This window comes from Thermus altitudinis, assembly GCF_022760835.1.
Lineage (GTDB): Bacteria > Deinococcota > Deinococci > Deinococcales > Thermaceae > Thermus > Thermus altitudinis.
On sequence record NZ_JAKTNQ010000016.1, the window covers coordinates 1 to 54355 of the forward strand.

At 65.2% G+C, this 54355-nt stretch carries 49 protein-coding genes; 30 read left to right on the top strand and 19 right to left on the bottom strand.

The genetic code is table 11. The features are described from left to right. Positions 1-32: 32 nt before the first annotated feature. The 10 genes from L0D16_RS07070 to L0D16_RS07115 all read left to right on the top strand — a co-directional run bounded on the left by L0D16_RS07070 (position 33) and on the right by L0D16_RS07115 (position 9734). Positions 33-350, top strand: coding sequence for a hypothetical protein (locus L0D16_RS07070; protein ID WP_243030840.1), 318 nt, complete (start codon positions 33-35; stop codon positions 348-350). Beyond that, on the top strand, positions 319-1179 hold the full coding sequence (locus L0D16_RS12580; RefSeq protein ID WP_243030841.1) for an ATP-dependent helicase C-terminal domain-containing protein: 861 nt from the start codon (positions 319-321) through the stop codon (positions 1177-1179). The genes L0D16_RS07070 and L0D16_RS12580 overlap by 32 nt, the downstream gene beginning before the upstream one ends. Before the next feature lie 63 nt (positions 1180-1242). After that, entirely contained in the window at positions 1243-1635 is a 393-nt protein-coding gene (locus L0D16_RS07080) for an SCP2 sterol-binding domain-containing protein (RefSeq protein WP_243030842.1), read from the top strand. Beyond that, positions 1632-2666, top strand: a complete 1035-nt coding sequence (locus L0D16_RS07085) for an alcohol dehydrogenase family protein (protein WP_243030843.1) — start codon at positions 1632-1634, stop codon at positions 2664-2666. The genes L0D16_RS07080 and L0D16_RS07085 overlap by 4 nt, the downstream gene beginning before the upstream one ends. A gap of 369 nt (positions 2667-3035) precedes the next feature. After that, entirely contained in the window at positions 3036-3446 is a 411-nt protein-coding gene (locus L0D16_RS07090) for a hypothetical protein (RefSeq protein WP_243030844.1), read from the top strand. A gap of 63 nt (positions 3447-3509) precedes the next feature. Continuing rightward, positions 3510-4520, top strand: a complete 1011-nt coding sequence (locus L0D16_RS07095; RefSeq protein ID WP_243030845.1) for an LptF/LptG family permease — start codon at positions 3510-3512, stop codon at positions 4518-4520. After that, positions 4517-5560 (top strand): LptF/LptG family permease, encoded by a 1044-nt coding sequence (locus L0D16_RS07100; protein ID WP_243030846.1) that lies wholly within the window; start codon positions 4517-4519, stop codon positions 5558-5560. Before L0D16_RS07095 ends, L0D16_RS07100 begins: the two co-directional genes overlap by 4 nt. After that, positions 5557-8043 carry an LPS-assembly protein LptD gene (locus L0D16_RS07105; RefSeq protein WP_243030847.1) on the top strand — a complete coding sequence of 829 codons (2487 nt, stop codon included), beginning with the start codon at positions 5557-5559 and terminating at the stop codon, positions 8041-8043. The genes L0D16_RS07100 and L0D16_RS07105 overlap by 4 nt, the downstream gene beginning before the upstream one ends. After that, on the top strand, positions 8040-9047 hold the full coding sequence (locus L0D16_RS07110) for a hypothetical protein (RefSeq protein ID WP_243030848.1): 1008 nt from the start codon (positions 8040-8042) through the stop codon (positions 9045-9047). The genes L0D16_RS07105 and L0D16_RS07110 overlap by 4 nt, the downstream gene beginning before the upstream one ends. A gap of 3 nt (positions 9048-9050) precedes the next feature. Next, positions 9051-9734 carry an SDR family NAD(P)-dependent oxidoreductase gene (locus L0D16_RS07115; RefSeq protein WP_243030849.1) on the top strand — a complete coding sequence of 228 codons (684 nt, stop codon included), beginning with the start codon at positions 9051-9053 and terminating at the stop codon, positions 9732-9734. Here the strand turns inward: L0D16_RS07115 and L0D16_RS07120 are convergent. From L0D16_RS07120 to trmB, 8 genes are all read right to left on the bottom strand, one after another. Next, positions 9688-9990, bottom strand: coding sequence for a VanZ family protein (locus L0D16_RS07120; RefSeq protein ID WP_243030904.1), 303 nt, complete (start codon positions 9988-9990; stop codon positions 9688-9690). The genes L0D16_RS07115 and L0D16_RS07120 overlap by 47 nt on opposite strands. A gap of 40 nt (positions 9991-10030) precedes the next feature. Continuing rightward, entirely contained in the window at positions 10031-10432 is a 402-nt protein-coding gene (gene mce / locus L0D16_RS07125; protein ID WP_243030850.1) for a methylmalonyl-CoA epimerase, read from the bottom strand. Between the two features lie 9 nt (positions 10433-10441). Next, positions 10442-11383 carry a 4Fe-4S dicluster domain-containing protein gene (locus L0D16_RS07130; protein WP_243030851.1) on the bottom strand — a complete coding sequence of 314 codons (942 nt, stop codon included), beginning with the start codon at positions 11381-11383 and terminating at the stop codon, positions 10442-10444. Beyond that, positions 11384-12448 (bottom strand): bifunctional 3-deoxy-7-phosphoheptulonate synthase/chorismate mutase, encoded by a 1065-nt coding sequence (locus L0D16_RS07135; RefSeq protein ID WP_243030852.1) that lies wholly within the window; start codon positions 12446-12448, stop codon positions 11384-11386. It abuts the gene before it with no gap. Between the two features lie 33 nt (positions 12449-12481). Beyond that, the gene (tatC, locus tag L0D16_RS07140; RefSeq protein WP_243030853.1) at positions 12482-13225 is read right to left on the bottom strand and encodes a twin-arginine translocase subunit TatC; all 744 of its coding nucleotides are present in this window, start codon (positions 13223-13225) and stop codon (positions 12482-12484) included. Next, a complete protein-coding gene (locus tag L0D16_RS07145) occupies positions 13222-13473 on the bottom strand; it encodes a TatA/E family twin arginine-targeting protein translocase (RefSeq protein WP_243030854.1) in 252 nt (83 codons plus the stop codon). Before L0D16_RS07145 ends, tatC begins: the two co-directional genes overlap by 4 nt. Positions 13474-13579: 106 nt before the next feature. Then, entirely contained in the window at positions 13580-14941 is a 1362-nt protein-coding gene (glmU, locus tag L0D16_RS07150) for a bifunctional UDP-N-acetylglucosamine diphosphorylase/glucosamine-1-phosphate N-acetyltransferase GlmU (RefSeq protein WP_243030855.1), read from the bottom strand. Between the two features lie 14 nt (positions 14942-14955). Beyond that, the gene (trmB, locus tag L0D16_RS07155; RefSeq protein ID WP_243030856.1) at positions 14956-15891 is read right to left on the bottom strand and encodes a tRNA (guanosine(46)-N7)-methyltransferase TrmB; all 936 of its coding nucleotides are present in this window, start codon (positions 15889-15891) and stop codon (positions 14956-14958) included. Positions 15892-15963: 72 nt separating this feature from the next. Here trmB and L0D16_RS07160 point away from each other — a divergent pair, with 72 nt between their 5' ends. Together L0D16_RS07160 and L0D16_RS07165 are read left to right on the top strand one after the other, a co-directional pair. Continuing rightward, positions 15964-16569, top strand: a complete 606-nt coding sequence (locus tag L0D16_RS07160) for a DUF4388 domain-containing protein (RefSeq protein ID WP_243030857.1) — start codon at positions 15964-15966, stop codon at positions 16567-16569. Beyond that, complete coding sequence (locus L0D16_RS07165) at positions 16566-17540, top strand: HD-GYP domain-containing protein (RefSeq protein WP_243030858.1); 975 nt, start codon at positions 16566-16568, stop codon at positions 17538-17540. Before L0D16_RS07160 ends, L0D16_RS07165 begins: the two co-directional genes overlap by 4 nt. On the opposite strand, the gene L0D16_RS07170 is transcribed toward L0D16_RS07165, so the two are convergent. From L0D16_RS07170 to L0D16_RS07180, 3 genes are read right to left on the bottom strand one after another with little or no spacing between them, the layout of a single operon-like run. Next, on the bottom strand, positions 17537-19321 hold the full coding sequence (locus L0D16_RS07170) for a menaquinone biosynthesis decarboxylase (RefSeq protein ID WP_243030859.1): 1785 nt from the start codon (positions 19319-19321) through the stop codon (positions 17537-17539). The genes L0D16_RS07165 and L0D16_RS07170 overlap by 4 nt on opposite strands. A 42-nt stretch (positions 19322-19363) precedes the next feature. Beyond that, positions 19364-19693 carry a YraN family protein gene (locus L0D16_RS07175; RefSeq protein WP_243030860.1) on the bottom strand — a complete coding sequence of 110 codons (330 nt, stop codon included), beginning with the start codon at positions 19691-19693 and terminating at the stop codon, positions 19364-19366. A gap of 53 nt (positions 19694-19746) precedes the next feature. Continuing rightward, positions 19747-21099 (bottom strand): PASTA domain-containing protein, encoded by a 1353-nt coding sequence (locus L0D16_RS07180; RefSeq protein ID WP_243030861.1) that lies wholly within the window; start codon positions 21097-21099, stop codon positions 19747-19749. Positions 21100-21155: 56 nt separating this feature from the next. Between L0D16_RS07180 and L0D16_RS07185 the strand changes: the two genes are divergently transcribed. Next, positions 21156-21698, top strand: a complete 543-nt coding sequence (locus tag L0D16_RS07185; protein ID WP_243030862.1) for an NAD(P)/FAD-dependent oxidoreductase — start codon at positions 21156-21158, stop codon at positions 21696-21698. A 54-nt stretch (positions 21699-21752) separates the two neighbouring features. On the opposite strand, the gene L0D16_RS07190 is transcribed toward L0D16_RS07185, so the two are convergent. Both L0D16_RS07190 and L0D16_RS07195 read right to left on the bottom strand, forming a co-directional pair. After that, positions 21753-22523, bottom strand: a complete 771-nt coding sequence (locus L0D16_RS07190; RefSeq protein WP_243030863.1) for an SDR family NAD(P)-dependent oxidoreductase — start codon at positions 22521-22523, stop codon at positions 21753-21755. A 4-nt stretch (positions 22524-22527) separates the two neighbouring features. Next, positions 22528-23655, bottom strand: coding sequence for an alanyl-tRNA editing protein (locus L0D16_RS07195; protein WP_243030864.1), 1128 nt, complete (start codon positions 23653-23655; stop codon positions 22528-22530). Positions 23656-23674: 19 nt separating this feature from the next. Between L0D16_RS07195 and L0D16_RS07200 the strand changes: the two genes are divergently transcribed. From L0D16_RS07200 to L0D16_RS07210, 3 genes are read left to right on the top strand one after another with little or no spacing between them, the layout of a single operon-like run. Continuing rightward, positions 23675-24241: a nucleotidyltransferase domain-containing protein gene (locus L0D16_RS07200; RefSeq protein ID WP_243030865.1), complete on the top strand. Its 567-nt coding sequence runs from the start codon at positions 23675-23677 to the stop codon at positions 24239-24241. Further along, positions 24238-24954: a pseudouridine synthase gene (locus tag L0D16_RS07205; protein ID WP_243030866.1), complete on the top strand. Its 717-nt coding sequence runs from the start codon at positions 24238-24240 to the stop codon at positions 24952-24954. The genes L0D16_RS07200 and L0D16_RS07205 overlap by 4 nt, the downstream gene beginning before the upstream one ends. 24 nt (positions 24955-24978) lie before the next feature. Next, a complete protein-coding gene (locus L0D16_RS07210; RefSeq protein WP_243030867.1) occupies positions 24979-26112 on the top strand; it encodes a VanW family protein in 1134 nt (377 codons plus the stop codon). Here the strand turns inward: L0D16_RS07210 and L0D16_RS07215 are convergent. Then, on the bottom strand, positions 26054-26314 hold the full coding sequence (locus tag L0D16_RS07215; protein WP_243030868.1) for a hypothetical protein: 261 nt from the start codon (positions 26312-26314) through the stop codon (positions 26054-26056). The two genes, L0D16_RS07210 and L0D16_RS07215, sit on opposite strands and share 59 nt — an antisense overlap. A 26-nt stretch (positions 26315-26340) precedes the next feature. Further along, complete coding sequence (topA, locus tag L0D16_RS07220) at positions 26341-28572, bottom strand: type I DNA topoisomerase (RefSeq protein WP_243030905.1); 2232 nt, start codon at positions 28570-28572, stop codon at positions 26341-26343. A 331-nt stretch (positions 28573-28903) separates the two neighbouring features. Here topA and L0D16_RS07225 point away from each other — a divergent pair, with 331 nt between their 5' ends. The 5 genes from L0D16_RS07225 (at position 28904) to L0D16_RS12405 (ending at position 44107) form a co-directional block, all read left to right on the top strand. After that, positions 28904-29410, top strand: coding sequence for a hypothetical protein (locus L0D16_RS07225; protein WP_243030869.1), 507 nt, complete (start codon positions 28904-28906; stop codon positions 29408-29410). Between the two features lie 13 nt (positions 29411-29423). Further along, positions 29424-32057 (top strand): hypothetical protein, encoded by a 2634-nt coding sequence (locus L0D16_RS07230; RefSeq protein WP_243030870.1) that lies wholly within the window; start codon positions 29424-29426, stop codon positions 32055-32057. Positions 32058-32187: 130 nt separating this feature from the next. Continuing rightward, positions 32188-34857, top strand: coding sequence for a COG1470 family protein (locus L0D16_RS07235; RefSeq protein ID WP_243030871.1), 2670 nt, complete (start codon positions 32188-32190; stop codon positions 34855-34857). Beyond that, a complete protein-coding gene (locus L0D16_RS07240; protein ID WP_243030872.1) occupies positions 34854-40292 on the top strand; it encodes a hypothetical protein in 5439 nt (1812 codons plus the stop codon). The genes L0D16_RS07235 and L0D16_RS07240 overlap by 4 nt, the downstream gene beginning before the upstream one ends. 311 nt (positions 40293-40603) lie before the next feature. After that, positions 40604-44107, top strand: coding sequence for an SdrD B-like domain-containing protein (locus L0D16_RS12405; RefSeq protein ID WP_279231244.1), 3504 nt, complete (start codon positions 40604-40606; stop codon positions 44105-44107). Positions 44108-44111: 4 nt separating this feature from the next. On the opposite strand, the gene L0D16_RS07260 is transcribed toward L0D16_RS12405, so the two are convergent. Then, the gene (locus L0D16_RS07260; protein ID WP_243030874.1) at positions 44112-45443 is read right to left on the bottom strand and encodes an acetyl-CoA hydrolase/transferase family protein; all 1332 of its coding nucleotides are present in this window, start codon (positions 45441-45443) and stop codon (positions 44112-44114) included. Further along, entirely contained in the window at positions 45440-46498 is a 1059-nt protein-coding gene (locus L0D16_RS07265) for a 3-hydroxyacyl-CoA dehydrogenase NAD-binding domain-containing protein (protein WP_243030875.1), read from the bottom strand. The genes L0D16_RS07260 and L0D16_RS07265 overlap by 4 nt, the downstream gene beginning before the upstream one ends. An 87-nt stretch (positions 46499-46585) precedes the next feature. Here L0D16_RS07265 and L0D16_RS07270 point away from each other — a divergent pair, with 87 nt between their 5' ends. From L0D16_RS07270 to L0D16_RS07285, 4 genes are read left to right on the top strand one after another with little or no spacing between them, the layout of a single operon-like run. Next, positions 46586-47068, top strand: a complete 483-nt coding sequence (locus tag L0D16_RS07270) for a DUF456 domain-containing protein (protein ID WP_243030876.1) — start codon at positions 46586-46588, stop codon at positions 47066-47068. Positions 47069-47071: 3 nt separating this feature from the next. Beyond that, entirely contained in the window at positions 47072-47326 is a 255-nt protein-coding gene (locus tag L0D16_RS07275) for a glutaredoxin family protein (protein WP_243030877.1), read from the top strand. Positions 47327-47334: 8 nt separating this feature from the next. Beyond that, positions 47335-48156 (top strand): prolipoprotein diacylglyceryl transferase, encoded by an 822-nt coding sequence (lgt, locus tag L0D16_RS07280; RefSeq protein ID WP_243030910.1) that lies wholly within the window; start codon positions 47335-47337, stop codon positions 48154-48156. Between the two features lie 9 nt (positions 48157-48165). Beyond that, on the top strand, positions 48166-49236 hold the full coding sequence (locus tag L0D16_RS07285) for a cystathionine beta-lyase (RefSeq protein WP_243030882.1): 1071 nt from the start codon (positions 48166-48168) through the stop codon (positions 49234-49236). Between the two features lie 39 nt (positions 49237-49275). Here L0D16_RS07285 and L0D16_RS07290 read toward each other — a convergent pair whose 3' ends face one another. Beyond that, complete coding sequence (locus L0D16_RS07290) at positions 49276-49740, bottom strand: Hsp20/alpha crystallin family protein (protein WP_243030883.1); 465 nt, start codon at positions 49738-49740, stop codon at positions 49276-49278. 98 nt (positions 49741-49838) lie between these two features. Here L0D16_RS07290 and L0D16_RS07295 point away from each other — a divergent pair, with 98 nt between their 5' ends. The 3 genes from L0D16_RS07295 to L0D16_RS07305 are packed head-to-tail and all read left to right on the top strand — an operon-like array spanning position 49839 to position 51903. Next, positions 49839-50531 carry a sulfurtransferase gene (locus L0D16_RS07295; protein ID WP_243030885.1) on the top strand — a complete coding sequence of 231 codons (693 nt, stop codon included), beginning with the start codon at positions 49839-49841 and terminating at the stop codon, positions 50529-50531. Further along, positions 50528-51160 (top strand): MBL fold metallo-hydrolase, encoded by a 633-nt coding sequence (locus tag L0D16_RS07300; protein WP_243030893.1) that lies wholly within the window; start codon positions 50528-50530, stop codon positions 51158-51160. Before L0D16_RS07295 ends, L0D16_RS07300 begins: the two co-directional genes overlap by 4 nt. Then, complete coding sequence (locus tag L0D16_RS07305; RefSeq protein ID WP_243030894.1) at positions 51148-51903, top strand: zinc ribbon domain-containing protein; 756 nt, start codon at positions 51148-51150, stop codon at positions 51901-51903. The genes L0D16_RS07300 and L0D16_RS07305 overlap by 13 nt, the downstream gene beginning before the upstream one ends. Here L0D16_RS07305 and L0D16_RS07310 read toward each other — a convergent pair. Beyond that, positions 51900-52328: an OsmC family protein gene (locus L0D16_RS07310; protein ID WP_243030895.1), complete on the bottom strand. Its 429-nt coding sequence runs from the start codon at positions 52326-52328 to the stop codon at positions 51900-51902. The two genes, L0D16_RS07305 and L0D16_RS07310, sit on opposite strands and share 4 nt — an antisense overlap. Before the next feature lie 117 nt (positions 52329-52445). Here L0D16_RS07310 and L0D16_RS07315 point away from each other — a divergent pair, with 117 nt between their 5' ends. Then, positions 52446-53225 carry a metalloenzyme gene (locus tag L0D16_RS07315; RefSeq protein ID WP_243030900.1) on the top strand — a complete coding sequence of 260 codons (780 nt, stop codon included), beginning with the start codon at positions 52446-52448 and terminating at the stop codon, positions 53223-53225. An 84-nt stretch (positions 53226-53309) separates the two neighbouring features. After that, a complete protein-coding gene (locus L0D16_RS07320; RefSeq protein ID WP_243030902.1) occupies positions 53310-54305 on the top strand; it encodes an iron ABC transporter substrate-binding protein in 996 nt (331 codons plus the stop codon). Positions 54306-54355 lie beyond the last annotated feature (50 nt).

The window sequence follows — 54355 nt, forward strand, 5'->3', positions numbered from 1 at the left end:
CCAAATGAACCGCCGGCGGACGTGGGGGGTCCATGTATCCCCGGTTTGCAAACTGGGGGACTGTAGCCCCCCACGCCCCCTTTTCTCTAAAGGCCTATCCCGGGGCTGGGAAGAGCACCCTCTTCCCCCTCCGGCTCCTAAAGGCCTTGCCGGGCAGGATCCTCCTCTTTGAACCCCGGCGGGTGGAGGCCTGGGCCGTGGCCGCCAGGCTGGCGGAAAACCTGGGAGAGCCTCTGGGCAAAACCGGAGCGGGTCTCCGCCCTCTGGCGAAGCCGCCTGGGCGCAAAGCCCCAGCAAACCCTGCCGGAACCGGAAGCGGTGGGCAGGCTTCTTCTGGCCGCCTACCCTGACCGGGTGGCCCAGCGGGTGGCACCGGAGCGTTACCGGCTGCCCTCGGGTCCCCTGGTGCGCCTTGTCGGGGACGGCCCCGCATACCTGGTGGCCCCTGGAGCTGACCTGACCGCCCAAGGGGGGCGGATCCTCCTCTATGCCCCTCTGGACAAGGGCCACCTGGAGGAAAGGGCCGAGGTGGTCTCCTGGAGGGGATGGGAAGAGGGTAGGTTCAAGGGCTACCTGGAGCAACGCTACCAGGCCCTGGTCCTGGAACGGATCGGCGTGGACCCCGGCCCCCCCACGGCAAAGCACCTGGAGGAAGCCCTCAGAGGCCAGCTTCCCCTCAGCGCCGAAGCCCAGCAGGTCCTCCTTCGCCTCTCCTTCCTGAGGGAGCACGGGGTGGAGGTGCCGGAGCTTTCCGAAGAAAGCCTACTTCAGGACCTCTCCTGGCTCCTTCCCTGGACCCAAGGGGTGCGGCAGGTGGAGGACCTAAAGGCCCTACCCTGGAAGGAGATCCTGCTGGGCCTGGTCTCAGAGGCCGCCGGGCCCTTGGAGCGCCTGGCGCCGGAAGTCCTCCTCCTGCCCTCGGGCAGGCGCAAGCGCCTGATCTACCGGGAAAAGGCCCCTCCCCTCCTCTCCTTGCGCATCCAGGAGGCCTTTGGGCTTCGGGAAACCCCCAGGGTTCTGGGAGGCCGGGTTCCGGTGGTGGTGGAGCTCCTTTCCCCCGCAGGCCGCCCGGTCCAGGTCACCCAGGACCTGAGGAGCTTCTGGGAAAAGCGTTACCCTCAGGTGCGCCGGGAACTCATGCGCCGCTACCCCAAGCACGCCTGGCCGGAAAACCCCTGAACACCCCCTACCCATGGCCAGGGGGCCAGGTTTATACTCGGTGTAAGCAAAGGAGGGAAGACTATGGAGCTTTTCCAGGAAGCTTGGGCGCACGCCTACTGCCAGAAGCTGAACCAAAGCGAGGCCTACCGGAAGGCCGCCGCCACCTGGGAGGGAAGCCTGGCCCTGGCGGTGCGCCCTGATCCCACCTTGGGATTCCCCCAGGGGGTGGCCGTGGTCCTGGACCTTTGGCACGGGGCGTGCCGGGGGGTGAAGGTGGTGGAGGGGGAGGCGGAGGCCGACTTCGTCATCGAGGCCGACCTGGCCACCTGGCAGGAGGTGTTGGAGGGCCGCCTCGAGCCCCTTACCGCCCTCATGCGGGGGCTTTTGGAGCTCAAACGGGGCTCCATCGCCGCCTTAGCCCCTTACGCCCAGGCGGCCCAGGAGCTGGTCAAGGTGGCCCGGGAGGTGGCATGAAGGCTTTGGTCTACCACGGGCCCTTCCAGGTGGCGGTGGAGGAGGTACCCGAGCCCAAGCTGGAGGCGGAAACCGACGCCATCGTCCAGGTGGAGCTGGCCGCCATCTGCGGCTCGGACCTCCACATCTACCACGGCAAGATCGCCGGGGTCCTGCCGGGAACCGTCCTAGGGCACGAGTTCGTGGGGCGGATCGTGGAAAAGGGGGCCTTGGTGCCCTTTTCCCTAGGGGAAAGGGTGGTGGGGAGCTTCCAGGTGGCCTGCGGGGACTGCCCGGCCTGCCGCAAGGGGCAGTACTTCGCCTGCTTGAAGGGAGGGGTTTACGGCTTCGGCCTGGCCCTGGGAAACCTCCAGGGAGCCCAAGCGCAGCGGGTGCGGGTCCCCTTTGCCCGGCATAGCCTTTTCCCCATCGGAAACCTGCCCGCAGAGGAGGCCATCCTGGCGGGGGATATCCTCACCACCGCCTACGGGGGGGTGCGGCCCTTCCTCGCCCCGGGGATGAGTGTGGCGGTGGTGGGTTCGGGGCCTGTGGGCCTCATGGCCCAGATGGTGGCCCACGCCCTGGGGGCTGGACGGGTCTACGCCATAGACCCGGAGGACGCCCGCCTGGAAAAGGCCGCGGCCCTGGGAAGCCTTCCCCTAAATCCCAAGGCGGAAGACCCCCTGGCCCGGGTGCGCAAGGAAACCCAGGGCCTGGGAGCGGACCTGGTGGTGGAGGCGGTGGGCGGGGATGGGGAGGCGCTAAAGCTGGCCCTTCGCCTTGCGGGGCCGGGGGGCATCGTATCCAGCCTAGGAGTGCCCACCGAGGAGAAGCTGGAATACCCTTGGCTTTCCGCCTTCAGCCGGGGCCTCACCCTGAAAAGCGCTCTGGCCAACATCCCTCGCTGGATTGAGGAGGTCCTGGCCCTGCAAAGGGCGGGGAGGCTTAGGGGAAGCTTTGTCTTCAGCCACCGCCTGTCCCTCGAGGAGGCCCCGGAGGGCTACCGGCTTTTCCACGAGCGCCAGGCCACCAAGGTGGCCTTGGTGCCCTAAAAGTAAAACCGCCGCCCGCAGGCGGCTTCTTCCTCTGACTTCTTTATTATACCACGGTTTACCGGTATGTAAAGAGGTATGCAGCAAAACCCGTTCCCCACGGGCTAGAAGCCTCTGGGTCCCCGCTTGGGACCGCGCCAGTGAGGGCCCCAGGAAGCCTTCCCGAAATACCTCGGAACTTTTCCACTTTTTTGGCAAACCCTCCCCCTGGGAAACCTTCCCCACCGGAAGGCACCAAAGTGCCGTCAGAGGTGTGCGACTGGGACCCCAGCCTAGCTTGCCCCGGGGTGGGATGGTGTTGGGCAATGTAACCTTCCTCCCCCTCCCCTTGGGCAACCGGGCTAACCTCAAGGCAAAGGGGGTGAAGCCATGGCCCGGTATCTGGTGGTGGCCCATCGTACGGCCAAAAGCCCCGAACTGGCCAAAAAACTCCTGGAGATTCGGGATCAGGACCCCGAGGCCCGCTTTGTCCTACTGGTTCCCGCCGTACCCCCTGGGGGCTGGGTTTACGAGGAAAAGGAAATCCAGGAGCGGGCAAGGAAGGAGGCCGAGGCCGCAAAAGCCGCCCTCGAGGCCCAAGGTATCCCAGTGGAAGAGGCCAAGCCTGGGGACGTTTCCCCCCTCTTGGCCATGGAGGAGGAGCTCATGGCCCACCCCGGGGCCTACCAGGCCATCGTCCTGGCCACCCTTCCTCCCGGGCTTTCCCGCTGGCTCCGCCTGGACGTCCACACCCAGGCCGAACGGTTTGGCCTGCCGGTGATCCACGTGATCGCCCACTGAAGCCCAATCCCCTTCCCCACCTCCCCGGCTTGTTTCTCATCCTGGCCCCGTATACTCGGCCTCGTGCTGGGGCGGTACGTCCTTAGGGAGGTCTTGGTCCCCTACCTGGTGGGGGTGGTGCTCTTCGTGGCCCTCCTCACCTTTGACCTCCTCTCCAGCCTCTCCGGGGTGCTCCTAAGCCGGGGGGTTGGGGTGGAGGCCATCCTGAAGCTCATCCTCTACCGCCTTCCCTGGACCCTGAGCCTGGCCCTTCCCTTGGGCCTGGTCTTCGCCATCCTGGTGGGCCTGGCCCGCCTCATCCGCAGTTCGGAGCTGAAGGCGGCCTACGCCGCGGGCGTACCCCCATGGGCCCTCCTAAAACCCCTGGCGCTTTTGGCCCTTCTGGTGAGCCTTTTCAACCTCCTCAACCTGGCGGAGCTCCGCCCTAGGGCCCTCGAGGCCTACGACCGGCACCTGGCCCACCTCCTATACGGGGAAGGGGCCTATAGCGGGGTGCTCCGCCAGCAACTTTATGCCCCCCCGGGCCTCGGGGTCTACTACGCCGAGGAGGTGCGGCCTGAGGTGGGGCAGAACCGGCTTTTTGGCCTCCGGGTAGTGGACGAAAGGGGCCGGGTCTACAGCGCCCCAGAAGGGGTCTGGGACCGGGAGGGGTGGCAGTTTCGGGGCTACGTGTGGGATGGGGAAGGGCCCAAGCCCTTCGCCGGCCTCCTTCCCTTCCCCGTGGAGTTTCGCCCTAAGGAAAGCCTGGGCTCCCGTGACCCCTACGACTCCACTACCCTCAGGGAGCTTTGGCAGAGAAGCCAGGTGGAGCCCTCAGCCCGCTTCGCCTTCCACCGCCGTCTGGCAGACGCCTTGGGGGGCTTCTTCCTGGGCCTGGTGGCCGCCGCCTTGGGCCTCGCCTTCCGGGAGGCCGCCTGGGCTTTCCTTAGCATCGTCCTCCTCATCTTCGGCTACTACGTGCTTTGGACCCTAAGCGCCCAACTGGCCCGCTATGACGTAAACCCCCTGTTCGCCTATCTCCCCAACGGGCTCTATGCCCTTTTGGGGCTCTACCTGGTCTGGAGGTTACGGTGACCACCCTGGACCGCTACCTGCTGCGGGAAGCCTTGGGCCACTACTTCCTAGGGCTTGGGGCCATCGTGCTGCTCTTCCTGGCAGGTGCGGTCTACGAGGTCCTGGCCCCCCTGGTGGCCAAGGGGGCGGACCCCTACACCCTTCTCCTCTATCTCCTCTACCGCACCCCCGAGGCCTTGGTGCGGGGAAGCCCGGTGGCCTACCTCTTCGCACTGCTTCTCCTCCTCTCCCGCATGGCCGAGGACTCGGAGCTCAAGGCCCTTCTCGCCCTGGGCATCCGGCGGGAACGGGTACTCCTGCCCCTCTTGGCCCTGGGAGGGGTATTGGCCCTCTTGGGCTTCGCCTTAGGGGAAAGCCTGGTGCCAAGAAGCCTGGCGGCGGGGCAGGACCTCTTGAGGCGGCAGGTGTTGGAACGCCCCCGCACCCTCCTCACCCCCGGGGCCAGTTTCCAGGACGCCAAGGGCCGGGTGGTCTACGTGGGGGAGGTGAGCGGGGATAGAATCGGGAAGCTACGGATTCTTTCCCGGGAGGAGGTGGTCTTGGCGGAGGAGGGAAGGTTCGGAGGAGGGGTTTTACGGGTGGAAAGAGGCCTGAGGATCACCTATGAGGGGGACCGGCCAAGAACCGTAACCCGCTTCCAAAGGGGCGAGCTGGTCCTTAAGGACCTCACCTTTGAGCCCTGGCAAAACCCCGCCAACCGCATGACCCTAAGGGAGCTAAGGCAGGAGGTGGAAAGGCTCAGGCAGGCGGGGGTGAAGGCGGGCCTCGAGGCCACCACCTACCATCGCCGCTTTGCCGAACCCGCCGCCAGCCTCATCTTTGCCCTTTTCGCGGTGGGGCTGGCCTTTTACCTCTTGGGCGGGTCCCGGAGCCTGGGGCTTGTGGGGGTGGCGGTCCTCACCTTCTTCTACTACGCCACCTGGAGCGTGGGACGGATCATGGGGGAGCAAAACGCCCTAAACCCCCTTCTGGCCGCCTGGGGGCCCAACCTGGTCTACGGGCTTCTGGGCCTCCTTCTCTTCCTAGGAGGGCGGAGGTGAAGGCCCTTGCCCTGGCCGTGGTCCTCCTTTGCCTTTGGCATCCCGCCTGGGCCCAGGAAAAGGTGCTGAAGGTCCTGGAAGCGGAGAAGCTAGAGCTTAGGCAGGAAGGAGACGAAGAGGTCTACGTGCTCACGGGCAGTCCCGTGCGCCTGGAACGGGATGGGGAGGCCATTGAGGCGGGAAGGGTGATCTATTTCCGCACCCGAAAGCTCCTTCTCCTCTCGGAGGGGGTTCGCTACCGGGACCGGGAGGGAAGGCTTTTGCAGGCGGAAGAGCTGCAGCTTTCCCTTTCCGACGAAAGCTTTGACGCCCTGGAGATGCGCATAGAGGCCAAGGACCTGTTCCTCACCGGGCCCCTTTGCCAGCGGGTGGCGGGGGCCATCCTCCTGGAAAGGGGCTATGCCTCCCCCTGTGTCCCCTGCGGCCAGGAGGTGCCCGACTACGCCTTCCGCGCCCAGGAGATCGTCTTATATCCCGGGGATCGGGTGGTGGCCCGGGGGGTGGTGCTTTTGGTCCAGGAAGGGCCCGTTTTAGAGCTTCCGGTCCTCCTCCTTTTCCTATCGGAGCGCCAACCCCGGTTTGAGGTGGGCCAAGACGGCGGGGGGTTTTACCTGAAGGCCGCCTTGCCCTACGTGGCCCAGTTCGGCCTGGGGTTCACCCTTCTTTCCTACTACCAAGGCCGGGGGTATGGCTTTGGCTTTGACCACTTTGGCACCGGGGAGGCCAAGGAACGCTACTTCTTCCTCCATACCCCCCCGGACACCTTCCAGTACCGGGGGGAGTACGCCCTAAAGCGGCGGGACTTCTCCCTTAGCGCCCTCCTGGAACGGGACGACACCCGGGACAGGCTTACCCGCTTCCGCCTGGAGGCCCTTTGGCCCGGCACCCCCTCCCCCCAGGACTGGCGCTACACCCTTCGGGCCGAGGGCTTCCTGGACCACGACCCCACCACCCCACCTCCCAGAACCCTCCAGCGCCTGCCCGAGGTGGAGGCCCAAAGCCCCGTCCTCCGGGAAGGCCCCTTCAGCGTGCAGGGGGGGCTGGTGCTGGGCCGCTATCTGGCGGAGACCAACCCCCTAAACCGCTCCGCCCGGGCCCTTGGGCCCTATGCCGAAGCAGGAAGGGCCCTCCTTTCCCATAGCGAGAGCCTTTCCCTTTCCCCTTGGTCCGGGGCCACGCTTAGGGCGGAAAACCGCTTCCGGGGCTTCTATTACACCACGCAAAACCCGAACGGGGAGTACGAGCGGCAGATAGACTGGGCCACCACGGCCAGCCTCCGGCAAACCCTGGGGGGCTTCAGCCTGGAAGCAGGCTACCTCCGTAGCCTCCAGGAGGGGGAAACCCCCTTCCGCTTTGACGCCCTACCAGAACGGCGAAGCCACCGGGCCACCTTGAGCTTGGGCCTTCAGGAAAGGCCCCTGGCCCTAAGCCTCAAAGGGGGCCGGGACCTGGAAGGAGGGAGGTACCTGCCCTTAGAGGCCCAGGCCACGCTTCAGGACCAGGGATACCAGCTGACCCTAGGGCACAAGCGGGGCCTCGAGGGGGAAGGGCCCTTGGAAACCCGCCTCGAGGGGAGCCTCACCCCCTACCCCTTCTCCCTCAAGGCCAGCCTCCGCTTTGACCACGCAAAGGCCCTCTTTGACCCCCTCCTCTTGCAGGGGGCCTACGCCCTCCCCGGGGGAAGCCTGAACCTGAGCCACCGCCATGGCCTTAACGGGGAAGGCCCCCTCACCACCGATCTCAGCCTCGCCCTAAGGGAGGGGGCCAGCGCCTACACCCTAAGGGCCTTAAGGGACTGGCAGAAGGATACCCTAAGCCTCCAAGGGCAGGCCATCTTGGGCCCAGAAAGCCTCTCCCTGCAAACCACGTGGGACCCCACCGCCTTGGCCTACACCCTGGCCTACCGCGGGGGAAGCCTCCCTGGGCCCCTTTTGGACCTGGCCCTTTCTGGCCGGTACCAGGAGGGCTTTAGGGCCACGAACCTGCGCTTTGGCCTTACCCAGGCCCAGCCGGAGGTATCCTTCCGCCTAGGCGCCAACCTCCACCTCCCCGAGGTGGAGGACCGGGAGATCTACCTCAAGGATGCCACCTTTAGCGGGGGGATGGAGCTTTGGCCACCGGTGCCGGCGGATGAAGCGGGGGAAGGGGCCATCCCCGGGCTTTCCCTCTCGGGAAACCTCACCTACCTGCGCCAGCCGCAAAGGCCCGAGGGCTATGGCCTCGCCTTGCGCAACTTCGGGCCCACCTTCACCTTCCTAGGCCGGGAGAGGACCAAGCTCCACCTCTCCGCCCTCCTCACGCAAAACCTTCCCGGGGAGCCCTTAAAGCCCCGGTTTGTCCTGGTGCTGGACCGGTGTTGCTGGGCCCTACGCTTCACCCTGGATGCCGCCAAGGGCAGCGTGGGCCTGGCCTTCCTCTACGGAGGGCAGGCGGCGGGGCTTCTCCTTTCCCAGGAAGGCGTAAAGCTGGGAGGTGGCCGGTGAAACGGTTAGGGCTTACTCACCTGGTTTTGGGCAGCTTGGCCCTTCTCCTGGGGGCCTGCACGGGAAGCCAAGAACCCCCCCTGCCGGCCCTGGTGGCCATGGGGGGAGGGGGGGAGGTGCGCTTCTACCGGGCCAAAGACCTCCAGGGGGGCACGGCTAGCCCCGTGACCACCTGGAACATCCCAGGACTCCAAGACCTGGCCTACTCCCATGGCTTCGGAAGGCTTTACCTTCTCCTAGGGGACCGCCTCGAGGCCTACCCCACCCAGGGCTTCGGGGGGGATGCCGCACCCCAGCCTTCCCCCACCACCGCCAGCCTCCCTGGTGGCGTGGACTGCACGGGAGGCTACCTCCAGCTGGGGCAGAACCGGCTTCTGGCCCATTGTCCAAGGGCCTCCCGGGCCTTCCTCTGGAACCTGGACGGCTCAGGCAACCTGGAGGAAGCGGACCTCACGGGCCTTCCCCCGGAGGTGCGCCTGGCCCTTTTCCCCCAAGGGGGGGAGGAACTTCTGGCCTACATGACCCGGCAGGCCCTGGGCTACCGCCCTCCCCAGAACCCCATGGGCACCCCCAGCTTGGAAAAGCCCCTGGATCCCCCGGCGAGCCAAGGCCCCTACGGCCTAAAGCTGGACCGCCTCCAGGGGCGCCTCCTAGGCCTTGCCGCCACCGTGTCCGAGGTGCGGCTATACACCCTGGAGGGGGATACCCTTGCAAGCCGCAAGGTCCTGGGCGATTTTCCCCAGGAAAGCCGCCTGGCCCTAGACCCCGTGGGGGGAACGGTGGTCTTTGGCCAGGGGTTCCAGGTGCTCTTCCCCCGGGAATCCCCCGTACAGGAGCCTTTCCGCACCTACACCGCCGGGCTCGTGGGCCAGGATGGTTACCTTTACCTGGTAAGGGGGCAGGGCCTCGAGGTCTACGACCTGGTGCCCTCCCCTCCCGTTTTCCTACGTAACCAGCAGCTGAACTTCGGTCCCACTTCCCTGGCCTTCATCCCGGTAGAATGAGGCATGCTCCAGGGTAAGGCCTTTTTGGTCACGGGGGCCGGGGGCGCCTTGGCCCGGGCGGTGATCCCCGCCCTGCACCAGGCAGGGGCTAGGCTCTTCCTCTCCGACCCCCGGGGGGAAAGGATGGCGGAACGGGCCAAGGAGTACGGCGCCCAAACCTTCGTGGCCGACCTCACCCGGCTGGAGGAGGCCCTAGCCCTAGCCCGTTTTGTGGAAGGGCAAGCCCCCCTTTTCGGGGTGGTGCACACCGTGGGCGGGTTCGCCGCCGGGCGCTTCTTGGACTCGGACCCCGGCCTCTATGACTGGCTTTTGGACCTGAACCTGCGCACCACCTTTAACCTCCTAAAGGCCACCCTGCCTTACATGGAAGCCCGCCGGGAAGGGTTTTTCGCCGCCGTGGCCGCGGGAACCGCCTGGACGGGAGCAGGACCCCACCGGGCCCTCTACACCATGGCCAAGACCGCCCTGGCCAGCCTCCTCCGCTCCTTGCAAGGGGAGGTGGAAGGGGTGCGCTTCCTCCTCCTCTACCCCATGGGCACCCTGGACACCGAGGCCAACCGCAAGGCCATGCCCGAGGCCGACCCTAGCCGTTGGATCGCCCCCGAACTCCTGGCCCAGGCCATCCTCCTGGCCGCCACCGCTAGGGGGGGAAGGCTTTTGGAACTGCCCATCTACCCCCCCATCTAGCCCCCAGGTAGGCCCCCAGGAAGTCCGCCAAAAGGTCCAGGCCAAAGGCCTCCCGGCCAGGGACATGGCTTTGGTGCCACTCGTCCACCACCCCGTACATAGCCGCCAGGAAAAGGCCGGAGCGGGAATCCCCCAGGGCTACCCCCAGGAGAAAACCTAGAAGGCCATAGGCCAGGAAATGGGCCCCCTTATCCCAGGGGTGCGGCAGGCCCATCCCGGTAGCAGGCTGGTCGGAAAGCCACCAGAGTAGGCCCATCTCCCCCAGGGCCAAAAGGGCGGCCAGAAGGCGCCAGGGGCTAGGCACCCTCTTCCTCCACCAGCTCCCAAAGCACCCCTAGGCCAAAGCTAGGGTGGAGAAAGGCCACCCGGTGGCCCCCGAAGCCAGGCCGGGGCACCGGGTCTAGGAGCCTGGCCCCTTCCCCCTCAAGCCGAGCCAGCTCCTCCTCTATCCGGGGGGTGGCAAAGGCCAGGTGGTGGAGCCCCGGGCCCCGCTTGGCCAAAAAGCGCCCCACCGGGGTTTCGGGCCCCATGGGGGCCAAAAGCTCCACCAGGGCCTCCCCTTGGCCCTTCAGCATGGCCACCTGGACTCCCTGGGAGGCCACCTCCCCTTCCGCCACCACGCCAAAGCCCAAAAGCCCATAGCGGGCCTTGGCCTCCTCTAAGTCCTCCACGGCAATGCCCACGTGGTGTAGCCGCATGGGGAGATTCTATAGGTCGTACCAAGGGGGCTTACCCCGGTAAAGCTCCAGCTCCCCGAAGACCTCTTCCTTGCTGGCCTCCTCGAGGCGGATCACCTGGGGCGGGCAGCTTTCCACGCAGGCCCCACACCCCGTGCAGGCCTCCACCTTGAGCCTGAGCACGTACTCCTCCCCCTCCCGCACCCTATAGACCGCCTCCGTGGGGCAGACGTTGGTGCAGACCGGGCAGAGGGTACATCCTTCCTCCACGGCTATCCTGGGCCAGCGCACGGTGGAAGCCCGCTTGGCCGCAAGGAGGCGCAGGCGAAGCTCCGCCGGCAGGCCCTTTTCCTCAGGTTCCGCGGCCAGAGGAGGCTCGGGCACCAGATCGGCGGCGGTGCGCTTGGCGCTCCCCAAAAGCGCCTGGAACAGCTCCCTCCGGCCCACCTTCTCCCCGGGAAGCTCCCCTTGGCGGACCTCCACCTCCACGGGGTGGTAGCGCCGGGCCTCCTCGGCCATCCTCTCCAGGTGCTCGGGCACCAAGGGGCCCCCAATCCTGCAGGTGGCGCAGTCTCCCCTGGCGAGGATAAGCTGGCCAAAGCGGCTTCCCGCCTCCGCCAAAAGCCCCGGGGTCAGGCGGCCCAGGCACAACACCTCCTCCCCCTTGCCCTCAGCCTTGGAGCAACGGATCTGCCCCTTGCCCCGGATCAGGGCTTCCTGAATACCCCCCAAAGGGTACTCCAAGGCCACCCCTGGGCAGACCCCCGTGCACAGGCCACACCCCGTGCAAAGCACCTCGTCCAGCTCCACCCGGAAGCTTTCCAGCTGCACCGCGCCTTTAGGGCAGACCTGGTAGCAGCGGTCGCACCCCCCCACGCTGTTCTTGTAGAGGAGGCAGCGGGTCTCAACATACCGGGGCCTGGGATCCGTGGCCTTCAGGAAGGCATTTAAGAGGTTATCCAAAAGGCCCATCTACGCCCCTAACAGGTCCTGAATGGCCTCCAGGAACGCCTCAAACTGCCGGAAGTCCATCTGCTGCTGGTTGTCGGAAAGGGCCACCTTGGGGTTGGGGTGGACCTCCACGTGCACCCCATCCGCCCCCACCGCCAAGGCCGCCCGGGCCAGGGGGGCCAGGAGGTCCGTACGGCCGGCGGCGTGGGTCACGTCCACCACCACGGGCAGGTGGGTTTCCCGCTTGGCCAAGGCCACCGCGGAAAGGTCCAGGGTGTTACGGGTCCAGCGCTCAAAGGTGCGGATCCCCCTTTCCGCCAGGATCACCTGCTCGTTTCCTTGGCTCAGGATGTACTCGGCGGCATAGAACCATTCCTCCATGGTGGCGGCAAGCCCGCGCTTGAGGAGAACGGGCTTACGGGAGCGGCCCACCTCCTTAAGGAGGGCGAAGTTTTGCATGTTGCGGGCCCCCACCTGCAGGATGTCGGCGTATTCCGCCACCACCTCCACATCCCGGGTATCCATGACCTCGGTGACGAAGACCATGCCGAAGGCCTCTGCCGCCTTCCGCCCCAGCCTTAGCCCCTCCACCCCCAGGCCCTGGAAGCCGTAGGGGCTGGTCCGGGGCTTGAAGGCCCCACCCCTCAGGACCCTGACCCCCTTGCCGGCGAGAAAGCGGGCCGTTTCCATCATCTGCTCCTCGGACTCAATGGAGCAGGGGCCGGCGATGAGGAGGGGCTTCTCCCCAAAGACCAAGGGGCCCACCCGCACCCGGGTGGGCTCGGGCTTGTGCTGGCGGGAGTAGAGGAACTTTTTCTGGTCCTCTTGCTCCTCGAGGTCCAGGCTGGCCTTGAAGATCTCCTTGAATAGCTTCCGGATGGTCTCCGCGGGGAAGGGGCCGGGGTTTTCCGCGGTGAGGTAGGCCAGCATCTCCTCTTCCCGCTTGGGGTCGTAGTGGGGTAGGCCCAGCTCGGTCTGGATGCGGCCGATCTCCTGCACCAGCCTCCCCCTTTCGGAAAGGAGGCGCAAAAGCTCCCGGTTCACCCGGTCCACCTCTTTGCGCAGGGCCAGGATGCGCTCGTCCATGGGTCATTCTATGGGCAGAACCCTAAGCGGGTGTCAAGCGGTTTCCTCCTTGGGCCTCGCCCGCTCCGCCAGCCGGGCTACCAGCACGGAGATCCAGTAGAGGACCAAAAGGGGGCCGGTGACGATGGCCAAGGACACCACGTCCACCGTGGGGGTGATGACCGCGGCCAGGGTGAGGAGGAGGACCACGGCGATCCGCCAGTTGCGGGCCAAAAAGGCCGAGGAAAGGATGCCCAGCCGGGCCAGGAGGTAGCTCACCACCGGCATCTCAAACACCAGGCCCATGACGGTCATCATCATGAGCACCTGGCCCATGTAGCGGCCAATGGAGATCTGCGGGGTGATGACATCCCCCAAAAAGCCCAGGAGGAAGGGAATGGCAAAGGGCAGGAAGCCATAGTAAGCGAAAAGGGCCCCTAAGGCGAAGCTGAACCCCGCCCCCAGCAAAAAGGGCACCGCCAGGCGTTTTTCGTGCTCGTAAAGCCCAGGGGCGATAAAGGCCCAGACCTGGTAGACGATGAAGGGCAGGGCCAGCACCAGCCCCCCGAAGGCCGCCACCTTCAAGGAGACCAGGAAGGGCTCGGTGATGTCCAAGACGATGAGGTTGACCTGGATGTTGTTCTGCTTGGCCGCCAGGTCTAGGGGCCGCTTCAGCCACTCCAAAAGCTGGACCCGAAAGGACCAGGCCACCCCCGTGCCCACCACCCAGGCCACCAAGGACCAGAGGATGCGGGTCCTGAGCTCCTCGAGGTGTTCTACCAGGGGGGCTTCCTTCAAGCCTTACGCTCCTCTTGGGGTTGGGTAACCTCCGGGGCCTTGCTGGGAGCCTCAGAAACGGGCTTGGGCTTCGGCTCCTCCCGCACGTCCACGGACTTTTCCAGCTCCTCGCGGATCTCCTGGGCCCCCCGCTTGAACTCGCGGATGCTTTGGCCCAAAGAGCGGCCCAGCTCAGGAAGCTTCTTAGGCCCAAAGATAAGAAGGGCCACCACCAGGATCACCAGGATTTCCGGCATGCCCAGGTTCATACTCCCCAGTTTACCACCTGGCCTGAAATGAGGGTGAAGCCTTCCTTATCCTTCCCCACCCAGGCCTTGGGAAAGCGGGCCCATTCCGGGTGGCACCGGGCTGGGATCAGTCCTCCTCACGTTTGCGGCGGGCATAGCCCAATAGGTTCCGCTGCCGCTCCCGGGCGATGGCCAAGGCCTCCTCGGGCACATCCTGGGTGATCACGCTTCCCGCCCCCACCATGGCCCCATCCCCCACCCGCACCGGGGCCACCAGGACGCTATTGGATCCGATAAAGGCCCCTTTGCCGATATAGGTCCTGTGCTTGCGCTTGCCGTCGTAGTTGGCGGTGATGACCCCGGCCCCGATGTTGGTGCCCTCCCCCACCTCAGCATCCCCCAGGTAGGCCAGGTGCCCCGCCTTGACCCCGGGGTGGAGGAGGCTATTCTTCACCTCCACGAAGTTGCCCACGTGGACCCTTTCCTTAAGGACCGCCCCCGGGCGGAGCCGGGCGAAGGGCCCAGCGTCGGCCCCGCTCCCCATCACCGCCCCCTGGGCCACGGTGTGGGCCTGGACCCGGGCCCCGGGTTCCAAGAGGGTGTCTTCCAGAATGGCATAGGGCCCCACCTCTGCCCCCTCGCCGATTTTGGTCTTCCCCTTGAGCACCACCCCGGGCCACAGGGTCACGTCCGGAGCCAGTTCCACGCTGGCCTCGAGGTAGATGCTCTCGGGCAGGATCATCCGCACCCCCTTTCGCATCCACTCCCGGCGCAAGGCGGCAAGGAGCACCCCCTCCACCCGGGCCAGCTCCTCCCGGGTGTTCACGCCAAGGGCCTCCTCCGCCACCCCCTGGACCGCCACCACCTTGCGCCCATGGGCCCGATAGATGCCGATGAGGTCAGGGAGGTAGTACTCGCGGGCAGCGTTCTCGTTTTTCACTTCCTTAAGGGCCTGAAAAAGAAAAGCGTCAAAGGCATAGGCCCCGGCGTTCACCTCCCGGATGGCCTTCACCTCCGGGGTAGCGTCCTTCTCCTCCACATTGCCCAAGACCTCCTCCCCTTGGCGCAGGATGCGGCCATAGCCGGTGGGGTCAGGAAGCTCCACGGTGAGGAGGGCCATCCCCGCCCCCTCCTCTACCCTTTCCAGAAGAGCCCTGAGGGTTTCCGGGCGCAGGAGGGGGGTATCCCCTTGGGTGACCAAGATGGGCCCAGGGAATCCCCTCAAGAAGGCTTCCGCCTGCAGGAGGGCATGGGCGGTGCCCAGCTGTGCCTCCTGCACCGCCACCTCCACCGGGTAGCCTTCCAAGGCCTGCATCACCTGTTCAGCCCCATGGCCCACCACCACCACCAGCTTCTCCGGAGCTAAGGCCAAGGCCGTTTCTACCCCATAGGCCAGCATGGGCTTGCCCAAAAGGGGATGGAGCACCTTGGGCAGGCGGGACTTCATGCGGGTCCCCTGCCCGGCGGCCAGGATCACATGGGCGTGCATAGGGTCATTTTAGGCTAGGTGTGGTCCTGAACCACCTCGAGGCCCATCCTCTCCAGCTCCCGCACCAAGGCCTGCACCGCCCCCCTAACCCCATCGGTGATGAGGGGGCTTCCGAAGCGGCTTACGCCCGCGTAGATGCCCTTGGTACTCTTGCGCACCTCCAAGAGCAGGCCCTGGGTGAGGTCCTCCTCCTCCACATGGGTGAGGACATAAAAGCCCTCTTCCCCCCGGGCCACCTCCAAAAAGACCGCCACCCCGCCCGGAACGACCACGGGGGCCTTAACCAAGACCAGCTTTTCCGGAAGATTCCCCTTTAAGAGGGCGTGGGCCACCGGATACCTCCTTATGGGCGGCCAAGGCATGGGATCCTCGGCCACCTTGGTGAAGACCGCATGGAAAAAGGTGCGGCCGGCCTCCTGCCACTTGAGGGCGTACTTGGTGCGGAGATGGGCCTCAGGAGGGTCCTTCACCTCCACCCGGTAGAGCCGGGTTCGTTCCGCCTCCTCCAGGGCGAAGCGAAAATACTCCTCGTGGTCGGTGGTGAGAAGGAGGTCCCCGCCCTCCCCAAGCCGGGTGGAAAGCCTGCGGAAAAAGCCCTCCTGCAAAAGGCGCTTCTTCTGGTGGCGCTTTTTGGGCCAGGGGTCGGGGAAGTTGACGATCACCCGCCTAAGGCTTCTCGGGGGCACCAGGTTCCGCAGGGCGAAGGGGCCTTGTCCGTGGTACAGGCGCACGTTCCCAATCCCCTCCCGCCTGAGGCGCCTATAGGCCCTAAGGACGCTGGCCGCCGAAACCTCGGCCCCCAGGATGAGCCAGTGGGGGTGGGCCTGGGCCAGCTCCGCGGTGAAGCGCCCGTCGCCAAAGCCCACCTCGAGGACCAAAGGCCCCTCCTGGCCAAAGAGGTCGTGGATGCGGGGAGGCCAGGTGGCCAAGGAAGCAGGTCGCACCAACACAAAGGGAGATTATAGGGCCTTTTCAAAACCTTTTCACAGGAGGGACCCAAGGTGGAAGCAGGAGGTTGGGTTATGGCCCTATTTGGCAATCTCCATTCCGTACCCCTGGAGGAGCTCCTCCAGGTCCTGGCCCAAAAGGAAGGAGCCCTAGAGATTTGGAACGTAAAGGATATTCCCGCCACCACCATCTACCTGAAGCCCGGCCGCATACGCTCCGTTGACCAAAACGGCAAGCCCCTGGACCCCCTGATGGCCAAGGCCGTCTTGCAAGCCCTGATCCAGGCTCGGCAAGGCAGCTTTGAGTTCATCCCCGAGGCAAAACCCAAGCACAGGCACCGCCTGAACTGGCCTCTGGAGAAGGTCCTTCTCAGCACCGTCACTCTTCAGGACGAGCTGGAACGCTACCGCCCCTACCTCCCGCACCCCCGGGCCATTTTCAAGGCCACCCTTATCGCAAGGAAGCATCTTTCCCAGGAAAGCTTTTTGCAAAAGGCCCTGCCCCACCTGGAGAGGGGGGCTTCCGCAGAAACCTTAGCCAAAGCCCTGGAAATGCCCCTAGACCTGGTGCGGTTTTACCTCTTCCGTCTGGAAAGAAAAGGCCTGGTGGAACGCACAGGACAGATGGAAAGTGGCCGGAGTGGCCTCTTGACCTTGATCCTTAAGGGGGTGGGGCTATGAAACCCAGCACAGCGTTTTTCCCCAAGCGGGTTTTGGTGGTGGATGACGAACCCATCCAGCGCCTTCTCCTCATGCGGGCCCTCGAGCCCCTAGGGGTAGAGGTCCAGGAAGCCCGGAACGGCCAAGAAGCCCTGGATCTTTTTGAGGATGGCCTCCCCCAGGTGGTGCTCACCGACTTGCACATGCCGGTCATGGATGGCTTGGAACTCACCCGCAGGGTCAAGGCCCTTGATCCCCTTCTCCCCGTGATCCTCCTCACCGCCGATGGGGACAAGGAGGTGCGCCTAAAGGGCATTGAGGCCGGGGCCGACGACTTCCTGAACCGCCCCGTGGACCTCACGGAACTCCGGCTCAGGGTGCGGGGGCACCTGGAAAGGCGGCGGCTTCAGGAAAAGCTGGAGGACCTGGAAAGAACCCTCCTGGCCTTGGTGCGGGCAGTGGAGGCCAAGGACGCCTACACCGCCGGCCACGGGGAAAGGGTGGCCCAATACGCCCTTTGGACCGCGGAGGAGCTAGGGGCCAGGAACGGGGAGCTGGAGGACCTGCGAATGGGGGCGCTGCTTCACGACGTGGGCAAGATCGCCATCCCCGACCATATCCTGCGGGGCGACTACACGCTCACGGAAAACGAGTGGCGCTTCATCCGCCAGCACCCGGTGAAGGGCGATGAGATCATTCAGCCCCTAAGGGCTTACCCTCGCCTAAGGCCATATGTGCGCTGGCACCATGAGAAGCTGGACGGCTCCGGCTACCCCGATGGCCTTACCGATATCCCCCTCCTGGTCCAGACCCTCACCGCCGCCGACATCTACGATGCCCTCACCAGCGTGCGCACCTACCGCAAGCCCTTGCGCCCCGAGGAAGCCTTAGGGGTGCTGGAGGAGGAAGCGAGAAAGGGAAGGCTCCACCGGGAGGTGGTGCGGGCCATGAAAAGCGGCCTTATCCGCAACCGGACCCTGCGAACGGCCTAAAGGCCGTACTCCTCCCAACGGGAGTCCACCAGGGCCTGGATGCGCGGGTCCATGCGGATGCGCTCGGGCCAGGTGCGGGTGAAGCCCTCCTCGGGGAACTTGCGGGTGCCGTCCAGCACCAAAACCGGGCCCTCCACTCCCTGCATGACCCGGGCATCCCGCTCCGGGTCTATGTTGTTAAGGACGGCCCAAAGGAGCTCCTCAGGGGTCAAAAGGGTGTCGTGGTCCGCCAGGAGGAGAAGGCGGATGCCAGCGCTTTGCGGGGTGTTGAGGAGCCTTTCCGCCAAGGAGAAGGCCTGCCCGGGGCGTTCCTTGCGCAAGGCCACGCCCCAAATCCCCGGCCACTGGCGTTGGTCCTCCACCTCCAGAGGGGGTAGTTCCGCATGCGCCCGGGGTGTGAAGGGCACCTCCCCCCCCTCCTCAGGAAGCTTGCGGGTGCCGTCCAGGACCAGCTTTCCCCCAAAGGCAAAACCCCGGGAGCTATGGTCCAGGACGTCCATGGGCCCCCTTAGAAGAAGGGTATCCCGGCCAGGTAGGGCATGCTTAAGGGCCTCCTGCAGGGTCCTAAAGCCCGGCTTCACCGGCACGTCCCCGTCCACGGCCACGATCACCTTGGCGAACATCATCTGGCCTAGGCCCAGCATCCCATAGGCCACCTTGTAGGCCTGGCCGGGGTACTCCTTGCGCAGGGCCACGTTCACCCAGTTGTGGGCCACCCCCTCGGGGGGCATGTGGTAGTCCACCACCTCGGGGAGCACCAGGCGCAAGGGGGGCAGGAAAAGCCGCTCGGAGGCCTCTATGAGATAGGCATCCTCCATGGGGGGCATCCCCACGATGGTGGCGGGGTAGATGGCCCTCCTGCGGTGGGTGATGGCGGTCACGTGAAAACGGGGGTAAAGGTCCACGGGGGTGTAAAAGCCGGTGTGGTCGCCAAAGGGGCCTTCCTCCACCAGGGGTTCCTCCGGGTCAATGTAGCCCTCCAGGACAAACTCCGCCTCGGCAGGCACCGGCAGGTCCACGGTGATGCCCCGGGCCAGCTCCACTGGGGCTCCCCGCAGAAAGCCCGCCAGGTGGAACTCGCTCACCCCGGGCAAGGGAGGCAAGGGGGCGGTGGCGGCATAGGTGAGGATGGGATCCCCTCCCAAGGCCACGGCCACCTCTAGCTTTTTGCCCAGTTTCCTGGCCTTCTCCAGGTGGCGGCGGCCCACCTTGTGGAGCTGCCAGTGCATGGCGGTGCTCTTCCCGTCCAGGACCTGCATCCGGTACATGCCCACGTTGAGCTCCCCGGTCTCCGGGTCCTTGGTGATCACCAGGGGCAGGGTGAGGAAAGGCCCCCCGTCCAAGGGCCAGCACTTGAGGATGGGAAGGCGGGAAAGGTCCACCGCCTCCCCCTTCAGGACCACTTCCTGGACCGGAGCCCTTCGCACCCACCTGGGGAAAAACCCTTTGAGGAGGGGGAGCTTGGGAAGCAGGCCCAACAGGGCGGAAAGCCCCCCCTTGCCCGGCTTAAGGGCCAGCAAGGCTTCCACCTTGGCCGCAAGCTGGTCCAGGTCCTCCACCCCCAAGGCCAAGGCGGTGCGCTCCCGGGTGCCAAAGAGGCCGATGGCCACGGGGAAGTCCTTACCCACCACCCTTTCAAAAAGAAGGGCTGGTCCCCCCGCCTTCACCATGCGGTCCGCGATCTCGGTGATCTCCAGCTCGCTGGAAACGGGTACCCTGATGCGCTTAAGCTCCCCCCTCTTTTCCAGGGCCAGGAGGTAGGCCTCGAGGTTCCTAAACACCCCCAAGCTTACCCAAAGGGGAAAGGCCGTGAGGATTGCCGCCTACACTTCCAGCACCAGGTGCTCTATCCGGTGGGACCTTGGGGTGCCGTGGACCAGGATGGCCTCGAGCCTCACTGGGAGATCGTCCCGGGCCAAAAGGTGGTGGGCGCTTTTCAGCAGGCGCTCCACCTTCCTCGGGGTAATGGCCTCCAAAGGGGCTCCAAACGCCCCCGAGCTACGTTGCTTCACCTCCACCACCACGTACACCCCGTCCTTCTCCATGAAGAGGTCCACCTCGCCAAAGGGGGTGCGGCGGTTGCGCCCAAGAAGCCGGTACCCCCGTTCAAGAAGATAGGAAAGCGCCAAGTCCTCAGCCCAACCTCCCCTCATCTACCCCCTCCAGATGGGGTTTCCTTCGGTACCGGCGCGAGGCCAAAACGGCTTCAAGGCGTCCACTCCTGAAAGAGCTCCCCGTCCAGGTAAAGCCGAAAGAGGACCTTCCCCACCCCCTGGTAGGTGCCCGTAACCCGTAAGCCCTCCTGCCCTTCCCCCTCGTAGACCAGGTGCTCCCCCCGGTCGTCTACAAACACCAGGCGCACCTGGCGCCCCTCCGCCTCCGGGGGGAGGTTTAGGTCTAGGGAGACGGTGCGCACCTCGGGCTCCTTAGGGGGTGGGGGGTTCAAGGCCCCCACCCGCACCTCTCCCCTCACCGCCACCCTTAGGCGCACCCCGCTTCCCGGGAGCATGGGGGTACCGGGGGCAGGGTCTTGGGCTAGGACCGTACCCGGAGGTGCCCCAGCGGGCACTTCCTCCATCTGCACCTGGAGGCCCATGGCGTTCAGGAGGAAAAGGGCCTCCTTTTGGTCCAAGCCCGTGAGCTGGGGCAGGGGCACGGTGGGACCCAGGGAAGCCCCTCGGGAGACCAGAAGGCGCACCGTGGCCCCAGGGGGCAAGGGGGTGCCAGGAGGCGGATCGCTGGCCAGCACCGTGCCCAAGGGCTCGGGGCTTTCCACCTGGGCCACCCCAGCCAGGCGGTACCCCAGCTCGGAAAGCCGGGCCTCGGCCTCCTCCTGGCGAAGCCCCTTCAGCTCGGGCAAGGGATTCAGCCGGGCCTGGTTAAGGGTAAGGCGCACGGTGCGCCCGGCCCTAAGGCGGGTTCCCGGTGGGGGCTCCTGCGCCAGCACCACCTCCTTGGGCTTGGTGGGGTCGTTACCCTCTTCCACCTCCAGCCTAAGCCCCGTATCCTTCAGGAGGAGAAAGGCCTCCCGGGCGGTTTTGCCCACCAGGTCCGGCACGGCGTACTCCGGGGGGTTGAAGTAGCGGTAAACCCCTTGGGAAAAAAGCCATAGCCCCAGGAGGAAGAGGAGAAGGCCCGGGGCTACCCCCAGAAGAAAGCCAGGCCGAAGGCGGGAAGCGGACCGGGCCAAGGCCCGCCGGGCAGGCCCTAGGGGCCAGGGGGATAGGTAGGCCACCCCTTCCTCGGCCATGGCCAGGTGCTCCGGGCCGAATCCCAAGGGAGCCAGGGCCTCGAGGGCAGCCCGGGGGGGCGCTTTCCGGGCCAAGGAACGCTCGGGGAAAAAGGCGTAGTAGCGCCCAGGCTTGGCGGAAACCACCGCCTCCACAAGCCCAAGCTCCTCTAAGCGTTTGATGGCCGCCCGGTACCGGTAAAAGCGCTCCTTGTCCTCGGGGGTGCGCACTTGGAAGAGGAAAACCACCCCGCCCTCCACCCGATAAAGGACGATCCCCTCCCTTTCCTCGAGGGTTTCCAGCACCGGGTAGCGGTCGTCCAGAAGCATGCGTGCCCGATTATACTCCCCCAAGAGAACCCCCAAACCCCTATACTCTAGGTGGTATGTGGGATGTTCTCGTGGTGGGTGGTGGTCCCTCTGGTCTTTCCGCGGCCCTCTTCCTGGCCCGGGCCGGGCTTAAAGTCTTGGTGTTGGACGGCGGGCACTCCAAGATCCGGCAGGTGAGCCGGGTGCCCAACTACCCGGGCCTTTTGGATGAGCCCTCTGGGGAAGAGCTGTTGGAAAGGCTAAAGGAGCACGCCCGCCGCTACGGGGCCGAGATCCGCAAAGGGGTGGTCAAAAGGGTGCGGGACCTGGGAGGGGTCTTTGAGGTAGAGACCGAGGAGGGCGTGGTGGAAGCCGAACGGCTTCTTCTTTGCACCCATAAGGACCCCACCCTGCCCTCCCTCCTAGGCCTAACCCGAAAGGGCGTCTACATTGACACCGACGAGATGGGGCGCACCAGCTACCCCCGGGTCTACGCCGCTGGGGTGGCCCGGGGCAAGGTGCCGGGGCATGCCATCGTGAGCGCAGGGGACGGGGCCTATGTGGCCGTGCACCTCATCTCCGACCTGCGGGGAGAACCCTACAAGGACCACGCCACCTGAAACCGAGGCGCCACCTCCAAATGGCCTCCAGGAAAGGGCCTTCCCGGGGCCGTCTCATACCGGCCTACCCGCCATCATAAAGCTGGCCGTCATGCCCCCATCCACCACCAGGATGGCCCCGGTGATGAAGCTGGCCTTCTCCGAGGCCAGGAAGAGCACCGCCTCTGCCACCTCTTCCGGCTGGCCCAACCTTCTTAGGGCATGCAGGTCCTCCCAGTCCCTTTGGGTCTTCTCTGGGTCCTCGGAAAGGGCGATGGCCTCCAGCACCGCTTCCGTGGCGATGGCCCCCGGGGCCACGGCGTTCACCCGGATGCCCAAAGGGGCCAGGTCCAAGGCCAAGGACCGGGTGAGGTTGACCAGCCCCCCCTTGGAAGCGTTATAAGCGGCGTTTTCCTGTTCGGCGAAGAGCCCCTGGACGCTGGCCACGTTCACGATGGCCCCCCTACCCACCTTGGCCATCTCCTTGGCCGCCAGGGCGGAAAGGTGCATGGGGGCGGTGAGGTTGACCTCCAACACCTTTCGCCACTGGGGAAGCTTCACGGTAAGGGCCGATCCCGGGGCGCCCGTGGCCGCGTTATTCACCAACACGTCCACCCGCCCCAAGGCCCGGGCCGCCTCCTCCACGAAACGCACCCGGTCCCTCTCCTCGGCCAGATCCGCCTGCACGAAAAAGCCCCCCACCTCCTCCGCCACCTCCCGCCCCTCAGGCCGTAAGTCGCAAAGGGCCACCAAAGCCCCCTCCCGGGCAAAGGCCCGCACAATGGCCCGGCCTATGCCCCGGGCAGCTCCTGTTACCAAAACCCCCTTCCCCTCAAAAAGCCCCATGCCCCTAGCTTACGAGGCCCGGGTCCAGGGCCTCAGCCACCCTTTCCTTGGGCAGGCTCCCCTGCACCACCTCCTTCCCCCCGCCCTTGGCCCCCAAGGCTTTGAGCCTTTCCAAAACCGCCTGCCGACCTGGGCCAAGGGTGGCAAAGCGCCCTTCGGAGGAGAGGAGCAAAAAGGTCTTGTGGCTCCAGGAGAGGAGTTTCTTGGCCAGGTCTCCCAAAACGGCAGCGGGCACCAGGAGCACCCCCTCGGCCAAGGCCCGGGGCAGGAGAGCCTCCACCAAGGCCTCTTTAAGCTCCAGGTTCTCCCCCTTTAGGGCATAAAGCTCCTCTTGAAGCTTGCGCACGGGCTTCTCCAGCTCCAAGGGGCTGGTGGAGAAGGAAAGGGCCAGGCGGGAAAGGAGGGCGTGCTTGGCGTGGTAGTCCTCCAAGGCCTCCCAGCCGGCCATAAAGTAGACCCGGCTTCCCCCTTTGTACCGCTCCCACTTCAGGATCTTGATGGGCCCCGCCTGGGCGCTGGTCCTAAGGTGGGTACCCCCACAGGCCGCCAGGTCAAAATCCCCGATCCTAACCAGGCGCACCCTGCCCTGCACCTTGGGCGGCCGCCTTAAGGGGTAGTGGCCCAGTTCCTCCTGGGAAACCCAGAAGGCTTCTATGGGGTAGTCGGCGTACACGGCGAAGTTAGCCAGGGCCTCGGCCTCTTGGACCTTGGCGTCTTGGGCTTCCTCCTCGAGGTCCACCGTAGAGACAGGGCTGTCCAGGCTCACGGCCACCGTGTGATATCCCCCGGCCCGCAAAAGGGCCTGGGAGAGGATGTGCTGGGCGGTGTGGCGCTGCATGTGACGAAAGCGCCTATTCCAGTCAATCTCCCCCTCCACCTCCACCCCCTCGGGGATGGGAGCCGCCATGCGGTGCACCACCTCCCCAAAGGCCTTGGCCTCCTCAAAAACGTGCTCCACCCGCACCTCGCCAAAATCCCCCCTCAAGACCCCCGTATCCGCAGGCTGCCCCCCGGACTCGGGGTAAAAAAGGGTCTCGGAAAGCACGGCATAATGGCCCTTCGCGTCGCTCCAAGCCCGTACCACCCGGGCCCGAAAGCGGGTGGCGTAGCTATCCTCCTGGTAAAGCCTCATGCCCTCTAGAATAAAGAGGATGGTGCCCCTGGACTGGGAGGAGTGGCCAAGATGGCGGGCCCAGGCCCAGCCCACCCTGGCCTCTTCAAGAAAGGACCTGGAGGAAGGGGAATACGCCCTTAAAGGCCCCTCGCGGGGGTTAGTGGGGCCCGCCTTGGGACACCTCATCCAGGCGCCGAAGGAAGCGGGGCGCACCCCAGAGGCTCCTTCCCTTCCCGCCCGCTATCCCGACGCCTATCCTGAGGGAAGCCCTTACGGGTACCCCACACGGGCCCGGGCTGGAGAGGCCCTAAGGGCGGCCAAGAGGGTCCTGACATGGGAGGAGGAGGAGGTTTGGAATGAGCTCAAAAGGCGGATGGCCGCCTGGGAAGCCCTGGGAGAGGCCCGGGTTTACCTCTTGGGCTCGGTGGCCCGGGGAAGCTTCGGCCCAAAAAGGGATATAGACCTCCTGGTGGTCTCCCCCCACCCGCCCAAGGACCCCTTGGAGCGCCTCCTCCAGAGCCTGAACTCGGGCTGGGTGGAGACCAAGGGCCTAACCCTCGAGGAGTTTGCCAAGGAAAAGGCCAAAGGGGCCTTGGAGCCATGAAGGGGGAAAGGCTGGACAAGGTCCTCGCCCGCCTGGGCCTAGGAAGCCGCAAGGAAGTGGCCCGCTTGGTGCGAAGCGGCCAGGTGCAGGTGGGGGGCCGGGTGGTCCAGGATCCTGCCTTTCCCGTACCCCCAGGGGCGCGGCTCGAGGTGAACGGCCAATCCCTGGCGCTGCGGCGCCATCACCATATCCTCTTGCATAAGCCGGCAGGGTACATCACCAGCCGCACGGAAGGCCCTTCGGTCTATACCCTCCTGGAGGGCTTTCCCACCCGGGACCTCTCCCCGGTGGGCCGCCTGGACAAGGACACGGAAGGCCTCCTCCTCTTCACCACCCACGGCGAACTCCTCCACCGCCTCACCCACCCCCGGCACAAGGTGGAAAAGCGCTACCTGGTCCACCTGGAACGCCCGGCCACCTGGGAGGACCAGAAGGCCTTCCGCCAAGGGCTTCTTTTGGATGGAAAACAGCTCCTCCCGGCAGAACTCACCTGGCAGGAGGACCCCACCTGGGTGGAGCTGGTCCTGAGGGAAGGCCGCTTCCACCAGGTGAAGCGCATGTTCCAGGCCCGGGGCAACCGGGTGCTCTATCTGAAGCGGCTCTCCCTAGGCCCCCTCACCCTGGGCGATCTGCCCAAGGGCCAGGCCCGCTACCTCCTGCCAGAGGAGGAGGAGGTCCTATACCGGGCGGTGGGACTTTTCACAGGAACTTAAAAGGGCTTTGGATACACTATCGCCATGTTGCGCCATATCGGCTGGATTTCCCTCCTCGGCCTAGCCCTTGCCCAGCCCGGATCCGAAAGCCCCCCTATCACCGCCATCCTAGTGGTAGAGGAAGACGTCATTGAAGAAGGTCAGCTCCGCACCTATGTGGGCAGCCAAACCCACCCCGTAGCCTCCGAGAAGGAACTGAGGGCGCTCCTAAAAAGGCTGGTGCGGGAGGCAAGGCCTCCCCGGTTCATCTTCCAAGATGGCCGTTGGCGGGGTGTGGAGAAAAAGGGCATCGCCTTGGACGAGGCTGAGGTCCTAACCGCCTACCGGGAGGCCCTTAGCAGGGGCCGCAAGAGCTTCCGCCTCCCCGCCCGCTATACCCCTCCAAGCCCAAACCTTAAGGAGCTTTACGCCTTAGGGGTGCGGGAACACCTGGCCACGGGGGAGACCGACTTTAGGGGGTCCAGCGCAGCTAGGGCTCACAACCTGCTCCTGGCCTCCAGCAAGCTGGATGGGCTTCTGATCCCCCCGGGGACCTTCTCCTTTAACCAGGCTCTGGGCCCCGTCACCGAGGAGGAAGGCTATAAGGAAGCCTTCGTAATCGTAGGGGATCGCACGGAACAGGGGGTGGGGGGTGGGGTTTGCCAGGTTTCCACCACCCTCTTCCGCGCCTTTTTCTTGGCGGGGCTTCCCCTCCTGGAGCGCCACGCCCACAGCTATCAGGTGGCCTACTACAAGCCCCCGGGTCTAGATGCCGCGGTGATCCAACCCTACAAGGATTTAAAGGCGGTGAACGACACCCCAGGCCATATCCTGGTGCAACGCTCTGTCCAGGGCACCACCCTCCGTTTCCACCTCTTCGGCACCAAAGACCGGGAAGTGCGCTGGGAAGGCCCCTTCATCTCCGAGAGGAAACCTCCCTTACCTCCCCGGGAAATCCCGGACCCCTCCCTGCCCCCCGGCGTGCGCAAGCAGGTGGACTTTGCTGCCGAAGGTGCCCGGGTGGAGGTGAGGCGCACGGTGCGCTATAGGGATGGCCGGGTTCGGGAGGATAAGGTGGTCAGCGTCTACCGCCCCTGGGGAGCGGTCTATCTGGTGGGGCCTAAACCAGCTCCAAAAGCACCACCCGCTCCACCGGCACCAGGCGGTGGGGCTCCGTAACCCGGGCAGCCTCCCCCCTTTTCAGGTGCAAGTACCGGCCTTGGGGTAGGTCAATGACCAGTTCCCCCTCGAGGACCAGATAAAAGCCCCCTTTCTCCCGGTCCTCTTCCTGGGTTAGGGGGTAGCCCTGCACGGGCACCCCAGGCACCTCCACCCTTCCCTCCCGCGCCAAACGCAGGAAATGCACCTTATAGCTCTCCATCGGGTAGCCACCTCCTGCCCGCCAGGCTACCGCTTGAGCTTGGCCCGGCCCTTAGAGGCCTTGGTTCCCTTGCCGGCCGAGGGGGTCTTAGGGGCGGGGATCAACTTCGGGTCATGCTGGGGACAAGCGGGGTTTAAGCAAGCCCCTTCCCCCTTTTGGGCCAAAGGCCAGCCACAGGCGGGACAGCTTTGCTCCAACAAAGGATAGAAGCTTAAAAAGCCACAGGCGTTGTTCTCGCACTTGTAGTAGGGTTTTCCCCGCCGGCTTCGCTTCTCCAAAACCTGGCTCCCACACTTAGGGCAGGCATGACCCGTGGGCTCCCCGTCGTCCCGGGTGTAGTCGCATTCCGGATACCCCGAGCAGGCAATAAAGCTCCCGTAACGGCCTTCCCTGCGCACCAGGGGCTTTCCGCATTTAGGGCAGGCCTCCCCAATGGGCTCCGCTTCCTTTTTCTTTTCCAAAGGCTCGGTATACGTGCATTCAGGATAGCCCGTACACCCCAGAAACTGCCCATAGCGGCTTACCTTTAGCTCCAAAGGCCTTCCGCACTGGGGGCAGATCTTCTTGGGCACCCGGGAAAGCTCCCCCAAGAAGGGCTCGTAAAACTCCCAGACCACTTTAGGCCAAGGAACCTTCCCCTCCTCCACCTGATCCAGCCCGTCCTCCATGCGGGCGGTAAACTCGTAGGCCACCACCTGGGGAAAGCGCTCCTTAAGGTAATGGGTCACCTGGCGGCCCAAAGGGGTGGGCAGGAGGGTGCGCCCCTTGCGCAGCATATACCCCCGCTTCTCCAGGGTTTCCAGGGTGGGGGCATAGGTGGAAGGGCGGCCAATGCCCAGTTCCTCCATGGTCTTCACCAAGGTGGCATCGGTGTAGCGGGGTGGGGGTTCGGTGAAGTGCTGCTTGGGTACGAGCTGCACAGGCTCCGCCTTCTCCCCCTCGGCCACCTCAGGCAGGATGGAGGCTTCCCCCTCGTTCTCCCCCGGCACCTCAAAGGAGGTGGCCTCCCGCCCCCAGGCCTTTAGGTACCCCTCAAACCGCAAAACCGAACCCGAGGCCCGGAAGGTAAAGCGCGGGGTTTCCCCCTCATCCTGCAACAGGACCACCGTCTGCTCATAGAGGGCATCCCCCATCTGGCTGGCCACAAAACGGCGCCAGATGAGGTCATAAAGGCGGTACTCCTCCTCGGAAAGGTACTTCCTCACGCTCTCTGGGGTACGCCGGGCATCGGTGGGCCGGATAGCCTCGTGGGCGTCCTGTACCCCCTCCTTGCGGTTGCGATAGATCCTAGGGGCCTCCGGCAGGTACTCGGACCCAAACATTTGCCCTATGACTTCCCGCGCCACCTGCAAAGCCTCCGGGGACACCCGCACCGAATCCGTGCGCATATAGGTGATGAGGCCCACCGTGCCCTCGGGAAGATCCACCCCCTCATACAGGCGCTGGGCGATGCGCATGGTGCGGCTTGCCGTGTAGCCCAGGCGGCTGCTGGCCACCTGTTGCAGGGTGGAGGTGGTGAAAGGGGGCGGGGGGGATTTGCGCCACTCCTTGGTCTCCACCCGGGCCACGCGGTAGGCCTTTGCCCAAGCCTCCTCAGCCATGACCCTGGCCTGGGCCTCACCCGCCAGGTGGAGCCTCCCCTCCTTCTCCCCCTGGCCGGCCCAAAGCCGCCTGCCCTCCACCTCGTAGAGGCTCGCGGAAAGCACCCTGTCCTGGCCCAGGGCGAAAACCCCCTCCAAGGTCCAGTACTCCTCCGGGCGGAAGGCCTCTATCTCCTCCTCCCGTTCCACCAGAAGCCGCAGGGCCACGCTCTGAACCCGGCCAGCGGAAAGGGCCCGCTTGCGGAACTCCAGGGAAAGGAGGGGGGAAAGGTTGTAGCCCACCAGCCGGTCCAGCACCCGCCGGGCTTGCTGGGCATCCACCAGGTTCTGGTCTATAGGCCTGGGGCGCTCCACCGCCTGGCGCACCACCTTGGGGGTGATCTCGTGAAACTCCACCCTTAAGGGCTCCTTCGGATCCCGTCCCAGAAGCCTCGCCACATGCCAGCCGATGGCCTCCCCTTCCCGGTCGGGGTCGGTGGCGATGAGGAGGCGCTTTCCCTTAGCCGCCCGCTTCAAGGCCTCCACCACCGGCTTTTTGTCCTTCTTCACCTCGTAGGTGGGAGCGAAGTCCTGCTCCACATCCACCCCAAGCTCCCTTTCCGGCAGATCGGCCACGTGCCCCAGGCTGGCCCGCACCTCATAACCTGGCCCCAGCATCTTCTGGATGCTCTTGGCCTTGGCGGGAGACTCCACCACCACCAAGGTGGCAGCCTGGGAAGAAGCCTCCCCGGGCTCCTTCTGCAAGGGGCCTTTGGTCTTGGAAGGGCTCACCCCTTTCGCCCTCGGCATCGCCCCCCATTTAGGGGCCTTTGGCCTTGCTTGTCAAGACGGAAACCCCAAGAAGGCCTAGACCATCCCGCCGTGGCACTCCCTTGGCCCTCCTATCCCAAAGTGTTTGCAGAAATAGGCAAGCCTGACTAAAATGCCATGGTAGGGCTTTCACAAGCCTTTCACAGGAGGCTCATACCCTGGCTCTCGGGAGGTGGATATGAACGGAAAAACCTGGTTACTCAAGGCCTTCTTTGGCTTGGGCCTCCTGATCCTGGCCATGGCCTTGGCCCAAGCCCTAAGCCTGGACCTAAGGCCCTACTTGGTCAAGGTGGTGGAGGGCAAGGAGGTCCTCGAGGAAAACCCCTTAGGGGTAAAACCCGGGGATATCCTGGAGTGGCGCCTGGCAGCGGAAAACCGCTCCCAAGGCCCCTTGCGCCAGGTGGCCTTGGTAATCCCCATCCCCAAGGAAACCTACTACCTGGAGGGAAGCGCCAAGCCCTTGGTCCTTGGTTCGGCCACCATCCGCCCGGAGTTCAGCTTTGACGGGGGAAAGACCTTTGGCTTTCCTCCCCTCAAGAAGCGCATCCGGGTGGTGGAAAACGGAAAGGAGGTGGAAAAGGAGGTAGAGGTGAAACCGGAAGAGTACACGCACGCAAGGTGGGTAGTCCCTGAGGTACCCAAAGGAGCCAAGGTGCAGGTATCCCTGCGCACGGTAGTTAAGTAAAGGAGGTAAAGGCATGAAGGGAGTGGCAGTACGGTTTTTAGGCTTGTTCTTGGCCCTGGCCCTGGGACTGGCCCTGGCCGCGGGTACCCCAGCGGGCACCGCCATCCAGAACCAGGCCAGCGCCAGCTACATTGACTCGGCAGGCCAACCCAAGACCACCACGTCCAACCTGGTTACCACCCTCGTCCAACAGGTCTATAGCTTCACCATAACCCCGGACGGCACGGAAACCAACCCGGGCCAAATCCGCAACGGCCTCCCCGGCGGACAGGTGCTCTTCCAGTACACCGTCACCAACACCGGTAACGGCACCGACACCATCAACCTGAGCACCCTTCAGGGGACTGCCGACAACTTTGACCTCTCCAACATCAAGATTTACCTAGACGGAAACTGCAACGGTAACGTGGACGCCGGCGAACCGCAGATCTCCAGCGTCACCCTGGCCGCCGACGCCTCGGCCTGCGTGATCGTGGCCGCCACCATACCCGCCACCGCCCAAAGCGGCCAGTACGGCAACCTCAACCTGGCAGGCACTTCCCAGGGCAACAACCAGGTCACCGACAACAACAACTGGGCCCGGGCCGTGGCCACCACCCAAGCGGCCCTGACCGCCTTCAAGGCGGCCACCCCCTCGGGGAACGTCCAACCTGGCGGTATCATCACCTACACTATCTCCGGCAGCAACACGGGTGGTAGCCCTGCCTACGGCATCCCGGTAACCGTAGATAACACCCCCAAGACGGGCATCCTGATTGAGGACACCATCCCTTACGGCCTCACCGTAATCAGCATGCCCACGGGCTCGGCAGGAGCAGGGTCCATCCGCTACATCTACTACGATGGCACCGCCTGGATGACCTTGACCACCAACCTGCTCCCCATCACTGGCGACGGCATCAAGAAGATCGGCATGCTGATTGAGGGAACGGGTGCCTTCTTCACACAGGGGACCCAGTACACCTTCTCCTTCCAGGCCCAGGTGCCCAGCAACGCTCCTGCCGGAATTTCCTACGCCAACTCCGCCACGGTGAAGTTTGACGCCAACGGGGATGGTGACGCTAATGACCCAGGTGAAACCATCAACACCAACACCACCACCAACACCGTGGCCGCCACTTACCAACCTCTGGTGGGCTACCCGGGCAACGTGACCCTGGGCAACGAAACCCAGGAGGTGGCTAGCGCTTACGCCGGCCAGGTGGTGAGCTTCACCAACGTGGTGCGAAACGGCGGAAACGCCCCTGATAGCTTCACCCTTTCCTTGCAGAACTCCACCTTCCCCACGGGTACCACCTGCTCCATCTACGCTGCCGACGGCATCACCCCCATCTCTGGCCCCATTGGTCCTCTAGCACCCGGCGCGGAGCAAAACGTGGTGGTCAAGTGCCAGCTCCCCGCCACCTACTACGAAAACCCTGCCGACGGCCAAACCACTACCTACAAGGTGGAGCTCAAGGCCACCAGCGTGAACGACCCCAGCAAGAGCGACATCACCACCAATAAGCTGGTGGACATCCTGCCCGGTTACGCCGTGGACCTGGCGGCCCAGGGGTACTCGGGCGACAACATCCCTGGCAACGATAACCCCGCCGGCCAGAACGCCAACCCGGGCCAGACCGTCTTCTTCCCCTTGGAGCTCACCAACACCGGCGCCAACCCTGACACCTACAACCTGAGCGGCACCGTGCCCGCTGGCTGGACCGTGGTCTTCTACCCCGATACCAACTGCGATGGCCAGCCCGACGGTGCCCCCATCACCAACGTGGGCCCGGTGAACCCCACTCAAAAGGTCTGCTTCGTGGCGGCGGTGACCGTACCTCAGGGAGCCGCTCCTGAGCCTAAGTCCGTAACCTTTACCGCCACCAGCACCAACAATAGCAGCGTCTACGACACCGTTTCCACCACCGTCACCGTGAACCTGGTGGCCCAGATCAGCCTGGATCCTGACCGCCAGGGTACCGTGACCAGCCCGGGCACCATTCAGTACACCCACACCCTTCGCAATGATTCCAACGCCCAGGCCATCTGCAACATCTCCGGCACCGGCGGCGCCTACGGCTGGACCTACCAGTACTCCACTAACGGTACCGACTGGTATGGGGCTCTGGGCAATGTGTACGTGAACCCCAACGGCGGAACCGTGACCATCTACGTGCGGGTGATTGTGCCTGCGGGTGAGCCCATTGGCCGTACCGATGTGAACACCGTCACCGCCACCTGCCAGGTGGACACGGGCACCGCTACCGACACCGCCACGGAGACCACCACCGTGGTGGGTGGCGAGCTCAGGCTGGAGAAGCAGGTGGATAAGACCACCGCTTACCCTGGCGAAACGCTCACCTACACCATCACCGCCACCAACATCGGTACCGGCGACCTCAAGCAGGTCATCATCACCGACCCCCTGCCCGCCTACACGGACTTCGTGAGCGTGTCGGCCACCATTCAGGGCTTCCCTGCCGGCGCCACGGTGCTCTACTCCACGAACGGCACCACCTGGTCCACCACGGCACCCACTACTCTGCCCGCGGGTGGGAGCATCTACGTGGCGGTGGATACCAACGGCGATAACACCATCACCAGCGCCGACATCATGCCCCCTGCGGCTACCATCACCATCACCTTCAAGGTGCAGGTGCAGTAACCCCTTTCCCCCGCCCCGGGAAGCCCCGGGGCGGGGCCCCCTAAAGGGGGCTGAAAAAAGAAGAGGAACTTCTGAGAAGGACTTTCAAAAGATTTTCGCACGACTGAGTGACGCTGAAGAGGAGGTGAGGGTGAAAAGGCTAGCAACCCTAATCGCCGGGGCACTTTTCAGCCTCTTCACCCTGGCCTTCGCCATGACTCCGGCGGGCACGGTGATTCGCAACCAGGCCATGGCCCTGGTGGATGGAGAGCGCTACCTTTCCAACGTGGTGGAAACCGTGGTCCGCCCCCTTTGCCTTCCCTCCCTCACCCCCAACGGTACCCCCGCAGCTCCTGGCCAGGTGGCAGGCGTGACCCCCGCGGGGTATGCCTATCTGCCCTATGTCCTGACCAACGCCGGGAATGATACCTTCACCTTTTCCCTTTCCCTTTTGTTGGGTCCCCGTGACTGGGACCCAGAGGAGATGGCCATCTTCCCCGACCAAAACGCCGATGGCCTCCCCGATGGCCCCATCCCCCTGGCCCAGGCCACCTTGGCCATGGGGGAAACCCTTCGCCTGGTGGTGGGAATAAGGGCACCCACCAACGCCGCAGGCACCACCCTCTTGACCCCGGTAGCCCGCTGCCCCAGTGGCCAAGAGGATGCCGACAACTACGCCCGGATTACCGTCACCACGGGACCTGCTCTTACCGTGGAAAAGCAAATGCCCCTAAGGGCTCTCCCGGGGGAGGAAATCCCGGTTCTTCTTCGGGTGCGCAACCTGGGAACGGCCACCGCCCAAGGGGTAACCGTAGTGGACTACCCCCTGCCCTTACCCTTTGTGCCCGGCAGCGCCCAAGCCCCCAAGGGCCGCGTGGAATACCACGACGGCACCACCTGGCAGCCCAGCGAGCCTCAAGTGGTGAAGGGCGTGCGCCTGGTCCTGGATAGGCTTTTGGCGGGCGAAGAGGCCACCTTGGCCTTCCGCCTACAGGTGCCCCCCATGGCCTCCCCGGGCCAGGTGGAGAACCTAGCCCAGGCCCTAGGCCCAGGAGGCCCAGCGGAAGGGAGGGCCGTTTTGGAGGTGCTACCCCGCCACGAACACCACCTGGGCCCCTTCGGCAACCCCAGGGCTTTACCCGGCGGGGAAGGTTCAAGGGACGACAGGCAAACGGCCCAAGGCCTAACAGGCCAACCCCTTTGCTTTGCCCATACCCTGGAAAATGCGGGCACGGTGCGGGATAGCTACCACCTGCGTGTAGAAGGCCTTCCCGAAGGCCTAGGCTATTGGCTTATGGGTATGGATGGCACCCCCCTGACCCCGCCCCTGGTGCTAGAGCCTGGGGAGAGGGTGGACTTCAAGGTTTGCTACCTCCCTCAGGAGGCGGGCCCCTTCCAGGCGGTGGTGGTGGCCGTCTCCCAAACCACGGGAGCTAGGAACGCCACCACGGACCTCCTGCAAGTTCTCCCCGCCAGTGCCCTAAACCTCATAAAGGAAGCGGATCCTGCCCCTGGCACCACCTTGAGGCCAGGCGACGAGATCACCTATACCCTGCGCATCCAAAATGCCTTCGCCCCCCTTTCCCAGGTGGTGGTGGAGGACGCCTTAAGCCCCCATGTGGAGTTCCTTTCGGCTTCCCACGGGGGAACCTACGACGCCCAAAACCACAAGGTGGCCTGGACCTTGGCCGCCCTGCCGCAAGGGGAAACCCTCTTAACCCTTAGGGTGCGGGTGCGGGCCGATGCCCCCGACGACACCTTGGTGGAAAACACCTTCCTCCTTAGGTCCCAAGAGACGCCCAACCCCATTGTCTCCAACCCGGTCACCCACCCGGTTTTTGGCGTTAACCTCCTCCTGAAGAAGGAGGTAACCCCTAAGGAGGCCGTGGTGGGGGACCTCCTGACCTACCGGCTTACTCTGGAGAACCCCTCCACCGCAGCCCTCACCGTCCGCCTCAAGGATACCCCGCCCTCAGGAACCCGTTACGAACCCGGCACCGCCCGCCTCTTCCCCGGCTGCCAAGGAAGCGGGGAAGCCTTAGAGCCCCAGGTGGAAAACGGCACCCTAAGGTGGGAAAACCTTCCCCTTCCAGGCAAGGGCAAGCTGTGCCTTAGCTATCAGCTTCGCCTTTTGCCCGGGGCCCCGAAGGAGCTGGTGAACACCGCTGAGGCCTTGGGGTTGAGCGGCAACGGGGCAGCCACCGCCAGCGGAAAAGCGCAGGCTTTAGCGGTGCAAAAACCTGGCCCCTTTGCCCTGGAAGGCGTGCTCTTGGGGCGGGTTTTCCTGGACCTAGACGAGGATGGCCGGTATGGGCCAGGGGACATTCCCCTTCCCGCGGCCCGGGTTCTGCTGGCCAACGGCACCCAGGCGCTTACGGATGCCTCGGGGCGGTACGCCTTCCGGGAGCTTTCCGGCCTTCACCAAGTGATGTTGGACCCGGCCTCTGCTCCCTTTCCCCCTGTGCCCCTACCCATGGACCTGGGGGAAGGCTACCGCAAGCGGGTGGTGGTCCAAGGTGTCACGGTGGTGGACTTCCCCCTGAAGGCCCCCAAGGGGGTTGTACGGGTATTGCGCAGCACCACCTTAAGCCTGGGGCCTTTCCGGGTGGAAAAGCGTCTCCTGGAAGTGGGTGGCAAGCTTTTGGTGGAGCTTAGGCTCAAGAGCTCAGAAAGCCTGCCCGACCTTACCCTCACCGATCCCTTGCCCCAAGGAGGGGAGAGGGCCTTCCACTTTGAAGCTTTCCAAGGGGAAGAAGTCCTAACCTATGAACTGAAAGAGGCTATCCTGACCGACCCCGAGGTGCGCTGGAGGTACCCATGAGGAAGCGCCGCTTGCTCCCCGTTTTTCGCGGGCTAATACCCCTCTGGATAGCCCTGGTTGGCCTTCTTTCCCTGGTGGGCCAAGCCCAGGGTGAGATCACCCTGAAGACCACCGTGGTGGGGCTAGACCTGGAGTGGGAGCTTCAGGGTTACGAGGTCTGGCTGGTGCCCGAAAGCCCTACGGGCCGTATTGTCCTCTTTTCCCCAGGGCTAGACCCTGAGGATTACCGAAGCGCCCTTAAGGGAAAGGAGGAGCTTGGGGACGAGCGCTATGACCGGGGTTTGGGGAAGATCCGCACCCTGTTCCAGCTTTACCGAGGCACCCAGCTTCTAAGGGAGATGGAGTTTGGGGTGGAGCCCCACCGGGAGGTGGTCTTCTTTGAGGGTTCCGTGGGGAAGGAACCCCTCCTCCTCCGGGTGCGGATGGAGGGCTTGGGCAAGAACACCTTCCTCCTCAAACTGAGGGGCTTTACCCCTTACCTGGATGAGAGGGTGCAGGTCGTGGATGTACGTTATGGCCTAAGCCCCACCATTCGCCAAATGCCTGGGGAACGGGGTCAGTTCCGGGAACTTTTCGCCCTCGAGGTCCCTCAAGACCTTATCCCCACCACCGTAAGCTTCTACGACGAGGACGGGCCCCAGGAGCTCCTGTCCCGGGTGGTGGAGCCCGATGGCCGGGTGGTGGACCGCCAGGTCTCCGGGGACCGGGAGTGGGCGGAGTACCCCTTGCGCCTCCCTGGCCTTTACCGCTTCCTCTTCACCCAGCCCGCCACCGCCAAGCAGTACTCCAACACCATCGCCCTAAAGGTGGACGCCTGCCTCCGCCTTTCGGAAGGAAGGTTGATGGCCATGCCTCCAGGCCCCCGGGAAGCCCGGGTCCTGGACCCCCAGGGCCAGCCCCTTCCCCTCACCGCCAGGATTACCCAAGAGGGTTTGGTCTACCTGGATCTTCCCGAAGGGTACCGCCTCTTGGACACCCGGGTAGAGGGGGCCGTGGCCCGGAATGGGGAGAGGCTTCGCATCGGCTGCCCTGGCGGGCGGGTGACCTTTGTGGTGGAGCCCCCCCAAGCGGAACTCCGGGTGCGGGTGATCCTAGACCTCCCCACAGGGGAGCGGCCCGGGGAAGCCCTGGTAAGGGTGGGAGACACAGCCCACCGGGTGGCGGGCGAGGCTTCCTTCCGCCTACCCCCTGGCACCTATCCCCTCTTGGCCCAGGTGGAAGGGGCCTCGGTGGAAGGCCCCAAGGAGGTACGCCTCCCACCCGGGGGCCAGGAGACCATCCTCTACCGTATCCGCCCCCAGGTGGACCTCACCCTCACCCCCGAAACCCAGCGCCACCCCGAAGGGGAAAGGGCCCGCATCACCCTAAGGGCCACTACCCCCTATCCCGGCCTGCTCCCGGGTGAGCTGGTCCTGGAGCTTCCCGCAGAGTTGGAGCCCCTAACCCCCACCCGCCTCACCGGCCCCCTCGCCAAAGACCGCCCCCTGGAGCTTGTGGTGGAGGCCAAGGGGCCGGCGGGAACCTACGCCCTTAAGGGCAGGCTGGAACCCTACGGGCTCAGCCGCCCAGCCAGCGTGGAGTTCTACCGCAAGGCCACCTTTACCCTGCGGAAGGAAGCCCTCACCCCCAAGGTGGCCCAGGGGGAGGAGGCCCGCTTCCGCCTAACGGTGACCAACGAAGGGGATGAGGCCGGCACCGTGCGCCTAAGGGACCTGGGCGGGGCAGGGCTCGTGGGGGAAGGCCTGGACCAGACCCTGCGCCTCGAGGCCCGCCAAGGAAGGAGCCTCGAGGTGGCCTTCCGGGTAGTGGGGGAAGGGGTCCTGGTCAACCGGGCCGAGCTCCTCTCCCCCGAAGGAAGCATCCTGGCCCGCTCTGAGGCTTCCGTGGAGGTCCTCCTTGCCCAGCCCGCCCTAAGCCGGGAGCTCTCCTTCCGCCGCTACCTGCCCGGAGAGGTGGTACAACACCGCCTGGTGGTGCGCAACCTGGGGGAGGCCCCCATGCCCTACGTGCTCAAGGACTCCTGCCCCGACTTCCTGGAACCCAGCACCGCCCGCTTTGAGGGCCTTTTGCCCCCAGGTGGGGAAAGGGTCCACACCTACACCGCCCGGGTGCGCTTTGGCCCGGAGGCGGAAGGGACCTGCCGGGCCACGTTGGAAACAGCCCGGGGCAACCCCCAAGCGGAGGTGGCCCTCAAGAGGGTCCTCCTGGGCCTCAAGAAGGAGGCCAGCCCCCTTAGGGTGCTGGAGGGCAGCCCCGCCCTCTTCCTCCTTACCGTCACCAACCCCGCCGACCACCCGGTGCGCATCCGCCTCCTGGACACCCCGCCCAAGGGCCTTCCCATGGAGGGGTTAGACCTGGAGCTTTCCTTGGAAGCCGGGGAAAGCCGCACCTTTGAGGTTCCCGTGAAGGCCGTACCCGTAGGCGTCCACCTGAACCGGGCAAACGCCTTCCTGGGGGAAACCCCCGTGGCCTTCCCCGCCGAGGCCAGCCTGGCGGGCTTGCCCCTGCTGGTGCCCGAGCGCACCAGCGAGGTGCGCCTACCCTACCGGGTGGAAGCCCCTCAAGGGGAAGGGCTACTTCTGGCCTTCCCCCTTCCTCAAGGAGCCACCTACGTACCCGGTAGCGCCCGGCTTTCGGACCTACCCCTGGGAGACCCCTTGGTCTACGGGGAGGAGGGCAAGGAAGTCCTCTACTGGAAACTTCCCTTCGCCCAGGAGGGAGAGGTGCGCTTCCTCCTCAAGCACGAAAAGGCCCTACCTCCCCTGGAGAAGCCCGGCCTCACCCTCCTCGCCGGGGGAAGGGAGGTGGCCTTGCAGGGTAAGGCCAGCCTCGAGGCCTACCGCAAGGCCAAACCCCTCGCGGTGCGCCGGGTGGGGGTCATTCGCGAACCCAACGACGGCCAGCTCTTCCGGGATCGGGACGCCATCACCGTGGTCCTGGAAGCCCCCTTGGGCCCCATCACCCTCAAGGTGAACGGAGAGGCTGTGGGCAAGGAAAGGCTTGGCAAGGCGGAGCTGGACGAGGGCCGGGGCTGGCAACGCCTGGAGTACTATGGGGTGCCCCTCAAGGTGGGCAAGAACCTCCTGGAGGTGGAGGGGGTGGCCCAGGACCGGGTTGAGGTCTTCCGCACCGGGAACCCCGTGCGCCTAAGGCTTTCCCTCCTGGAGGGTAAGGTGGATGGCCGCACCCCCCTGAGGGTCTTGGTGGAGGCCCTGGACGAAAACGGCCTGCCCGCAGGCTTCGGTCCCTTGACGGTGGAAACGGACCTTGAACCCCTAAACCCCGACGCCTTCCTGGAGATCTCCGGCTACCAAATCCTCCTCAAGGACGGCCGGGCCGAACTCCTGCTCAAGCCCCTGCCCGCCCCCAAAGAGTTCTCCGTGCGGGCGGAGTTCAACCGCCTTCAGGCCCAGGGGCGCTTCTTCGCCGGGGAGGGTAAGGAAGGGCTATGGCTCGCCCAGGGGAGCGTGGGCGTAGCCCTGCAAAACCTGGGCGCCGGCCTCAGCCTGGAAACCCTGCGCCTTTTCGGCCTGGCCCGGGCCTATGCGGAAGGTCCCCTCTTGGGAGGCCGGGGCCAGCTGGCCCTGGACACCGCGGTCGGGCTGGCCACCAAACCCTCCCCCGAGCGCTTCCCCATAACCGGGGCCGCCACGGAGGAGAAGCGTCCCCTCACCTCCGACGACCCCATCGCCTTCCGCTACGACCAGCCGGAGCTCTCCATCGCCTACGAAAGGGCACCCTTGGGGGCAGGCCTGCCCGAGGCCACCGCCTTGCGCTTCTCCACCCGGGGAAGCACCAGGCTGGAAGGCTTCCTAGGCCTCCTGCCCAAGGATCGGGTGCAGGAGCGGATCACCCCCGACGGCACCTCCTACTACCGCCTCTCCCAACCCGCCAAACCCGGCTCCCTAAGCCTCATCCTGGTGGAAGGGGCCCGGGAAACCCGGCTTTCCGAGGGCAAGGATTACGTGGTGGACGACCTGGGGAACATCCAGCTTTCCCGGCCCCTCTTCCCCACCACCCCTGACCTGGCCCCCGTCTACCTCTTGGCGGAATACGCCCCGCTCAACGCCCCCCGGAACCTCCTGGCCTACGGGCTGGGGGCCACCTATGAGGAAGGAGGCTTCCGCTTCGGGGTTTCCGCCGCCTACCTGGGCGCTTGGCGGTATGGCCTGGAGGCGGGCTACGCCCAAGGGGGGGATCGCCTGGCTTTCAGCGCCGGCTACGCCGAGGGCCGCTTCCGCCTGGCCTTTGGGGCCGATGCCAGCCTGGGGGCCTTCCGCCTAAAGGGAGACCTGCGCACGGAAGACCTGGCCCAAGGCTTAGCTGCCCTTCAGGGCCAGGCCCGCCTGGCCTATGAGGATGGCCCCTTGGGCGTGGCCCTGGAACACACCACCCCCGCCCAAACCGCCTTCCTCCTGGAGTACCGGCCTACGCCCTTCACCGTGGGAGCAGGCCTCGGTTACCTCTGGACGGAAAACGCCTGGGCCTTCCTGGGCCGGGCAGGGTATGAGGAGGGAGGCACCCGGGCCCTCCTCACCCACATCCAGGGCTTTGGCCTCAGCAAGGCCCTAAGCCGCCTGGACGCCACCTGGCCCCTGGACCCCAACCTATCCCTGGAGGCGGGCCTCCTCTACACCTGGGGCGAGGGCCTCTCGGGCACCTTGGGCCTCAGGCAACGGCTAGCCGGGGCCAACCTGGCCCTTTCCTACCAGCTTCCCACCGTAAGTGGGGAGGGAAACCGGGCTCGCTTCGGCGTGGAAGCCCCCTTGCCCCTCACGGATACCCTCAGCCTCAACCTCTCCGCCGGCCTAGAGAGGAACCTGAATACCGGCCAAGGCCTAACCGCCTTTGGCCTCGCCGCCCGCTACAAGGGCGAGACCCTCTCCGCCACCTTAGGAGGCGAGGTTTCCTTGGATGGGGAGACCAAGCTGGTCCTGAAAGGCGGGGTGGCGGGAAGCCTGGACGAGGAAAACACCCTCTTTGCCGACTTCCTCTACCGCCCCCTGGAGGCCAAAGGCCGCTTCAGCGTGGCCTATGCCCTCTTCGGCCGGGACCTTAACCTCCTCACCTACCACCGCTTCCTGGCGGAGGCCGAGCCCTTGTGGGAAGGCCAGCTGGCCCTCACCTACCACCAGCCCGCCTTCCAGGTGGGCCCGGGCTTCGCCTACCGCATCAAGCCCCAAGACCCCGCCGCCAATACCTACCAGCTCTCCTTAGGGGGCAACCTCTACCTGGGCCGCACCTTCGGCCTGGGCGGGGCCCTCTACTACATGCTCCAGCCCGGCACCGGCCAAGACCGCCTGGTCTACAGCGTGGAGGGAAGCCTAAGGGTGCTGGAGGGGCTTTGGTTCAACCTGGGCTACAGCTTCGGCGAAACCCTCCTCCAGCCCCAAGGCCTCTACCTGCGCCTGGACTTCTTTGGAGGTAGCCGATGAAGTTCCAGAAAGGACCGGAAAAAACCCTTCTCCTGAAGCCAAAGGTGCCCAAAAGGACTAAAAGGCCCCGATGGTCCCTCACCACCTGGTTTCTTGGCCTTTTGGCCATTGCCCTGGGTATAGCCCTGAGGGGAAGCGGTGGTGCGGGCGGGGCCGCGTGCCCCTGCGGGGCCTGCGGCGGCGGGGTGTGCACCCCCACCCCCGCCCACCTGTCCCATCTGGCGCAGCTTTGGGCCTGGGCTTCCGGCATATGGTCCGCTTTCCTCCTGAGCCTGCGGGCCCTCCTTACCCATTTCCGCATCCCTCCCCGGATGCAGAGGCCCAAAGTGCCCACCCGCCTCCTGGTACCCCTAGCGCTTCTCGCCCTCCTGCCCATCCGGGGGAGCAACTTTCCCCTGGCCGACCTGCCCGGCCCTCCGGCCAATCCGACGCCGGTTTCCGCTGGAGCCCTCATTATTCCCATGGATGACGTCAAACAAAACCTTAATGGCAAGCCCTTCAACCTTGCCGCTTATGGCCTTGTGAACCGCCTCCTGCAGAACAAGGTTCCGGTGTACTGGGTTATCCGGGCGGGAAAGACCAAGGACGGCGTGGACTTTAGCGCCCGGGCTGAGCGTATCCTTCCCACAGCCCAGGGGGAAGCCCTTCTGGACTTCTCAGGGGGGCCTTTCGTGGTACCCCCAGAGTTCGCCGACCAGGCCCTAACCCTGGCCCAAGCCTTCGGCAACCAGGTGGCGGTGTACCGCCTTAAGGAAGACCAGGTCCTGGACGTGCGCTACGTCCTCACCTTTAAACCGCGCATTTTGATTAGCGATCAAAATAGCACTATTCATGTGCAAATCTTAACTGAAGCAAACATTCCCATTCCCAACTACCAGGTCGCCTCCTCTACACCCGCTCTAGCTGCCAGCTCCTGCTATACCATTTATACCGCACCCCACACAGACTTGGGCAAGCAGGCCACAGGCGTGGACCTTTTCGTCCAAAGCGGCGGCAACTTCCTCGCCCAATGCAAAGCCTTAAGCACGTACGAAACCGTTTACCGCTTCCAGTTTAGCGGCGCCGTGGTCATAAACAACGTCCCAAACCTCCTAAGTTACCCCAACCCCGACTTGGCCTATAGCCAGTTTACCAGTGCCCTTGAGCCCGCACCCGGTGGCTCAGAGCAGGACTGGATAGGTATCCCCACAGGAAACACCCATCCCCATGCGCTTTCCACAGCAATCATAAATAATCAGTTGACCACGCTATACGCCGCCACCGCTTCCAAACACTATAACGGCCCGGGAGGAATGGTTTTCTACCTGGGGGGACACAATTACGGCAGTGGCTCCACCCTAGCCTTCTACAATGGGCGCCGCATGTACCTCAACGCCATCTTCGTGCCCACTACCCGCCCCCTCGGATGCAACCTCCTCTTTGGGGCCCTTAGAGGGTACGTTTTCCTGGACCTGAACGCCAACGGCCAGTGGGACCCGGGGGAACCCCCCATCCCCGGTATCCAGGTCAGCCTGACGGGTCCGGAGAACCTCACCCTCACCACCAACGCCCAAGGCGCCTATGCCCGCGGGCTAGACCTAGGCACCTACCAGGTACAGGTGCAGGTGCCCAGCTGGGCGTACGTGACCACCAATAACGCCACCCAAACCCTTACCCTTGCCCCCTACAGCATGACCGAGGCAAGCCCTGTGGGCCTGGCCTACCAAACCTCCCCCTATGCGGGCCAAGTGGTCATCAACGAGGTGCTTTTCCGCCAGCGTACGGGGGATGTGGACGAGTTCATTGAGATCTACAATGCCGGTTCCACCCCCGTGGACCTCTCGGGCTTCCGCCTCATGGATGGAAACCTCATCATGGGGGTACTGGATGGAATTGGCTCCATCACGGGCTCCAACACGCCCTTTGCCTTCCCCTCCGGCACCGTGCTAGGCCCTGGGCAATACCTGGTGGTCTGGGTAGGCTCCAGCACCCCCGACCGCCAAGCCCCCAGCGCCCAGTACCAGTTCTACCTGAACCAAAACCAAGCTCGCTTGGCCGATGGTGGGGATGACCTCTGGCTTTATGACCCTCAGCTTCGCATCGTGGACTACGTGGCCTGGGGGAGCTTCCCTGAAAACTACTACCCTAGGAATCTCTGGGATGCCACCTACCAATCCAACCTCAGCGCAGCCTCCCCAGGCCAGTCCATCAGCCTTACCCCCAACGGGCAGGACACGAACGGTTCCGCCTGTTGGGAACCCACCACCAGCAACCAGGCCCAGGCCCGCTGCCCTGGCTGGCTACCTACCGTGGACACGGACGATGTCCCTGGGCGGATCACCAGCGTGGGCCGGAACAACAACGGCTTCACCCTCTCCGGCTCCGTCTACCACGACCTGGAACCCGACGGCCTCAAGGGGCCCGGCGAGGACTGGACCACGGGTACCACCGTCTACGTAAACCTGGTCCAGGGGAACACCGTGGTCCAAAGCGTGGCCGTACCCCAAGGTACCGGGACCTTCTCCTTCCAGGGCGTACCTCCCGGCACCTATTCCCTGGTGGTGGCCACCTCCAATGGCGCCACCGCACCCCAGGCGCCCCCAGGGTGGCTCTTCATCCAGCCTGGGGAGGGCAGGCGGGAAGTGGTGGTGGCCGGCCACCTCCAGGGCCTGGACTTCGGCCTCTTCCGCGGAGGGGTGGTCCAGGGCCAGGTCTTTTGGGACGACGGCCTGGCTGGGGGCACCCCCAACAACGCCCTCCGGGATGGCGGGGAAGGGGGCGTGGGGGGCGTGACCGTCACCGCCACCGACGGCACCCGCACCCGCACCGCCCTCACCGATGGCAACGGCTACTACCGCCTCTATATCCCCTACTCCTGGGGAAATGTGGCCCTCTCCCATCCCTTGCGCCCGGCCACCGGCCACAACGATGGCCAAGGTGGGGTCACCCTGGTGGGGAGTTGGGCGGATGCCCTAGGCCCGGGCTCCGCGGGGGCTACGGTTTCCTTGGGCCCCGCCTCGGGCTTGGCCGGCTCCATCCGGGAGCGGAACTTCGGCGTGGTGCGGGATAGCCGCTTCTACCCCGATGGCTCCGGCCAGACCTCCTCCCCAGGGGTCTACACCTTCAGCCACTGGTACCGCCCGGGCACCCGGGGAAGCGTCACCCTAGACCTCCTCTCCCCTCCCAACCCCCGTTACGCCTACCAGGTGCGGGTGGACCTGGACTGCGATGGCGCCTTCGGCCCAGGGGAAGACTGGGCCTCCTTCCCCTCCACCTTTACCGTGGGCAGCGCCTGGCCCAGGGAAGCCGATGGCAGCCTCAGGGCCTGTGCCCTGGAGGTCCGGGCCCTGGTCCCCGCAGGCGCGCCAACCGGAGCCATGGACATCGCCCTCCTGGAAGCCCGCCTCACCTGGGCCCATAACCCCAGTGTCCAAGAACCCGACACCCTCACCGACACCCTGCAGGTGACCGGTGGAGAAGTGCGCCTGGACAAGCGGGTGCGCAACGTCTCCCAAAACACCCCCTTCGGCACCACCGCCCAGGGCAAGCCCAATGAGGTCCTGGAGTACTGCATCGCCTACCGCAACCTGGGCACCCAGCCCGTGAGCAACTTCACCCTCTCTGACCCCGTGCCCTTCTTCACCGATGCCCTCACCACCGTGGCCGACTACGGCAACAAGGCCATCCGCTGGACCCATGGAACCACCACCCAGTACCTCACCGCCCAAACGGGAGACGATGCCGGAGAGATGGCCAGCGGCCTCGTAAGGGTGGCCGTGGGCACCGTGGGGCCAGGGGAGACGGGAGAGGTGTGTTACCGGGTGAGGATCCGCTAGGCCCCTACCCTTCCCCGGGGTTTTTCCCTTGGGGAAGGGAAACCCCAGGATAGCCCCGGGGAAGGAGCCTCCTCTCCCAGGCCGCCTCCAAAAGCCCCTCCCGGAAATCGGGGTGGGCGATATGGATAAGGGCCAGGGCCCTTTCCCTTAGGGAGCGGCCAAAAAGCTCGGCCACGCCCCACTCGGTGACCACGTAGTGCACATCCGCCCGGGTGGTGACCACCCCCGCACCCGGTTTCAAGTAGGGGACGATGCGGCTATGCCCTTTGGCGGTGGAGGGAAGGGCGATGATGGGCTTGCCCCCCTCGCTCCTCGCCGCCCCCCGGATGAAATCCAGCTGGCCGCCAAAGCCCGAGTAGATGCGGGTGCCGATGGAGTCCGCCACCACCTGACCCGTGAGGTCCACCTCGATGGCGGAGTTGATGGCCACCATCTTGCGGTTTTGGGCCACCACGAAGGGGTCGTTCACGTAGTCGGCGGGGTGGAGCTCAAAAAGGGGGTTGTCGTGGACGAAACGGTAAAGCCGCTCCGAACCCAGAACGAAGGTGCCAATCACCTTGCCGGGGTGGAGGGTTTTGCGGGCCCCGGTGATGAGGCCCTTTTCAAAGGCTTCCAGCACCCCATCGGAGATCATCTCCGTGTGGACCCCTAGGTCCCGCCTCCCTTCCAGGCTGGCCAAAACGGCATCGGGGATGGCCCCGATGCCCATCTGCAAGGTGGCCCCGTCCTCTATGAGGCTGGCCACGTGCTCCCCGATCCTCCGCTCCACCTCGCCAAACCCCTCCCGTTTTAGCTCGGGCAAGGGCCAGTCCAGCTCCACGATGGCGGTGAAGCGGGAAACGTGGACGAAGGTATCCCCCAGGGTTCTGGGCATGCGAGGGTTCACCATGGCGATCACCAGGGGGGCGGCCTCGAGGGCCGCCTTGGTGGCGATCACCTCCACCCCCAAGGAGCAGAAGCCATGCTCGTCGGGAGGGGATACCTGGACGATGGCGGCATCCAGGGGCAGGATGCGCCTCTTGAAAAGCCAAGGCACCTGGTGGAGCATGACGGGCACGTAGTCGGCCCGGCCCTGGTTCACCGCCTCCCGGTCGGCGGGCCCCACAAAAAGGGAGCGGCGGCGGAAATGGCCTTCCATCTCGGGAGGGGCGAAAGGGTCCTCCCCCATCTGCAGGAGGTGCACTAGCTCCACGTTCTCCAGCTCGTCCTTACGGGCGGCCAAGGCCTTCAGGATGGGGGTAGGGGTGGCGGCGTTTCCGGAAACGAAGACCCGCATGCCCGACCGGATGAGGGTTACGGCATCTTCGGGAGAGGTCAGCTTCTTGCGGTAGCTCATTCCAGGTGCCCTCCTTTCTGGCCCAGGAGGAGGTAGGCCCCCTGGCGGAGCTCTGGCACCTTCAAGGGATCCTCCTCCACCTCTAGGAGAAAGGGCAAAAGGGTGGCGGTGAGGGCGTGGCTGCTGGTACGGGGCACCAGGGCGGGAACGTTGGGGAGGCAGAAGTGGGTGATGCCCAGCTCCTGGTACACCCCCACCCGGCTGGTTTCCGCAATTCCCCCCTGGTCAATGGCGAAGTCCAGGAGCACGGCCCCCGGGCGCATGCGGGAAAGCAGGGCCCGGCTTAGGAGGAGGGGGGCCCTTTCCCCCGGCACCGCCACCGCCCCCACCAGGACATCGGCGAAGGCCACGTATCGCTCCAAGCGGGTCTGGGTGATGAGGGCGGTGACCGCCCCTTTGGCCTCCTTGGAGGCCTCCTCCAGGGCCGAAAGCTCCTTGTCCAAGAGGTAGACCGAGGCCCCCACCCCCAAGAAGGCCCGGGCCGCCGCCCTCCCCAAAACCCCCGCCCCCAGGATGACCACATCCGCAGGGGGAATCCCGGGCAACCCGGAAAGGAGCACCCCGGGGCCGAAGGGGGCCTCCAAAAGCCTCCCCGCAATCTGGGGGGCCAGGCGGCCGGCGATCTCGCTCATGGCCTTGAGCACGGGGCGCCTTCCCTCCGCCCCGATGAGTTCGTACCCAATGGCCGTTAGGCCCTTTTCCGCCATGGCCTCCACCAAGGCGGACTCCGCCACCGCCAGGTGCAGGAAGGCCATGACCGTGGCCCCAGGGCGGAGGAGGGCGACCTCCTCGAGGGTGGGCCTTCCCACCTTCAAGACCACCTCCCCCCGGCCAAAGGCCTCCTCCCGGCTCACCAGCCGGGCTCCGGCCTCCTCATATAGGGCGTCGGCAAACCCAGCCCGCTCCCCGGCCCCCCGCTCCACATAGACCCGGTGGCCCCGGCCCACCAGCTCCCGCACCCCTTGGGGAGTGAGGGCCACCCGGCCCTCCCGCACCTCCCCGAAGGGGGGTTGGGTCTTGACCACGCCCTGTTCCTTGGGTAGGCCAAACTCCATACCCGCCTCCTCGCCTTGAGCTTAAAGGGGAAGCGGAGGGCGGATGTCCCTTTTCCTTCTCATGGAATCCCATCCTAGGCTTGTTTTGTGGATGCCTTCGCGGATTGGCTCTTCGTGGCCCTTTGGGGAGCGGGGGTGCTCCTAACCCTGGTGCCCTTTGTCCCCGCCACCCTTTTGATCCTGGCCGCCGCCCTCCTCCACGAGGCCCTGGTGGGCTTCCGGGAACTTTCCTTGGGCCTGTGGCTGGCCCTAGGGGTTCTGGCCCTCCTGGCCATGAGCCTGGACAACCTGGCCACCCTCCTGGGAGCCAGGAGGTACGGAGCCGGACGGGCAGGGCTTTGGGGGGCGTTTTTGGGGGGCATTCTGGGCCTTTTCCTGGGTGTTTTGGGCGTGCTGGTCTTGCCCTTCCTTCTGGCCTGGCTCTTTGAGTACCTTTCGGGAAGGAGGGCCGAGGAGGCCCTAAAGGCGGCCTGGGGCACCCTGGTGGGCCTCATGGGGGGCGTGGTGGCCAAGGTGCTGGTGCACGTAGCCATGGGAGTCCTGGTGATCCGGACCATCTTTCAAGGCTAGGGTATGCTTTTCCCCATGGACCTGGTCCTCGTCACCCGGGAAGGATGTGGCCTATGCGAAAAGGCGGAAAGGGCCCTTTGGACTTTGGGAATACCCTATGTGCGCCGGGATGTGGACCAAGACCCCGAGCTCTTCCGCCATTACACCTTCCGGGTACCCGTGCTTCTTCTGGGGGACAGGGTGCTTTTGGAAGGTATCTTTGACGAGAGGTCGCTGATGGAGCTGGTGGCAAGGCTCCAAAGAGGGGGTGAGGCATGAACCCCACCATGATCCAGATCGGCCCCTTGCGCATCCAGTGGTATGGCTTTCTCCTTACCCTGGCCATCTTCATCGGCTTTGAACTGGCCAAGCGCAGGCTTAGGGCCTGGGGGTTGGATGCGGAGAAGTTTGAGGGGGTGGCCTTCTGGGCGGTGGTGTGGGGGGTGGTGGGGGCCAGGCTGGGCTATGTCCTCACCTCCCCCGGCTACTTTCTGCAGAACCCGGTGGAGGTTTTGTACATCTGGCACGGGGGGCTTTCCTTCCACGGGGCCATACTGGGCGGGGCCCTGGTCTTCCTCTACTTTCATAAGCGCAAGGGCTACCCCCTCTGGCCCTACCTGGACGCCGCCACCCCGGGGGTGGCCTTAGGCATCATCGCCGGGAGGATCGGGAACCTAATGAATGGCTCCGACACCGTGGGCCGCCTCACCTCCTTGCCCATCGGCTTCACCTGGCCGGAGTGGGCCAAGGGGTTCCCCGGAATCTGCCCCGGCATTGAGGATATCTCCCAGGTCTATCGGTGCGACGAGCTCCTCCGGGGACCCGTGCACCTCACCCAGATCTACGGGGCCCTGGTGGGCCTCATCCTCCTGCCCCTTTCCTACTACTGGCTTCGCCAGAAGCCCTTCTACGGGTACGCCTTTTGGAACTTTATCCTTTGGTACAGTGTGCTCCGCTCGGTTTTGGAGGAACCCTTCCGCTTAAACCCCTTGTGGCTTCCCGTCTACCAGAACGACCAACTGGGCATCGGCCTCTTCACCGCCACCCAGGTGGTGAGCGTGCCCCTCATCCTACTTTCCTGGTACATGCTTCGGCGGCTAGGCCGGTAAGATAAGCCCATGGTGCTTCCCCCCCGCAAGGACTCCCTCAAGTGGGGCACCTACCCTGAGGACGTCCTGCCCCTTTGGGTAGCGGACATGGACTTCCCCGTGGCCGAGCCCATCCGCAGGGCCATACGGGAAAGGGCCGAGGGTTTTTTGGGTTACCCCCCCCGGGATGGGGACCTCGAGCTTAAGGCCCTCATCCTGGAAAAAGCGGGCTTGGAAGGGGAACTGGCCTTTATGCCCGGGGTGGTGGTGGGGCTCTACGGGGCGGTAGCCGCCTTCACCGCCCCTGGCCAGGGGGTCCTGACCCAGGTCCCCATATACCCCCCGTTTCTAGCCGCCATCCGCCAGCAAAAACGCACCGTTCTGGCGAATCCTTTACGGGAAACCGAGGAGGGGTACCGGCTGGACCTCGAGGGCCTGGAGCGCCTGGCCTACGCCAGCCGGCTCCTCCTCTTCTGCCATCCGCAAAACCCCACGGGAAGGGTCTTTGGGGAGGAGGAGCTTGCCGCTTTGGCCGCCATCGCCCGCAAGCACGACCTCATTGTGGTTTCCGACGAGCTCCACGCCCCCCTCACCTACGAGAGGGGCCACGTGCCCCTGGCCCGCTTCCTCCCCGAGCGCACCCTTACCCTGTTGGGACCGGGAAAGGCTTACAACTTGGCCGGACTGCCCATTGGGGCGGCGGTGGGGCCTAAGCCCCTGGTGGAGGCCTTGAGGCGCTACCTGCCCCACACCTTCCCCAACGTGCTGGCCATGGCCGCCTGGAAGGCGGCCCTGAGGGAAGGGGAGGCCTGGCTTGGGGAGACCCTGGCCCGGCTTAGGGCGAACCGCGACCGGGTGGCAGCCTGGGCCAAGGAAGTGGGCCTCGGCCACGTTCCCCCGGAGGGCACCTACCTGGCCTGGTTCAAAACCCCCATTCCCCAGGCGGCCTCCTTCTTCCTCAAGGAGGCCCGGGTGGCCCTGAATCCCGGGGAAAACTTCGGGGAAGGGTACGATCGCTACGTGCGCCTCAACTTCGCCACCTACCCCGAGGTCCTGGACGAGGCCCTAAAACGCCTTGCCGAAGCCCTCAGAAAAGCCTAAGCCCCCCAGGGGTTCCCCGGGGGGCAAGGGGGCTCGGGCCTACTGGACCACCTCAATGGGGATCCGCTTGGCCCGGGCCTCGGCCACCTTGGGTAGGGTGAGATGCAGGATCCCGTGGCGGAACTCCGCCTTGGCCTGGGAGGCGTCCACCTCCACGGGAAGGGTGAAGGTGCGCACGAAGGAGCCATGGGGGATCTCCTGCAGGTAGTAACGGCGCACCTTGGCTTCCTCCGCGGGCTTCACCTGGCCCCTGATGGTGAGCTTGCTGCCCTCGAGGCTCACCTCCAGGTCCTCCGGGGCCAGGCCCGGCACCGCCATCTCCAGGACCAAGGCCTCGTCGGTCTCGTAGAGGTCCGCGGGCGCCACGTAGGTGGCCACGGGGCGGGCAAAGTCCCCCAAGACCTCCTCAAAGAGCCGGTTAGCCTCCTCCAGGAGGGAGAAAGGACCCCAGGTGCGGAAGGGGGTGATCTCCATGGGCCGTGCATCCCTGCGAACCAGGGCCATACCTATCACCTCCCGCTTCACTTATATCACTTGCGCCTTAGTTTGTCAAGTATCCTTATCCTCTAGCGCCTACCCATGCGCCCCCTATAATCAGGGGCATGGAGATCCCCTCTGGAGCCGTCCTGGTGGATACCCGTCCCCGGGCCGCCTACGAGGCCGGGCACCTACCGGGTGCCCGGCACCTGGACCTTTCCGCCCCCAGGCTTCGCCTGCGGGAAGAGGCGGAGCTGAAAGCCCTGGAAGCCGGCCTCACCGAGCTTTTCCAGGAACTGGGACTCAAAAGCCCCGTGATCCTCTACGACGAGGGCCTCACCAGCCGCCTTTGCCGCACCGCCTTCTTCCTGGGGCTTGGGGGGCTGGAGGTGGAGCTTTGGACCGAGGGCTGGGAAGCCCACGCCAGCGAGCGGGAAGAGCCCAAACCCCAGCGCTCGGATACCATAGCCCGCCTCCGGCGGGACTGGCTCCTCACCGCCCAGGAGGCGGCCAGCCACCCTCTCCTCTTGGACGTGCGTAGCCCCGAGGAATACCAGGGCAAGGTCCACCCTCCTTGCTGCCCCCGGGGAGGGCGCATCCCCGGAAGCCGAAACGCCCCCCTGGAGCTTTTTCTGGAGCCGGACAAGGTGCTAGGGCGGCTCGGCCTGGAGCCGGGGCAGGAGGTGGGGCTTTACTGCCACTCCGGGGCCCGAAGCGCCGTGGCCTTCTTCGTGCTGAGGAGCCTGGGGGTCAGGGCCCGGAACTACCTGGGCTCCATGCACGAGTGGCTCCAGGAGGGGCTTCCCACCGAACCATGAGGGTGTACCGGCTAAGCCTGGGCCCCCTGGAGGCCAACGCCTACCTGGTGGCGGGGGAGGAGGGTGCCGTGCTCCTGGACCCCGGGGACGAAGCAGAGAGGATCCTGGCCCTCCTGGAGTCCACGGGGTTAACGCCCCAGGCCATCCTCCTTACCCACGCCCACTTTGACCACCTGGGGGCCGTGGCCCCCTTGGTGGAGGCCCTGTCCCTCCCCGTCTTCCTCCACCCCCTGGACCTTCCCCTTTACCAAAAGGCCCAGGAGGTGGCGGCCCTCTTTGGCCTCTCCATCCTCAAGCCTCCCCTACCCGTGGAACCCTTGGCCGAGGGCCTGTCCCTTTTTGGCCTTAAGGTCTGGCACCTTCCCGGCCATAGCCCCGGGCACGTGGCCTTCCTCCACTGGGAAGGCTCCGAGCCCCCTAGGGTCTTCTCTGGGGACCTCCTCTTCCGGGGAAGCATCGGCCGCTACGACCTTCCGGGGGCAAACCGGGAGGACCTTTTCCGCTCCCTAAAGCGCCTCCTCACCCTGCCCCCCAAGACGGAGGTCTACCCGGGGCACGGGCCCCCCACCACCCTGGCCCTCGAGGCCCAGACCAACCCCTTCCTCCTGGGGTTAGAATGGGAAACGTGAACGGGGCGGATGCTCCCCACAGGGGACAGCTTGAGGCGCTTAAGGCCCTTTATGACCTGCAGGAAAAGGACCTGGAGATAGACCGATTGCAAAAGGAGGCGGAGACCCTCCCCCAGGACCTGGTTGCGGTGAAGACCCAGGTGGAGGCCCTGGAAAGCCGGCTCGCCGACCTCCTGGAGCGCCAGGCAGAGCTCCGCAAGGAGTACAACCGCCACAGCCTGGACATTGAGGACCTCACCGCCAAGGAGAAGCAGGCGGAAGCCGAGCAACGCCAGGCCCAAAGCGCCCGCGAGCAGACCCAGTACGAGAACCGCATCCAACAGATCAAGGACCGCATCAAAGAGCTCCTGGAGCTTTCCACCCCCATCATGGAGGCCATGGAGAACCTGGAAGGCGAGATCCAGGAGGTGGAAGCCGAGCTCGCCGCCTTAAAGCCCCGCCTGGAAGAACTCTTGGAGGCCAACCGGGTGCGAGTGGAGGCCCTAAGGGCGGAAATCGCCCTCAGGCTAGAGGAACGTTCCCTCATGGCCCAAGCCATCCCCGCCCCCGTCCTGAAGGAGTACGAGGCCATCCGCCGGGCCCGCAAGGGCACCGGCATCGCCCGCATGCTCCGCCAAGGCCAGGTCTTCCGCTGCGAAGGGTGCAACGTGGTCCTGCCCACCCACGTGGCCCAGAAGGTGGTGCAGGGGCAGCTGGTGCGCTGCCCCTCCTGTGGCCGGCTCCTGTGGAAAGGGGAGGGCTAGACCAGGCGGGCCTCGAGGGTGATCTCCTTCACCGCCCCTAAGGCCCGGGAAACCGGGCAGCCCTCCTTGGCCGCCTGGGCGATCTCCTGGAACCTATCCGGGGTTATCCCCGGCACCTCCGCCTCGGTAACCAGGTCAATGCGGGTGATGGTGGCCTTTCCCTCCACCATCTCCAGGTGCACCCGGGCCTCCGTGGAAACCCGCTTGGGGGTGAATCCCTCCCGCTCCAAGGAGGCCGCCAAGGCCATGGAGAAGCAGCCCGCATGGGCGGCGGCGATGAGCTCCTCGGGGTTGGTCCCCGGCCCCTCCTCAAACCTGGAGGGGAAGGAATAGGGTCCCTCAAAAGCCTGGCTTTGCAGCTTCATTAGACCCTGACCGTTACGCAAACCGCCTTCCCATATCGCATTGGCCTTTCTTACCGGCATGGCTTTACCTCCGGTTCCAGGATACTCCTAACCCGCACAACCGCCGGGTGAGGCAAGGCACCTTCTACTATCCCTTGCGGTTTGACGGAGGGGCCCAAACGGAAGCACACTAAAGGCGTGCTTTTCCTCTTCGTGGACGGCCTCGGCCTAGGTGAGGCCCTGGAGGACCTTTTCCCCTTCCTCCTAGAGCTTTCCCCTAAGGCCTTGGACGCCACCTTGGGGGTGGAGGGCCTGCCCCAGTCGGGCACGGGCCAGACCACCCTCCTTACTGGGGTCAATGCCCCCCGCCTTCTCGGCCACCACCAGGGGCCTTTTCCCAGCCCCAGGCTCAGGCCCCTTCTGCAAAAAAGCCTGTACGCTTGGGCGAAGGAAACAGGCCTACGCATCCTCCACGCCAACGCTTACCGCCCGGAATACCTAGAGCGGGCCGCCGCGGGAAGGAGGCTTCTCCTCTCCGCCTTCGCCCAAGGGGCCCTCCTGGCGGGCCTGCCCCTTTTGCCCCTGGGCCACCCCGAGGCCCTTTCCCCTGGGTTTTGGGAAGATCCCTTTGGAGCTGGAGCCCAGGCGGCTTCCCTGGCCCGGGGCTTTGACCTGGTGGTCCTGGAATACTGGGCCCTGGACCTCTTCGCCCACCGTTTCCCAGAGGCGCTACCCGAAAGCTTCCTGGAGCTTTCCCTTTTCCTGAAGGGCTTCTTGGAGGAAGGGGGCACCCTCCTCCTCACCTCCGACCACGGCAATGCCGAGGAGCCCTGGCACCCCCGGCACACCCGAAACCCTGTGCCCTTGGTCTATACGGGGCAGAAAACCCCCTTCTGGCCGAAGGATCTGGCGGCCTTTTTCCTTTGGTTGCAAGTGATTATCACTTCTAAACTTACAAAATCCGACCGGAATACTTGACTTTGTCCCCCCTTTCCGGTAAAGTCCCCAGGCAGAGGGCGCCCTCGCCCCGGGGAACCCCCGGGGAGGTAGGAAGGAGGCAAGATGCAGCGTAGAAGACTCGTTACCTTGGTGGGCATTCTGGTCCTAGGGTTGGCTTCCGCTCAAGAGACGACCCTGACCCTCTATTCCGGGCGGGGGCAGAGCCTGGTGGAACCCTTGGTGAAGCAGTTCCAAGCGGAGACCGGTATCCGGGTCCAGGTGCGCTACGGCACCGACGCCCAGATCCTGGCGGCCCTGCAGGAGGAGGGAAGCCGGTCGCCGGCCGATATCTTCTGGGCCAACACCGCAGGGGCTTTGGGCCAGGCGGCCAGCAAAGGGCTCCTACGGCCCTTGGGAGACACCCTCCTGAAGCAGCCCTTGGCCTTCGTGCCCGAGTCCAAAGCCTGGGTACCGGTGACCCTGCGCCTTAGGGTCTTGGCCTACAACCCGCAGAAGTTCAAGCCGGAAGAGCTTCCGGGAAGCATCCTGGACCTCCCCCGCTTCGCCCAGGACAAGGGCCTGGCGGGTAGGATGGGCTGGACCCCCACCTATTCCAGCTTCCAGGACATGGTGGCGGGGATGATGGTCCTCTATGGGGAAAACAGGACCCGGGAATGGCTTTCCGCCATGAAAGCCCTTAACCCCAAGGGCTATGCCTCCAACTCGGCCATGCTGGACGCCATCCGCGCCGGGGAGATCGACCTGGGCTCCACCAACCACTACTACGTGGTGCGCTTCCGCCGAGCGGGGTACAACCTGGGCCTTCACTACTTCAAGGAAGGGGATGTGGGCAACCTGGCCCTGGTCACAGGGGCAGGCATCCTGAAGACCTCCAAGAACCTGGTGGCCGCCAACCGCTTCCTCACCTACCTCCTCTCCCCCAAGGGGCAGCAGTATTTTGCGGGGACCGTGGGGGAATACCCCCTGGTGAAGGGGGTGGTGGCCGACGCCCACCTCCTGCCCTTGGAAGAAGCCCTGAAGAAAAGCCCCAAGCTGGACTTTGAAAAGCTTCCCCTGGACCAAGCCCTGAGGCTCCTCCGGGAGCTGGGCATCCTCTAATACCCTTTCTTGTTGTATTCTTCGTCCATGACCGTGGCCGACCACCTGAC

Excerpts from the sequence above, each read along its gene's own strand:
- L0D16_RS07175 (WP_243030860.1), bottom strand. The coding sequence starts at position 19,693 with ATGAGGGGAGGTTGGGCTGAGGACTTGGCGCTTTCCTATCTTCTTGAA.
- L0D16_RS07285 (WP_243030882.1), top strand. The coding sequence starts at position 48,166 with ATGGTGCTTCCCCCCCGCAAGGACTCCCTCAAGTGGGGCACCTACCCT.
- L0D16_RS07160 (WP_243030857.1), top strand. The coding sequence starts at position 15,964 with ATGGCCCTATTTGGCAATCTCCATTCCGTACCCCTGGAGGAGCTCCTC.
- L0D16_RS07195 (WP_243030864.1), bottom strand. The coding sequence starts at position 23,655 with ATGAGGCTTTACCAGGAGGATAGCTACGCCACCCGCTTTCGGGCCCGG.
- L0D16_RS07300 (WP_243030893.1), top strand. The coding sequence starts at position 50,528 with ATGAGGGTGTACCGGCTAAGCCTGGGCCCCCTGGAGGCCAACGCCTAC.
- L0D16_RS07080 (WP_243030842.1), top strand. The coding sequence starts at position 1,243 with ATGGAGCTTTTCCAGGAAGCTTGGGCGCACGCCTACTGCCAGAAGCTG.
- L0D16_RS07145 (WP_243030854.1), bottom strand. The coding sequence starts at position 13,473 with ATGAACCTGGGCATGCCGGAAATCCTGGTGATCCTGGTGGTGGCCCTT.
- L0D16_RS07225 (WP_243030869.1), top strand. The coding sequence starts at position 28,904 with ATGAACGGAAAAACCTGGTTACTCAAGGCCTTCTTTGGCTTGGGCCTC.
- glmU (WP_243030855.1), bottom strand. The coding sequence starts at position 14,941 with ATGCACGCCCATGTGATCCTGGCCGCCGGGCAGGGGACCCGCATGAAG.
- L0D16_RS07070 (WP_243030840.1), top strand. The coding sequence starts at position 33 with ATGTATCCCCGGTTTGCAAACTGGGGGACTGTAGCCCCCCACGCCCCC.
- L0D16_RS07310 (WP_243030895.1), bottom strand. The coding sequence starts at position 52,328 with ATGCCGGTAAGAAAGGCCAATGCGATATGGGAAGGCGGTTTGCGTAAC.
- L0D16_RS07290 (WP_243030883.1), bottom strand. The coding sequence starts at position 49,740 with ATGGCCCTGGTTCGCAGGGATGCACGGCCCATGGAGATCACCCCCTTC.
- topA (WP_243030905.1), bottom strand. The coding sequence starts at position 28,572 with ATGCTGGGGCCAGGTTATGAGGTGCGGGCCAGCCTGGGGCACGTGGCC.
- L0D16_RS07210 (WP_243030867.1), top strand. The coding sequence starts at position 24,979 with ATGTTGCGCCATATCGGCTGGATTTCCCTCCTCGGCCTAGCCCTTGCC.
- L0D16_RS07320 (WP_243030902.1), top strand. The coding sequence starts at position 53,310 with ATGCAGCGTAGAAGACTCGTTACCTTGGTGGGCATTCTGGTCCTAGGG.
- L0D16_RS07200 (WP_243030865.1), top strand. The coding sequence starts at position 23,675 with ATGGTGCCCCTGGACTGGGAGGAGTGGCCAAGATGGCGGGCCCAGGCC.
- L0D16_RS07275 (WP_243030877.1), top strand. The coding sequence starts at position 47,072 with ATGCTTTTCCCCATGGACCTGGTCCTCGTCACCCGGGAAGGATGTGGC.
- L0D16_RS07240 (WP_243030872.1), top strand. The coding sequence starts at position 34,854 with ATGAGGAAGCGCCGCTTGCTCCCCGTTTTTCGCGGGCTAATACCCCTC.
- L0D16_RS07265 (WP_243030875.1), bottom strand. The coding sequence starts at position 46,498 with ATGGAGTTTGGCCTACCCAAGGAACAGGGCGTGGTCAAGACCCAACCC.
- L0D16_RS07295 (WP_243030885.1), top strand. The coding sequence starts at position 49,839 with ATGGAGATCCCCTCTGGAGCCGTCCTGGTGGATACCCGTCCCCGGGCC.
- L0D16_RS07120 (WP_243030904.1), bottom strand. The coding sequence starts at position 9,990 with ATGGGCCTACTCTGGTGGCTTTCCGACCAGCCTGCTACCGGGATGGGC.
- L0D16_RS07180 (WP_243030861.1), bottom strand. The coding sequence starts at position 21,099 with ATGCTTCTGGACGACCGCTACCCGGTGCTGGAAACCCTCGAGGAAAGG.
- L0D16_RS12405 (WP_279231244.1), top strand. The coding sequence starts at position 40,604 with ATGCAGAGGCCCAAAGTGCCCACCCGCCTCCTGGTACCCCTAGCGCTT.
- L0D16_RS07215 (WP_243030868.1), bottom strand. The coding sequence starts at position 26,314 with ATGGAGAGCTATAAGGTGCATTTCCTGCGTTTGGCGCGGGAGGGAAGG.
- L0D16_RS07115 (WP_243030849.1), top strand. The coding sequence starts at position 9,051 with ATGCTCCAGGGTAAGGCCTTTTTGGTCACGGGGGCCGGGGGCGCCTTG.
- L0D16_RS07085 (WP_243030843.1), top strand. The coding sequence starts at position 1,632 with ATGAAGGCTTTGGTCTACCACGGGCCCTTCCAGGTGGCGGTGGAGGAG.
- L0D16_RS07135 (WP_243030852.1), bottom strand. The coding sequence starts at position 12,448 with ATGGACGAGCGCATCCTGGCCCTGCGCAAAGAGGTGGACCGGGTGAAC.
- L0D16_RS07305 (WP_243030894.1), top strand. The coding sequence starts at position 51,148 with ATGGGAAACGTGAACGGGGCGGATGCTCCCCACAGGGGACAGCTTGAG.
- L0D16_RS07230 (WP_243030870.1), top strand. The coding sequence starts at position 29,424 with ATGAAGGGAGTGGCAGTACGGTTTTTAGGCTTGTTCTTGGCCCTGGCC.
- lgt (WP_243030910.1), top strand. The coding sequence starts at position 47,335 with ATGATCCAGATCGGCCCCTTGCGCATCCAGTGGTATGGCTTTCTCCTT.
- L0D16_RS07190 (WP_243030863.1), bottom strand. The coding sequence starts at position 22,523 with ATGGGGCTTTTTGAGGGGAAGGGGGTTTTGGTAACAGGAGCTGCCCGG.
- L0D16_RS07205 (WP_243030866.1), top strand. The coding sequence starts at position 24,238 with ATGAAGGGGGAAAGGCTGGACAAGGTCCTCGCCCGCCTGGGCCTAGGA.
- L0D16_RS07185 (WP_243030862.1), top strand. The coding sequence starts at position 21,156 with ATGTGGGATGTTCTCGTGGTGGGTGGTGGTCCCTCTGGTCTTTCCGCG.
- L0D16_RS07260 (WP_243030874.1), bottom strand. The coding sequence starts at position 45,443 with ATGAGCTACCGCAAGAAGCTGACCTCTCCCGAAGATGCCGTAACCCTC.
- L0D16_RS07165 (WP_243030858.1), top strand. The coding sequence starts at position 16,566 with ATGAAACCCAGCACAGCGTTTTTCCCCAAGCGGGTTTTGGTGGTGGAT.
- L0D16_RS07090 (WP_243030844.1), top strand. The coding sequence starts at position 3,036 with ATGGCCCGGTATCTGGTGGTGGCCCATCGTACGGCCAAAAGCCCCGAA.
- mce (WP_243030850.1), bottom strand. The coding sequence starts at position 10,432 with ATGCGGCTACACCACGTGGGCATTGCCGTGGAGGACTTAGAGGAGGCC.
- L0D16_RS07130 (WP_243030851.1), bottom strand. The coding sequence starts at position 11,383 with ATGGGCCTTTTGGATAACCTCTTAAATGCCTTCCTGAAGGCCACGGAT.